Source organism: Tardiphaga robiniae, from assembly GCF_013359755.1.
Classification (GTDB): Bacteria; Pseudomonadota; Alphaproteobacteria; order Rhizobiales; family Xanthobacteraceae; genus Tardiphaga; species Tardiphaga robiniae.
On sequence record NZ_JABMCJ010000064.1, the window covers coordinates 55,596 to 98,720 of the forward strand.

Here is a 43,125-nt window from a genome sequence, read left to right on the forward strand (position 1 = left end):
GGAGGATCGATCCGAAGGTCGGCTCATAATGACTGAACACGCATCGCCCTCAAGGGCGACACGTCAGTCATATCGATCAGTCGAGTTTGGCAACCACGATAAGGCGCTTCACTTCGCCGTTGCGATAGGCCTGCAGGAACTTGTTGTAGTCCCGGAACGAGACGCAGCCATTGGAATCGCCATTGGGGCCGAGCATGTAGGTATGCGCGAGCAGACCCGTGCGGCCATGGATCGCGCCCTCGCCGCCGACCGGCGTCAGGCGCAGCGCGGCCACGCCGTGGAACAGAGCCTCGCGCGGCTTCAGATCATAGATGTGCGGCGGCGTCACGCCGCGCATCTTCTCATGGGCATAAGCGGGATTGTCGAGACGGCTGCCGAGGCCGGAATGCGCTTCCAGCTTGGTGCCGTCGGGCATGTAAACTTTACGCGCTGAGATGTCGTAGACTGCGGTGGTGCGATCGCTCAGGGTGGGTTCGTTGCTGGCCGCCGCATCAGTGCCGTTGCTCAGCACGCCGCCGTCGGAGCCGGCATAAGCGAGCACGGGGCCGGACTGCGGAGCGTTGCCGCCGAACAGTTTCTCGAAGACATTGAAATTGCCGGACTTGGGCTGTGCGGCCAGCGCCAGCCGTGCCTTCTGCACCAGCGAGTCGTGGCCATAGGCGCCGCCCCTGGCGGCGCTGGCCTGTGCGACCGGCTGCGACGGCGCTTGTGTCGCCTGCTGCGGCGCGGACGGCGCACGGGCATCCGAGGGCCGTGCGGCCGGCATCGGAATGCTGTCGACGAGCTGGCGCACCGTTGGTGCCGGCTGCATCAGCGCGACTTCCTGCGGCTTTGCAGCCGGTGCGGGGACTACGGACTCGGAAGCTGGCGTGCGCCTGACGAAGCGCTCGGGCGCAGCGCCCATCGAATAGGTCGGGTCGAACCAGGCGACTTGGCGCTTCGGCTCGGGCTGCGCGGCAGCGAGCGGCGCATTCACGGCCGGCTCGAAACGCTCGGAGAAGGATGTGCGGTGTTCGGTGCGTGAGAAGCGGCTGTCGAAGCGTTCGGCGAAGGACGACTGGCCAACGCCCGCATCATTGCCGAGATTGGCGGAGACCATCGCAGGCTGCACGCCGTTCTGGAAAAGCTTGCCGGCGAGCGTCCATCCACCGGTCAATGCGACAGCGGCAAGAGCAGCGCCGCTCACGAACATGCGTGAACTGGATTTCGACACTTGATGCTGGCCTCGGCGTGAGGGTGCAGAATGGTTCAACGCACGTTTACTGCTGCTCATACGCCTGACGTCCAACACACGTTTACTAAGCTCCCTGCCCGTTGTGCCTGACGAGACACACAGGTCTCGAAAAGCACCGCGCAGGGATGCGAAACGCCATTAAGGCGAGTTTTAGTTAAATGCGGATTAATTGGAGGTCCCCCACCGATACCTACCTAAAGGCCTGCCAATCATGGCCTTTTTGAGTAACCGACAGGACGAATTCGGGGAACCTGCGAGAGCTTTCTGAGGCTCTCGCAGGCCGGTCTCAGGCGCGCTGGGGTTTTGGGTCACGCCCGGCCCGAACTATTGGCGCGCTGTGATTAGGCCATTGGCCTAGTGCGAGGCTGGTGCGCGGGGAACCACATTTCCTTTTGCGGTATTTAGGTAATCACAACGATCAATTTGTACCGGCTAAGGCGTCAAATGATCACGACCTCAGTAGTTCAGCTTCGGATACCAGTCGGTCCCCCGCCCCTCCGGCGTGACATCCAGAACCGTCCAGAGCGGCATCAGATCCGGCGCCCCACGCGGGTCCTGGCCGGGATCGGCCGTGGATCCATCCATCTCGCCGCTCCAGAAATGGCGAATCTTGCCACTGCGGCGGGTGAAGACGTTGAAGGCAGCATCGTCGCCGCCGTCCTTGGTCAGCCCGTGATAGTCACGGCTGAACGCGCTGGAGGTGTCCGCGAACAGCGGCAGGTAATGCCAGCCACGCTGCTTCTTGAAAGCGACCAGCCGCTCGATCGGCGAGCGCGCCACAACGGCCAGCGCCACGCGCTGAGTAATGTCAGGTACCTCGCCGTCCCAGGCCGACAGCAGCGATGTGCACATCGGGCACGGCTTCTCGCGCTGCGGCCCATACATGTAGGAGTAAACGACGAGCGTCTGCTTGTCGCCGAACAGGCCCGCGAAATTCACGGGGCCCTTCTCTCCGATGAAGTCGTAGTCCTTGGTCACCTCGCCGCCATCTGGCAGCGCACGACGCAGCTCCGCGACGCGTTCGATCTGACGCCGCAGTTCGATCTCCTCGACAAGCAACGCATTACGCGCATCGCGGTATTCACGGCTCTCATTGGGAAAGCGAAAACTGGCCTTCTTCACGAGTTCGGCCGCAGGCGTCAGGCTGGAACCGGTCATGACATGATCCTCCCTTGGTGAATTTCAACGTGTTCCGTCTGAAAGACGTTCCGGGAGCGGCCAATCCGACATGACGATCCACAAATTCATCATGCGCAGCTTCGTGAACGGCCAGAACACGCATGAGGGTCATTGACGCGCTGAGCACGGACGCACATGAGTGCACCATGCGCCTGTTTCATTTTAGCGAAGAGAACAACATCGAAGTCTTCATGCCGGGGCCGGCGGAGATTGCGACGCCTCGCGCCCAGGGACAGGAGTGGCTCAATGGCCCCTTGGTCTGGGCCATCGATGACTGGCATGCGCCGATGTATCTGTTCCCGCGCGACTGCCCGCGCATTTTTGTCTGGCCGACAGCGAGCACGACGCCGGAATACCTCACGGCCTACAAGAAGATGACCACCTGCCGCATGGTTGCGCATATCGAACTCAGCTGGCTGGACCGACTCTCCCACACCACCATCTATCGCTACGAGCTTTCGCCAGACGGGTTTGAATCGCTGGACGATGCGGGTATGTGGATTTCGCGCACGCCGTCCATGCCGCTGAACATGGAGCGGATCGACAACATCGAAAAGGCACTGGAAGCCGCCGGTGTCGAATTGCGCGTCCTGCCATCCCTGAAGACGCTGGCGCCCTTGTGGGAGACATCGCTGCATGTCAGCGGCATTCGCCTCCGCAGTGCATAGGACGGACCGATCGCGCTGCCCTAAACCGACAAAGCATGCCTGGACGTTCAGGAGCCGTAGGATCGTAGCATCCTCGCGACATTCATCGCTCGTTGTCACGATGTGCGACGAGTATCGCTTTGACGTGATGCGCCTACGTTCTACCCATCCTGTAATGACCCACGAGCTCAGGCCGCGGTGTCGGCCTTTGCACGGCGATGACTGACCACGACGCGGTTGCGGCCCTCTCGCTTGGCCTCGTAAAGCGCGGCGTCGGCGGCCGCGAGCAGATCATCGCCCTCGGCGACGTGCACCGGCATCACCGCCAGACCGATCGACAGTGTGACGCCATCGAGCGTGGCCGATGGCAGCGTCACCTGCATGCGATGCACGGCATCGAGCACCTGCTGCGCCCGCTGCGCCGCAACCTCGACCGTGACGCCCGGCATCAACATCAGGAACTCCTCCCCGCCGAACCGGCCGATGATATCCGAGGCGCGCGTCGTCTCACGCAATATCCTGCCGAGGCCGCGCAGCACGGCATCACCGGCCTCATGGCCGTGGCTGTCATTGATACCCTTGAAGTGATCGATGTCGAGCATCGCCAGCGCGAGCGGCTTGCCGTCCTGCTGGCTGCGCGTGGTCTCGCGCACCAGGGCATCTTCGAGGTAGCGGCGGTTGTGAAGATCCGTCAGCGGATCGCGCACCGCCTGCTGACGCAGCAGCTCGCGGAGTTCGAGATTGGCCATCGCCAGCGACACCTGTTCGGCCAGCATCGTCGCCAATTGATCCGCCCCCTCACCGAACACAGAAGTATGCTCGCGATACAGCAGACCAAGCAGGTTGTTCTGCGCGATCAGCGGCTGACAAACGAATCCCGTACCGGTGGCACCGCACGGACCGGCATGATTGCAGACCAGTCCCTGACTCGCCTCGGAAATCGGGAATGTCGTGCCACGACGCAGCGCCCAGCAGTCATCGACCGGAAACGACACCGCATCGGCCTGTAGTGCCCCCCAATGGGCGCCGCGCTGAACTGCGTTGCGTGCGTTATTCAGATAGTACAGCGCTCCTGCCTCTTCCGTGAACAGGTAGCCTGCATAGGTCTGAACCGCCGCGAAAATCTCTTCGCGCGACTGACACGACTGCAGCACGCCCGAGAGTTCCGTGAGCAGAACGATTTCCTTGGCGCGAATTTCCGCCAGTTGCAGCGAGGTCGTCAGCCGTTCGTTGGCCTCCTCCATAGCCTGCGCATGCGCGCGCCGCTCCGCCTCGACAGCGAGCGCGTCGGTCTTGTCCTGGATCACCCAGAGGATATCGCCGGTCGCCAGCGGCTTGCCATAGGCATCGACCAGCAGCGTGGAGCCGTCGCTGCGGCGTAGATGCAGTTCGACTTCCGTCGCCATGGCGCTGTCACGAATGCGATTCAACGCGGCATCGAACGCCTCCCCGTCCGCCTTCGTCGCAACCAGCTCGTCGATCGTGTTGCCGGGAAGCGCAGTGGAGTTGCGACCGCAGAGTTCGGCGATCCGGCGATTGCCGCGCAGGATCCGGTGGCCGGCCGTAAACAGGATGCCTGCCAGCGGATTGTCGACCAGCGCGCGCTGCTCGGCATCGAGGGTGCTGAGATTGCCGGACAACCGGCGCGACCTCATCGTGATCACGGCGAGTAGCATCATCAGGACGCTGATGGCGCTGCCGCTGGCGAGGACGACGTTCGGCACTGTATGGCTGACTTCGTAGATCGAGCCGGGATTGGTGGTGAACAGCACGCGCCAGACGCGCTCGCCGACAACCAGCGAACGATCCGCCGAGATCCCCGCCGACATCACCATCTGCGTGACGAGACCGAGATTGGGTTCAAGACTGTCATACATGAGGGTCGGAGTGACGGTCGTATCTTCCGGCTCGCCAATCATGACGCCTTCCTGCGTCGGCTTGGCATAACCGCGATCAACCACCTGGATATGCATCTGCTGCAACGTCCGCGGATCGAGGATGCCGCGCATCAGGTCATTGGTGCGATAGACCGATGCAACGAAACCGTGGAGCGCTGCGTTTCGCTGCGAGACGGTCTGCGTGGGCTCGCCGGCCCGGTAGATCGGCGCGCGGATAATGAAACCGAGGCCACCCGAGGTGTCCTGCACCAGTTTGACCGGCGGCGTCGCGACAATCCGGCCGGTCTCCGCGGAACGCCGCAGCGAGTCCAGTTGCGCAGGATTGGCACCGGCATCGAAGCCCAGCGCATTTTCGTTGCCACGCATCGGCTCGACGAATTCGACTACGTTGTAAATTGATCGTGGCCCCGGCGGACGCACGGCGAAATCCGGCTGTCCGGAATGCTCGATGCTCTTGTCGGCACGAACTTCCGCAATGAAGGCATCTAGATGATCCGGCGTCACATGACGCAGCGACTGCAAGGCCTGGAAGCCGGGATAGCGGCGGCCGAGATCGAGCACATCGATGTAGCGTCGGAACTGGGCGCGATCGACACGGCCGATCGAGGCGTACAATCCCTGCATGCTGACCAGTACTTCGGCGTGGGTGCGCAGCCGTTCGCTGATCGCATTGGAAATATCGACGGCGTCGGCAGCGAAGCGACGCTGCATATCGGCCGCTATCAGGCGTTCCGAGAACTCGCGAATGGCAAATGTCGCGGCAAGGCCGGCTCCGAGAATGGCTGCTGCAACGAAAGTCGTCCGCCGCGCCTGCGGCGCCAGCAAGTCACGCAATGCCATGTCGAGTTCCCTGAACTGACCCGGCCCCCGGCTTCGGATCACAGTACCTAGGTCGGGTGATACCGGCATCGGGATTTAGATTCTGTTGCGCTGCCCACCTGCGAACCACCTCAGGACCGGACACTTGACGACATCCTTAATCATGGATAATAATTATCCACGATAGAGGTGAAATAGAGCCATGAAGATGAGCGACGGGGTTGAGCAGGCGATCCACAGCGTGGCGATGCTCGCAGGCCTGCAATCGAACGGCGTGTTGTCCGCCGGCGCCCTCGCCGAATTTCATGGCGTATCCACCAGCTATCTCCTGAAACACCTGCAGGCGCTTTCGGGCGCCGGCTTGCTCATCGCACAGCCTGGCCCGACTGGCGGCTATCGCCTTGCCCGGACGCCAGACCAGATCACCCTGCTCGATGTCGTCCTTGCCGTTGAGGGCGATGCGCCCGCCTTCCGCTGCAGCGAAATCCGCCAGCGCGGCCCCAATCCCCTGCCCGGCAAACCCACGGCGCCCTGCGGCATCAATGCCGCGATGTTGCGTGCCGAGCGCGTCTATCGCGATGAGCTGGCCAAGGTGAGCATTGCCGATGTGCTCGGCGATCTCCGCGCCAAGGACACCGACGGCGCCATTGCCGCCCGCGGCTGCGCCTTTCTGGAACTCAACGAACGACGCCGTAACGCCAACTGAAACCTGAAACCGCACACCAAGGAGAAAGACCATGCAAGCCCGTCTCAACATCGCCAAGGCCGCCCCCGACGCCTACAAGGCCGTCGCCGCGCTCGATCAATATGTCGTCAAGGAAAGTGGCCTCGAGCCTGCGATCGTCCACCTCATCAAGCTCCGCTCGTCGATCATCAATGGCTGCGCCTTCTGCGTCGATATGCATGTGAAGGAATCCCGTCACGACGGTCTCAGCGAGCAGTGGATTAACATGATGTCGGTCTGGCACGAATCGACGGTCTATACGCCACGCGAGCGCGCTCTCCTCGGCTGGGTCGATGCCGTCACGCTGATCGCGCAGACTCGCGCACCCGATGCCGATTATGAGGCCCTGCGCGCACATTTCTCGGAAGAGGAATGCCTCAAGATCACCGTAGCGATCGGTGCCATCAATGTCTGGAACCGTCTTGCCGTCGGCTTCCGCGTTCCGCATCCGATCGAGAAGCCGAAGGCTGCTGCCTAAACACAGGCTTCAGCAGATAATCGACAAGCAAAAGGCCGGGTTGAAACATCAACCCGGCCTTTCTTGGTTTCAGCTTGGCCCGACCGATGTGTCAGGCAATATGGCTAGTGGTCAGAAAAGCTTCGCGCCCGACGCATCGACGACGCGTCCCCAGCGCGCGTAATCGTCCTTGATCGTCTTGGCGAAGGCCTGAGGCGTCGAGGTCGTGATGCTGAGGCCCTGCTTTTCGAGACGCTCGCGAACATCCGGCAGCGCGCCGATGCGCACCACTTCGGCGTTCAGGCGATCAACAATGGCATCGGGCGTCCCTGCAGGCACGACGAGGCCGAACCAGGAGTCGACGACAAAGTCAGCCACGCCTGCTTCCGCCGGCGTCGGCACATCGGGAAGCTGCGACGAGCGCTCGCGGCTGGTGATCACGAGACCCTTGACCTTGCCGTCGCGGATCTGCGGCGCCAGCACCGTCAGCGTGTCGAAAGACAGGTTCACCTGATTTCCGAGCAGCGCATTCACGGCGGGAGCGCTGCCCTTGAACGGCACATGCAGCAGATCCGTCTCGGTCAGGCTCTTGAACAGCTCGCCGCTCAGATGGCAGAGCGTGCCGGGTCCGCACGACGAGTAGGTGAATTTCCCCGGCTCGCGTTTCGCAGCAGCAACGAGCTCCTTCACTGATGACACCGGCGTATCGGGGCTAGCCGCGAGCACGTAAGGCACCGACGTCAGCATGGCCACCGGCGTGAAGCTCTTGAAGGGGTCGTAAGAGATGGTCTTGTTGATATGCGGCAGGATCGTGAGCTGTCCAGCAGGCGCCAGCGACAGCGTGTAGCCATCCGGATCGGCCTTGGCGACAGCATCGGCAGCAATAGCCGTACCGGCACCAGCCTTGTTCTCGACCACAATGGTTTGCTTCAGCGCCTCGCCGAGCTTGTCGGCATAGACCCGCGCCGTGATGTCCGCAGCGCCGCCCGGCGGGAACGGAACGATCAGCTTGATCGTCCGGCTCGGCCAGCTGTCAGCGAGCGCCCCCGTCGCGCCGGAAACCAGCAGCACTGCCGCGAAAGCACCTGAGAGGAAGCGAAAAGACATGACGGACCGCACGGTCGTATTCCTTATGATCGATAATGAGAGTGTTTTGCCCGTGGCTCCCGCGAGGTTTCGCGGAGATTTCGCAATCATTTCAGCGATGTGGGAGCACGTTTGTTACCACTGAAAATGTCATCGAGACGGGTTTCCGACAAGGAAACGCCTTTGCAAATAAGATCCGGACGATGGTGGATTGCTATCGTCGGACGGGCGGATGCGAGAAGTTGCTTCTTTTGACGGAACTATTCGGCAGCGGAACCTTATGCTCTGATCGGACCGTCGGAGTCGGAGAGCGTCATGACCGAGCTGAACCAGTCGACCGAGAAGAGCCGCTACCTCAGCGCCCCGAAACGCCCTGACTTCACGCTGGACCAGGACTGGGGCTCCTACTCCGCCGCCGAGCACGATCGCTGGGACCGCCTGTTCGCCCGCGCGCAGACTGTCCTGAAAGGCCGAGCCTGCGATGAATTCCTCACCGCACTGAACACGCTACAGCTGTCCGAATCCGGCATTCCCGATCTGGAGAAACTGAGTGCCCGTCTGACGCCGCTCACCGGTTGGCAGGTCGTGCCGGTCGCCGAACTGGTGCCCGACGAGATCTTCTTCGATCATCTTGCCAATCGCCGCTTCCCGGCCGGCGCCTTCATCCGCCCCGAACACGAAATGGACTACCTGCAGGAGCCAGACATCTTCCATGACGTCTTCGGGCACGTTCCGCTATTGGCGAACCCGGTCTATGCCGACTTCATGGAGGCCTATGGAAAAGGCGGCCAGCGCGCGATGGCGCTCGGCCAGTTGAAAAACCTGGCACGATTATATTGGTACACGGTGGAGTTCGGACTGATGAACAGCGCGGACGGGTTGCGCATCTTCGGCGCCGGCATTCTGTCGTCAGCAACAGAGTCGGTCTTCGCGCTGGAAGATGGCTCGCCGAACCGGATCAGGTTCGACCTCGAGCGCGTGATGCGGACGAACTACATCATCGACGATTTCCAGCAGAGCTATTTCGTCATTGAGAGCTTTGAGAAACTGCTGCAGGACAGCTATCAGGATTTTGGCGCACTCTATACCCGCCTGGCCAAAGCAGACGACATCGCGGCCGACGAGGTGACCCCTGAGGATCACATCATCAGCCGCGGGACGCTGGACTATTTCAAGCGCAAGCGCGCGTCAGCCATTCATTGACTGGATGCGGAATTTAGCCGGCGACGCGCCGAAGCGACGACGGAAGCTGCGGTGGAAATAGGATAGTTCGTTGAAGCCGCAGGCGGCCGCGACTTCACTGATCTTCAGGCTGCACTGCCGATCGCCGGTCAGCATGCTGCGGGCCTTTTCAAGCCTCAGCTCCATGATGCGATCGGTGATGCTGAGGCCGGAACCCTGCAGCAAATCCTGAACGTAGCGGACAGACAGGCCGAGCTTCTCGGCGACCACCCGGGTCGAGAACTGCTGGTCGGCAAAGCTCTCATTGATCTGGTTGATCACGCTGGCGATCCGCGCTCCGCGCAGGCCGCCGACCTCGGTGAGGTTCACGGGGTCCGGCTTTTCGATGCTGTGCACCTTGGCACGGTCGGATCCAAAGTCGGAGTGGCTGCTGAATGCGAGATTTGTGTTTTCCATGTTCCCAATCACCGCCCATTTCAATGTGTGCGGAGATAGGTCGTCCGGACCCCTGACTTTGGTTCAACGCCGACGACGATAATTTATCGTCTTTCGAAACCATAGCGGCGCACTGCGCCCCGATGGTGACCCATAAGTCGTTGGCCGGTGGTCGTCGTGTGGTCCCAAGATCGCGTTCCCCAGTAGTACTTCCAGGTGAGACCAAGCGGCGACAGCCGCTCACAATGCGACGCCAAGAGCGCGATCCAGCACAAGTCACGCGCTTACGACCACGACGAGAGCGGTATTTTTATACATGGTCGCTGCCGAAATGACGCGCGAAGCAGCTCCGATTCCTCGAGGGCTGCCAGCGCACCTGCAAGGAAACGACATGAAACAGCTTCTCCTCGGCACCATCGGCATCCTCAGCCTCGGCAATGCCGCCATCGCCGCAGACGTGCCGGCCCGCGCCTATACCAAGGCCTCCGCCATCGATCCCGCCTATAACTGGACCGGCTTTTATGCCGGCGTTCATGCCGGTTACGGTCTCGGCGGGACCGAATGGCAGATCCTGAATATCCGGACCGACGGCGCGCTGGGCGGCATTCAGGCCGGCTACAATCAACAGATCGGCAATCTGCTGCTCGGCATCGAGGCCGACATCAGCTTTAGCGGCATCAAGGGCAATCGCACGGTGAGCGTTCTGAATCAGGCCACCCTGTCCCAGACGTCGCAAATCAACTGGCTATCGACCGTGACCGGACGCGTTGGCTTCGCCAATGGCCGTTGGCTCACTTACGCCAAGGGCGGCTTCGCCTGGGCCAATGAAGATCACGGCTACGACGTTCAGGTTTCGGTGCCGGGGCCGGACCGGCTTACACTGTCCGGCAGCGAGACACGGCGGGGTTGGATCGTCGGCGCCGGCATGGAATATGCGCTTGCCAACAACTGGTCGCTGCGCGGCGAGTATAATTTCATCAGCTTCCCCGACCACGAGTTCGATTTCAGCGGTACGCGGGCCTCCACCGGGCCGATCGTCTCCACGGCTTCGACTAAGCAGACGCTGCATCTCATCAAGCTCGGGGCGAACTACCAGTTCGGCGCTCCCGATACCGCCAAACCGATTCCGCCGCTGCAATACGCACAGTCAGGATTCAATTGGACCGGGCTCTATCTCGGTGCGCAGGCAGGCTACGGATCGGGACACGGCGACTGGCGCGACTACGCGCCCGATGGGAAGTTCTCAATGGCCGGCGGCTTCGGCGGTGGGCAGATCGGCGCCAATATGCAGCTCGGGGTGATCGTCATGGGCGTCGAAGGCGAACTGGTCGGCGGCGATATCGGCGGCGGCACCCGCACCAACTTTGACAACAATCTCGAGATGCGCTCGCGCACCGAATGGCTCGCAATGGCCACCGCACGTATCGGCATGGTGACCAACGAGCGCTGGCTGACCTATCTCAAGGGCGGCGTCGCCCTCGCCGGGGATCATCACGCCATATCACTGTCGTCGGGTCCACAATACGCAAATCTCGACGGATCCCGCCTTCACACCGGTTACGTGGTCGGTGCCGGCGTGGAATACGCCTTCGCACCAAACTGGTCCGTCAAGGCGGAGTACAACTACATCGGCTTTGGCCATGACAAAGCGAGCCTCGAAGGCGTGATCAATGCCCCTCCGATGGTCGGCCCTTATTATCTGAATGCCGATATTGCCCAGACCATGCAGCTCGGCAAGATCGGCGTGAACTATCACTTTGCGCCATAAACGCGACAGCCGACCACCATCGCGCTATCAAGCGCATGGTGGTCGCGCCTCCTAGCGCGGTAACATCTCGGGTGGCGGCGAGCGGTCCAGTACATCGCCTTTCGCGCCTTCCAGCAGATTCAGCTCGACATTCTCCACGACCAGCGGGCCACGTTTGCGTTTGAGGTCAGCCACTTTCTCGATATTCGCAAAAGCCGCCCGCCATTCCGGATTGGCCGCAGCATTTTGCTCACCCACCAGCAAAAGCTTGCCGGACAGCTGCTCGGCACTCGGCTCCGGCATGTTCACCCAGCGAATGCGCTGGGTGCGCTGGAAGACACAGGTCCCCTTCGGCAGATAGAAGGTTAGCCATCCCGTGGTGCCGTAATCGGGCGCCACCACGCACGTGGCCCCGACACGGGCGCGAACCGCCTCGACATCGGCCGCCAGTTCGACGAACCCCACGCCGATGCTGCGTACTGTCGCGTCACGCTTGTAGCCGGATAGCAGACCCGTATTGGCCTGCACCACCAGTGCTGTGAACATGACGACGCCAGTCGGCCCCGCCCAGCGCAGGCAGAAATCCACCGTGCGCTGCTCGCGCGGCTTCCATTGCACGATGGTTGCCGCGACGGCAGCAATGATGGCAAGCGTCGGATAGACTGGCGCGAACCAGTTGGCTTCGACGCGGCTGTGCAGGGCATGCCAGCCGAAATACAGCACGATGACCCAGAACATCGCATTCAGCAACACCCGCGCCGGCCACGCTCCGGGCCTCCGGACGGCCAGGGCATAGAGGCCCATCACGCCGAGAATGAATACCAGCGGTGTCGCGAAGGCGAATTGGGTCGGGATCAACTCGGCGATGAAAGCCGGATTGAAGTGATCAATCCGGGCGCGTCCGAGTTGCTTGATAAAGGACACCCAGCCATGTTCGGCATTCCAGAACAGCACCGGCGAGAACACCGCCAGTGCGACGAGGCCGCCAAGATAGGGCCATGGCGAGATCAGCCAACGCCGCATCTTCGGTACGGCAATGAGCCAGATCAGGATCGCCGGCCCGAAAAACAGCGCGGTATATTTCGACAGCAGCGCTACGCCGACGGCCACGCCCACCGCGAGCCACCACGCGCCCTGCCCGGTGGCCAGCACCTGGGCCAGCGTCAACAACACGAAACTCGAGGCGACCAGCACCGGCGCGTCCGGCGTGACGATCATCAACCCGACCGACGTGATCATCGTCGCATTGAGCAGGATCACCGCCGTCGTCGCGATCCGCTGACCGCCGAACAGCAGTTCGGCCGTGCGATACACCGCCCAGCTCATCGGCAGTGCCAGCAGCACCGAGACAAGCCTGACACCTAAGGCGGTATCGCCCGCGATCATCGTGCCGAGCCGGATCACGACTGCGACCATCGGCGGGTGGTCGTAATAGCCACCAGCCAGATGTTTCGACCACATCCAGTAATAGGCTTCGTCGAAGGTCAGCGGCGTCCATGCTGCTGCTGCCAGCCGCAGCAGCAGCAGACCGACGATGACGGCCGCGGTGCTGCGCACCAGCCGCAGTTCCTGCGCGGTCATCCAGCGATCACCGTTTCCGCCACACGAACAGGCCCGACATCGCGTAGTTCCAGACCACGCCCATCAGCGCGCCGGAAGCACCCGCCAGCCACCAGATCGGCTCCTGGTCGAAGACCGACCAAGCCACGCCGACATTGGCGAGCAGACCCACGCTGCAGACCACGTAGAAGATCGCCAGACCACGCAGGATACCGAAACCTTTCAAACGCTGGTCGCGATAGGTCAGGAAATTGTTGAGCAGGAAGTTGCCGGTCATCGCGCAAAACGCCGCAATGGCCTGCGCCTCTGCGAATGGCGGATCGAAAACTTCCAGCGTGACGAACAACACGGCGAAATGCACGAACAGGCCGATCGAGCCGACCATAGCAAACAGCAGGAAGCGCAGCGACACGGTATCGTTGGTCAGCTTCGCCAGCACCAGGCCCAGGAAGTCGAGCGCCACCATGGAATCGAGCTTGCTTTCACCATGCAGCCGCGAGCCGAATGTGTAGGGTACCTCGATAACGCGCAGATCGCCTTCTGCCGTCGCGACGACATCGAGCAAAATTTTGAAGCCCTGCGTTGAGAGTTTCGGCGCCAATTGTTCGAAGCGATCGCGGCGGATCATGAAGAAGCCGCTCATCGGATCGGCGATCTCGACCTTCAGCACCCGCTGCGCGACCGCGGTCGCGAACTTGCTGGCACCGAGCCGCTGCTGATTGAAACTGTCGGCACTGCCGCCCTCGATATAGCGGCTGCCGATTACCAGTTCGGCAGCGCCACTTTCGATCAGACCGAGCATCTTGCCGAGCTGGGTCTCATCGTGTTGCAAGTCGCCGTCGATCACCGCCGCGCAGGGCGCGCTGGACGCCAGCATACCTTCGATACAGGCGCCGGACAGGCCGCGCCGGCCGATGCGGCGGATGCAGCGGACACGCGAGTCACCCCGCGCCAGCTCACGTACCGCGTCGGCGGTGCCGTCCGGCGAATTGTCGTCGACGAAAATGACTTCCCAGGAAATGCCGACCAGCGCCGCGTCCAGCCGCTGCACCAGGGTGGCGACATTGCCGCGTTCGTTGAAAGTGGGGACGACGACGGACAGCTGCAGCGGAGCGCCCGCCTGCAATATCTGTCCGGGCCCCGGTCTGATGGCTTCGTTCATGGCGCCAGCATATATCTGCCGCGCCGGACCATGCCAAGGCGGACAGGGAACGGCGAGCCCTTAACTGGTGCCGGAACAAGCCATCAGAGGGGGAATGGCCAAAAGTGGCCCAAAAATGCCAACGACCCCGAACAACAGGCGCACGTACATCCGGCGCACCGAGCTATTCAAGGTCGTTCCAGCGCCGGAGCTATGAAGCATCATCGTCGCCGTTGGAAACAAAATAGGGACGCTGGAGACATTCCGCAAGAGGTGTCCCGGGACTGCGTTCAACGCCACATTCCGGCCGCAAACACCGCACCCTGGCACCATTCTGTTGCTGGCGAGCTATAGCCAGTCCTGCGGGTGCCCGCTACCTTGCCCCAGTCAACAGCGGCGCGTTCGCGCGGTTTTCTCGAGGCGGAAGCCCCGCCTGAACCGCGACCACAATCGTCTCCGCGCATGATAATCGGAGGCGCCATGCGACGCTCGCTCGGACCATGCCTATTCGCTGCATCGCTGACGCTGGCATCCTTCGGCACCAGCCATGTCGTCGCGCAGACAATTGATACCGTCACGACGACGCTGCTGTCCGATTCGCGCGTCACGGCTGCGCTCGATGCCATCAAGGCCGACGATGCCCGCACCCTGAAAGAGCAGATCCGGATCACCGAAATTCCCGCGCCTCCGTTCAAGGAGAACCTGCGCGGCAACTACATTCTGTCACGGTTTCAGGAACTGGGCTTCAAGGACGCCGTGATCGACGCCGAGGGCAATGTGACCGCCCGGCGCAAGGGCACCGCCGGAACGCCGAAGCTGGTCATCTCCGCACATCAGGACACTGTCTTTCCCGAGGGGACCGACGTCACGGTGAAGGAAAAGGACGGCGTCTATCTGGCGCCGGGGATCGGTGATGATGCCCGTGGGCTCGCGGCCCTGCTGTCTTTGATGCAGACCCTCAACACGCAGCAGATTGCGACGGTCGGGGACGTCATGTTCGTCGCCAGCGTCGGCGAAGAAGAGCTGGGCAATCTGCGCGGCGTCAAAGCCCTGTTTCGCGACAACAAGGATATCGACGGTTTCATCTCGATCGACGGACTCGGCGTCACGCGCATCGTCAACCAGGGAACGGGAAGCCACCGCTACGAGATGATCTTCAAGGGTCCGGGCGGTCACAGTTTTCAGGAATTCGGCCTGCCGAGCGCGACCCATGCGCTGGGTCGCGCAATCGCGAAAATCTCGGAGCTGCAGACTCCCGCAGATCCGAAAACCACCTTCACGGTCGGAACGGTAAGTGGCGGCACATCCGTCAACGCCATCGCAGCGGAAGCACGCATGACGATCGACATGCGATCGAATTCGACCGAAGAACTGTTGAAACTCGAAGCGAGGCTTCTCGATCAGGTGAAGGACGCAGTGGGTGAAGAAAACAAACGCTGGGGATCGGACAAGATCACTGTCGAGATCAAACTGATTGGCGACCGCCCGGCGGGCGTTGTCGCAGAAGACTCTCCCCTCGTGCAGGCGACCGCGCGTGCCGTGACCGCGCTGACCCGCGCGCCCCATGTCACCTTTGCCGGCTCTAGCACGGACTCCAATCTCGCGATGTCGCTCGGCATCCCTGCGGTGACCATCGGCGGCGGCGGCCAGGGCGGCAACTGGCATTCGCGCAATGAATGGTACAAGCCCGTCGACGCTTATATCGGGCCGCAAAATGCACTGCTGACGATGCTGGTGCTGACCGGCGTGGAGGGCGTAACCAAGCCGGTGCTGCCGGCGCGGCACTGAGTAACACGGCGAATACTGAAAGGATCGGCCTCACAATGGTTGCGAAATCCGGACAAATCCGTATCGGCATCGGCGGTTGGACTTTCGCGCCGTGGCGCGGGGTGTTCTATCCGGAGAAACTCACGCAAGCGAAGGAGCTGAGCTATGCCGCGTCCAAGCTGACCTCGATCGAGATCAACGGGACCTTCTACGGCTCGCAGAAGCCGGAGAGCTTTCGCAAATGGGCGCGCGAGGTGCCGGAGGATTTCGTATTCTCGCTCAAGGGCCCCCGCTTCGCAACCAATCGCCGGGTGCTCGCCGAAGCCGGCGAGAGCGTGAGCCGGTTCTACGATTCCGGCGTGCTTGAACTCGGCGGCAAGCTCGGCCCCGTTCTGTGGCAATTCGCGCCGACCAAGAAATTCGACGAAGCCGATTTCGGGAAGTTTCTCGAATTGTTGCCGACAGAGCTCGGTGGGCGCAAGCTGCGCCATGTGGTCGAGGTCCGCCACGACAGTTTCTGCGTGCCGGCCTTCATTGCGCTGCTACGACAGTTCAAGATCCCCGTGGTATTCTCCGAACACGCCACCTACCCGGCCATTGCCGATGTCACCGGCGACTTCGTCTATCTGCGTTTGCAGAAGGGTGAGGACAGCATCAAGACTGCCTATCCACCGAAGGCGCTGGATGCCTGGGCCAAACGTTTCGAGACCTGGGCCGGCGGCGGCGAGCCAACCGACCTGCCGCGCGTCGACGACGCCAAGATCAAGAAACAGCCACGCGACGTGTTCGCCTATGTCATCCACGAGGCCAAGGTACGCGCACCACACGGTGCCATGGCGTTGATCGAGCGGGTGACGTAGCACCCACGCGCGTTGCTCAATCGAGCTTGATGCCAGCCTCGCGGATCAGTTTTGTCCAAGTCGCGTGTTCTGATGCGATGAAGCCGTCGAGCTTGTCGTCGGGCATATCCCAGGGCTCACCGCCGCTCTTCTCGAACCGCTCCTTCAGATCGGGCAACACCGCCCGAATGTCCTGACGGAGCTTTGCGATCACTGCAGGCGGCGTTTTGGCCGGCACGAAAATGCCCAGCCATGAATCCACATCGAGGCCGGGCACGCCCGCTTCCGCCATGGTCGGAACATCGGGCGCCAGCGGACTCCGCTTCGACGACAGGACCGCGATGCCCCGCACCTGCCCCGTCTGCACATAAGGCAGCCCGGCAGCAATCGAATCGAAGAACAGATCGATACGGCCCGCCAGCAGATCGGCAAAAGCAGGCGGAGATCCCCTGTAAGGCACCTCCTGCAGCTTGACGCCGGCAGACTTCATGAAGGCCGCGGCCACCAATTGCTGGCCGGTCCCGACGCCGGCCGTCGCCACAGTGATCGACCCCGGCTTGTCCAATGCGGCCGCGACGATCTCCTTCGGCGTCTGCTGCGGCAGATCCTTGCGGCCGACCATGATGTAGCCAAACTTGTAGACCAGCGCGACCGGCACGAAATCCTTCAACGGGTCATAGGCGAGCTTGGCGTAAAGTGCGGAGTTGAAGGCCATGTTGGAAAGGCCGCCGACCATCAGCGTATAGCCGTCGGCCTCGCTCTGGGCCGCAGCCTGCGTGCCCACGACGGTGCCCGCTCCTGGCTTGTTCTCGACAAAGAACGCCTGCCCCGTTCGCTTCGCCAGCGCATCGGCGAGATGCCGCCCGACCAGATCGTAGCTGCCGCCGGGCGCGATCGGCACGATAATTCTGACCGGACGATCCGGATATGCGCCTTGCGCCAGAGATGTGGACTGAAACGACACAAGCGCGAGCGCGATTACGCCTAACGCACCAACCATGCGAGCCATCATTCCCCCGGTAATATCGGCCATTGAACTGGCGGAGTTTGTTGAGTTGACTATGTGCCATGTTGCAAATGGGAGCAACGCCTCGCGGCTGGCCGCGACATTGTGCCAATCATTCGTCGATCACGGGGATGCTCACATGGCCCGAAAAGCGCCTCAACTCTTCACCGTCGGTTACGAGCAGACGCCAGCGAAAGCCGTGCTCGATGAACTGCAAAATGCCGGCGTCAAGCTGCTGGTCGATGTGCGTGCCGTCGCCGCGTCGCGGCGGCCGGGTTTCTCCAAGAACCAACTCGCCGCCGGCCTCGACGAGCGCGGCATCGGCTACATCCATCTGCGCGGACTGGGTACGCCCAAGGACGGCCGCGAAGCCGCACGCAGCGGCAAGCTCGCAGCGCTCGAAAAGATCTATATGGCTCATCTCAAGACACCGCAGGCACGGGAGGAGATGGATGAGCTGGCGGCGCTGGTGACGAAGTCCGGACCGGTCTGCATCCTCTGCTACGAGCGCGACCACGAACACTGCCATCGGCGCTGGATCGCCGAGATCATCGAGGAGCGCGAAGGTGCCAAGGTTCAGAACCTGCTGCCGTCGCAGCTTTGAAGCCGCGCGACGATCTCACAGCAGATTTTTTCAGATTATTACTTATCCACACTGGACGTAGGCTTATCCCCAAGATAATCTACCTTAAGTTGTATTTTTATGTTGTGTTTCTGTTGCGTTGGGTGGGGGCTCGATGCGTTGGGGACTGGCGTTACGCGCATTATGCGTTGCAGCGGCCGCATATTCCTGCGGCATGGCCTCGGCTCAGGATGTCGGCGAGATCGATACGACGATCGAGCCGGCATCCGGCTCATCGAGCTTTTGGTCGTCCCTGTTCGACACGCGTATCAAAAAACGGCGCGCCTTCGATTTTCTCTCCGGAGGCATGCCGGACCGCCTGATGTATTTCGGCGGCGTGGACGCGTCGCATTGGAGCCTTGGTGCCTATTTGGGGCTGCAATGGGCTCCCGCCGGCCTTAACAAGGACGGTTTCATTCTGCGTTTCTTTCTGTCGGAAAACCTCGAACGCTACACGACAGGCACGCGCTCAGACTACACCCAGATCAGCCGCGCAGCGATCCTGCCGGGCTACCTCATCCGAAGCGGCAATCTGGAAGTTCAGCTATTGGCTGGCCTCGATATGGAAGCCGACTATTTCTACCACGATCAGCGCCGCTCCCGGCTTCGCGCGATGCTCGGCGCGCGGGGCACGATGGATGTCTGGTGGGAGCCGACACGCGAGCTGATGCTGCAATATGCCATCTCGGGCACGACCATCGATACTGGCTATACCACGCGCATTGCAGCCGGCTGGCGCCTGTTCGATTTGTTCTGGATCGGCCCGGAGGCAGCACTGTCGAACGACTATTTCAGCCAGCAGACCCGGATCGGCGGCCATCTGACTGGCTTGCGCACCGGCCCCTACGAATGGTCATTCGCCGCGGGACACGTGCGGGACAATTTCGAGCGCCAGGGAGTCTATGCGCGCTTCGGCATGGTCATGCGACCGCCCCGCGCGCCATTCTTCGAGAACTGACGCAGCACTCAGCCCAAGCGCCAGATAGCCTGCGGCAGGTCATAGCCGCGGATCGGCACATCGCCGAGCAGCTCCGCATCGCTGCAAGTGTCGCCCAAGGCATCGCGTATGGAAGCAGAGATCAGCAGTTGCGAGCCGAACTGTTTGTTGAGCGCCTCAAGCCGAGCCGCGAAGTTCACGGTATCGCCGATGACGGTGTATTCCTTGCGACGCGGGGAGCCAACGTTGCCGGCAATCACGGCCCCAATATGAAGCCCGATGCCGATGCGCAGGGGCCATTCGCTGTCCTGATTGCTTTGCTCGACAGCTATGAGCATCTCGCGTGCCGCCTGCACGGCGCAATGCGCCGCATTCGGATCCTCAATGGGCGCTCCGAACAGCGCGAGAAATCCGTCACCGAGAAACTTGTTCACGATCCCGGAATGTCGATCCAGCACCTCGACCAATAGAGCAAAGGTCTCGTCGAGCCGATCCACCACCTCGCGGGGCGAATGCACACGGGTCGCTGCGGTAAAGTTACGGATATCGACGAACATCACCGCGACCTGACGCATCTCGGTCGTGGAGTTCGTTCCCGACTCCAGCAACCGCTCCACAACTTGCGGCGAAACATGCTGACCGAACAGATTGGTGACACGATCGCGCGCCGAAGTTGCCGCGATGCTCGCCTCGAACTGGCGACGGAGTTGCAAGCCGACGGCGCCTGCAAGAATACCACAGAGCAGGACCATGGCGCTGCGGATAAGCTGGAACGCAAAATCCGGTGCCGGTTCAGAGGCGAATTGCACCGGATGATACAGCATGGCCAGCGCGAGCATCTGGGCGGCCGCGACAAAGCCGGTAAACGTCGACAGCCAGAAATCGAGCCGAAGCGTGGATAGAATGATGAAGATGAAATAGGACAAAGGCGCCGCAAATGCCAACGCCGCCGCCGGCCCCATCCAGCCCATATGGAGATGCAGTGCGGCCGTCGGAATGCTGGTCTCGATGAGTGCGCTCAGATAGCGCCGCCCCTGCGCAATATCCTGCCCTGCAGCGATGCGCTGATTGACCTTGTAAAGAACGAAGAACTCGAACAGCAGCAGCGGGCCCGTGATCATAAAAGACGATTTAAGATCGAACTGGCCATTGGATATGCGCGCGAAGCTCGACGGCGCCAGCAGATAGGCGATGGACAGCGACAGCGTCACGATCACCACGGTGCCAATGACCGTCTTGACCCGCAACCGTTCGGTCAACAGCATCTCGCGGCTCAGCGCCTTGCGAAATTCGCGAACGGACGGATCGGCGTCGGCGGCAGACTTCAGAAGTGTCCGGAAAAATTGAATCATTACAGCAGTCTAGCTGCCGCAGGCGCATTGAACGAGATATTTGTCGGGGAGCTCTAGCCCTTGGCGTCGCAGGCCCAGGCGCGGATAACGCATTCCTTACCGCCGTAGTCATAGCATTTCTTGGTCGCCTGATTCAGCGAACTCGAAATACGGGGCGCCACGGCATAGCCGTGTGCGCCGCAGGGATTCTTCATATCCACGGCGAAGGCTGCACAGGCACGGTTCATCGTTACGGTCGTGCATTCGCCCTTGCACTGCTTTTTAGCGGCCGCCAGCGCCGCCCCCTGCGCCGGATAGTCGAAGGCCTGGCCATAGGCACCGCACTTGCCCACGGCGAGGGCGCCAGCGGCCGAAGCCACGTCCATGGCACCGACGCTCATCAACAAGGCAACGGCGAGAATCGCGCGACGACGCGCGGCAACAAACAGTGACAATTTCCCCTCCCCCGAGGTCGATCGAGGCAGACGCTAAAGGAAGGGCGTTTCAACTTGGTGAACGAAAGTGCAATGCGGCGGCCCGCCGCATGCGCCATGCGTTAGCCGCTCCGCGCGTCTTCCAGCGCCTGCGGTGTATCGATATCGAGGAAGGCGCCGTGGCCTTCCACGGCCACATCGGCCACGGCTTCGGCGTGCTTCATGATCAGGTGCCGCGCGCCGATATCGCCGTCCAGCGTCATCAACTCATTGAAGAAGCGCCGAGACCACAACACGGGATTACCGCGCCGGCCGTCGCTTACAGGGACGACGATGAGGTTGCCGCGATCCGGCGCGAAGGCTTCGATCAACCGGTCGATCAAGCCGGCATCGATCAGCGGCATGTCGCCAAGACAAACCGCAGCTCCATTGGCATCGGCCGGGACTGCCGCGATGCCGGCTTTCACCGAACTGGCAAGGCCATCGGCAAAATTAGGGTTGTAGACGAACGTGACTTTGAGTCCGGCCAGCGCCTTCTCGACCTCTGGCGCCTGATGACCTGTCACCACCGTCACGCTGGACGCCTTCGATGCGATCGCCTGTTCGGCGACTATCCGGACCAATGCCTTGCCGTTGAGTTCGGCGAGCAACTTGTTCGGCCCCCCCATCCGGGTCGAACGGCCGGCGGCCAGAATAACGGCGGCGACGTTGCTGTTGCCATCGCTGCCGACAGGCACGCGCGGTTGCGGCCGGGTGACGATTTCCATCAGCAAACCGCCGACGCCCATGCCTGTGAGATCCGAACGCGTGACCTTGAGGCCTGCCAGCAGCCGCATCAACACCCAATCGAAGCCGTTCTCGACTGGGGAGCGCGCACAGCCCGGCGCACCCAGCACCGGCACGTTGCCGGCCCTGCCGATCAGCAACAGATTGCCGGGATCGACCGGCATGCCGAAATGCTCGATGGCGCCGCCGATTTGCTCGATCGCCGACGGGATGACGTCGCGGCGGTCGGCAATGGCCGAGGCGCCGAACACGATCACCAGTTCGGCGCCCAGCTTCAGCAATTCCTGAATTGTCTTCGCCAGCACTATCTCATCATGCGGCACGCGGCGCTCAGCGACGATCTTCGCACCGGCAGGCGCAAGGCGCTCTTCGGTCACACGCAGCGTCTTGTCGATCACCTTCGGCGACAGCCCCGGCAACAGCGTCGAGACGATGCCGACTTTCTTGACCGTGTAAGGCGCGATCCGCATCGCGCCGCCCGAGGCAGCCTGGACGGCCGCGTCGCGCAGCGTACCGGCGACGCCGAAAGGGATCAGCTTGACGGTCGCAATCATCTCGCCTTCCACCACCGGCTTGTAGGCCGCCAGCGTTGCAAAGGTGATCGCTTCATCGACGGCATTGATGCGATCGACGATGGCGCGATCGACGACCAGCACACCCGGCGTCCCCGCAAACAGGTTGGCGCGGCCCGTGAAGGCGCGCTCAACATTGACGCCCTCGCCCGCCACTGCCTGCGCGATGCTCGCGGCTGCGACGTCCTCGGACACGTCGCCCTCTTCGAGACGTACGACGACCACGTCCTTGACGCCCGCGCCGGTCAGCGCGGCGACTTCATCGGGACCGATAGTGGTGCCCTTCTTGAGAACGAGCGAACCCTGACGCAGTGTGTGGACGGTCACGCCGCCAAGTGCATCCGCCGGACTGGCGGGACCGAACTTCATGGGTTGCTCACTTTGGACAATTCCGCGGGTATCGTCTTGGGCATACGCAGTTCGGCGGTGATCTCGGCCATGATCGAAACCGCGATCTCCGATGGCGAAACAGCACCGATATTGAGACCGATCGGCGCCTTGATCCGCGCGAAGTCAGCCTCGCTGACGCCCTGCGCCTTCAGCCGATCGCCACGCTTGGCGTGAGTCTTTCGCGAACCGAGCGCGCCGATATAAAAGCAGTTCTTCTCGAACGCGTGCAGCAGCGCCGGATCGTCAATCTTCGGATCATGGGTCACGGCGACGAAGGCTGTGTAGTGATCGATGTGGAGGCCCGGCAGCGCCTCATCCGGCCATTCGGCGATCAGCTTCACGTCCGGGAAACGCTCGGGGCTGGCAAAGGCCGTGCGCGGATCGACCACGGTGACGTCGTAATCCAGCGACCGCGCCAGCGGCGCCAGCGCCTGGCTGATATGGACGGCACCGATGATCACGAGGCGCGCGGTCGGCGCGTAGACATTGAGGAACAGCTTCTTGCCGTCCACCTCGACCATCGCGCTCTTGCCCATGCGGAGCTGCTTCTCGAGCTCGGCATGCAGCGGATCGGCGCCGAAATCGGCAGCCTTCACCAGGCGTTGTGTTCCATCGGATATATCGGTGATCAAAATAACGGGGCGTCGAGCGGCGCGTTCCGTGTTCAGGGTGGCAAGTGTCTCGGCCTTCACGACTGGGCTACCTTCTCGACGAACACACGAATGGTGCCGCCGCAGGACAGGCCGACATTCCACGCGGTCTCATCAGCCACGCCGAATTCGAGCAATTTGGGCTCGCCACTCGCAATCACATCGAGCGCCTCGGTGACCACGGCGCCTTCAACGCAACCGCCGGAGACCGAGCCCAGGAACGTGCCGTCGTCATTGATGACGAGATTCGAGCCTGCGGGACGCGGCGCCGAACCCCAGGTCTCAACCACGGTGGCCAGCGCCACGCCGTGTCCGGCCTTCTGCCACGCTTCCGCGGCCTGCAGGATGTCTTCATCGCGATTGAGCATGGAAGCCTCTCTTAAGCTGCGGGCCGGATCAGGCTGCGGTGATGGACCGGGGGCGCCGATGACAGCGCCTTAATCAGTCCGTCGATCGAACTCAAATTATGCACCGGGCGGAATTCGTCAACGTGCGGGAGCATCATTTTGATGCCCTGTGCTTTCGGCTCGAAGCCGTCGAAGCGCAATAGCGGGTTGAGCCAGATCAGCCGCCGGCAGGAGCGATGCAGCCGGTCCATCTCGAAGGCCAGTTGGGAATCCGCCTCCCGCTCCAAACCGTCGGAAATTAGCAGCACGATGGCGCCCTGGCCGAGTACGCGGCGTCCCCAGAGCTTGTTGAAGTTGTGCAGCGACGCGGAAATGCGCGTGCCGCCGGCCCAGTCTTCCACCGAGGCCGAGCACGAGGCCAGCGCCTCATCGGGATCACGCGACCGCAGCGCCCGCGTCACATTGGTCAGCCTTGTGCCAAACAGAAAAACCGAGACGCGCTTGCGGGCGTCCGTAATGGCATGAAGGAAGTGCAGGAACAGCCGGGTATATTCACTCATCGAGCCGGAGATATCGAGCAATGCGACAATCGGCGCCGGCTTGTCGATCAGGCCTAGCCTGCGGATATCGATGATGTCGCCGCCGGTGCGCAGGCTACCGCGCAGCGTGCGCCGCAGATCGAGCCGCGCGCCGTGCTTGTCCGGCTGGGTGCGGCGCGTGCGCAGTTCAGCTTGCGGCAGCCGCATATTGGCGATAGCGCGCGTGACCTCGGCGATCTCCGCTGCGCTCATCTGCGCAAAATCCTTCTTCTGCAGCACTTCGCGGTCGGAGACCGAGAGCCTGATCTCCTGCTCCTGCGGCGCCTCTCGCTCTGTGCCCTGCGCCGGCTGCGCCATCGCCTCCTGCACGCGGCGCGAGGCCGGCGGCGGCTTGCGCTTGGCATCGTCGGGCAGCGGCACCGAATCCAGCATCTGCTTCCATTCGTCGGCGGCGCGGAAGAACAGATCGAAGGCCTGGGCAAACACCAACGCGTGCTCGTGGCGTTTGACGAAGATCGCTTCCAGAGTCGTGAATACGTCGGCGCGCTTGCCGATCTCGATCATCTGCAACGCATTGAGCGCATCGATCACCGCCCCCGGCCCGACCGGAAGCCCGGCGGCGCGGAGCGCACGCGCAAAGCCGATGACATTATCTGCCATCTGGCCAGTCGGTGGGTTGAGATGGTCGATGGGCAATCCAAACTCCGTCGTTCCGGGCGGGCGCGCCACTTGCGCGACCGAACCTCAGCCACTCCAATTGGAGTGGTGGGGAACCTCGATGTGTTCAACTACTTCGGGATTCCGGGTTCGCGTTCGGCTATCGCCGCCCGCGCCCCGGAATGACGAGTGTCAATCGCTCGTCGCTTCCTTGATCACCTTCGCCAGCGCATCGCCCTGCATGCGCTGGATGTCGTCCTGATACTTCAACAGCGCGCCCAGCGTATCGCCCACCACCTGCGGCGTCAGCGAGCGGGCGTCGAGTTCGGTCAGCGCGGTCGCCCAGTCCAGAGTCTCGGCGACGCCCGGCGATTTGTAGAAATCCTGGTCGCGCAGTGCCTGCACGAATCTCACCACCTGCTGCGAGAGCTTTGCGGAGATGCCCGGCACCCGCGACTTGACGATAGCGAGTTCGCGCTCGGCGTTCGGATAGTCGACCCAGTGATACAGACAGCGCCGCTTCAGCGCGTCGTGAATCTCGCGGGTGCGGTTCGATGTGACGATGACGATGGGCGGCGACGGCGCCTTGACCGTGCCGAGCTCGGGGATCGTCACCTGGAAGTCGCTGAGGATCTCGAGAAGATAGGCTTCAAACGCCTCGTCTGCGCGATCGAGTTCGTCGATCAGGAGCACCGGCGCGCCGTTGACGTCCGGCTCCAGCGCCTGCAGCAGCGGACGCTTGATCAGGTAGCGCTCGGCGAAGATGTCGCTGGCCAGCTGATCGCGGTCGGTATCGCCGGCGGCTTCCGCCAGACGGATCGCGATCATCTGCGACGCGCTGTTCCACTCATAGACCGCGGAGGATACGTCGAGGCCTTCATAGCACTGCAGCCGGATCAGCTTGCGGCCGAGTGCTGCCGACAGCACCTTGGCAATCTCGGTCTTGCCGACGCCGGCCTCGCCTTCGAGAAACAGCGGCCGGCCCATTTTCAGCGACAGATAGGTGACCGTCGCCAGCGAACGCTCGGCGAGATAGCCGCGCGATGTCAGCAATTCCAGCATGCCATCGACGGAAGTGGGGAGCGCCGATGGCTTAGTCATGAGAGAACCAATCCGGAAAAGTGCGGACCTGACAAATATCAGGCCCGGTTGTTGGCAGCTTCGACCGCACGCTTGGCCAGCACGCCGATCAGATGCGCCCGATATTCGGCGCTGCCATGGAGATCGCTGTTGAGGCCTTCGGCCGGCACCGTAAGCCCGTCCAGCGCCTTTGGCGAGAACCGCTTCTGCAACGCAGCCTCGAACTCCTCGACGCGGAACACACCATCCGAGCCCGCACCGGTGACGGTGACGCGCACGCCCGAGGGCAGACGCGCCACGAACACCCCGACCAGCGCGTAGCGCGAGGCCTGGTTGCGGAACTTGATATAGGCGGCCTTCTTCGGCACGGGGAAGGAGACCTTGGTAATGATCTCGTCGGCCTCCAGCGCGGTCGTGAACAAGCCCTGGAAAAATTCTTCCGGCTTCAGCTTGCGCTTGTTGGTGGTGATGGTGGCACCGAGGGCCATCACGGCTGCGGGATAGTCCGCGGTCGGATCGTTATTGGCGAGCGAACCACCTATGGTGCCCTTGTGGCGCACAGCGGGATCGCCGATCAGGCCGGCGAGTTCGGCCAGTGCCGGAATGGCTTCGCCAACGATCGGTGACGCCGCGACAGCGGCATGCTTGGCGAGCGCGCCGATCACCAGCGAACGCCCCTTCATCTCGATGCCGTCGACACCCTCGATATGCGAGAGATCGATGATATGCGGCGGTGCCGCCAAACGCTGCTTCATGACCGGCACCAGCGTGTGACCGCCGGCAATCAGCTTGGCGTCTTCGTTCTTGATGAGGAGATTGGCGGCCTGCCGCACGGTCGACGGACGATGATATTTGAATTCGTACATGGGTGGGGATCCCTGATTCGCGGTGCGCGATTATCGTTATGCGTCGTTATGCGAGATCGGACTTCGCCATCGCCTTGGCGCCGGCTGCGATCGACGCCACGATGTTCTGATAACCGGTGCAGCGACAGAGATTGCCTTCGAGTTCTTCGCGGATCAGGTGATCACTGAGATCATGTCCCTTGCGATGCACGAGGTCCACCGCGGTCATGATCATGCCGGGAGTGCAGAAGCCGCACTGCAGGCCGTGATGCTCGCGAAACGCCTCCTGCATCGGATGCAGCGGCGCGCCATCGGCGGCGAGACCTTCGATGGTCTTCACCTCGTGGCCATCGGCCATGACAGCGAGCGTGGTGCAGGACTTCACGGCCTTGCCGTCGAGATGCACAACGCAGGCGCCGCATTGCGACGTGTCGCAACCCACATGGGTGCCGGTGAGCCGCAGATTCTCACGCAGAAACTGCACCAGCAATGTGCGCGGATCGATATTGCCGGTGACGGGATTGCCGTTCACGATCATCGAGATTTTGGCCATATGCACTCTCTTGGTCCGCGTCCCATTGCGTGGCGACACGGTCATTAAAATCATTCCAAATGCATAATATGGCCCATCCCGGCAATGAGCAACCTCAAGTCGGGACGGTCTCTGATGCGTTTTCCTGCGGTATCAAGCACACTTGATCACCGCTATCGGACGCTCCGGGCCTTAGCCCTGCACAGCCTTGGCGAAGTTCGCGAAGAACTCGTCGGCGATCTTCTTGGCCGAGCCGTTGATCAGGCGCTGACCGAGCTGGGCCAACTTGCCGCCGATCTGGGCTTCTACATTGTAGGTCAGGAGCGTGCCGCCATCCTTGTCGGTCAGGCCGACGACAGCGCCGCCCTTGGCAAAGCCGGCCACGCCGCCCTCACCTTCACCGGTGATCTTGTAGCCGTTGGGCGGATCGAGATCACTCAGCGTGACCTTGCCCTTGAAGCGCGCGGAGACCGGGCCGACCTTGATCTTGGCCGTGGCGCGGAAGCCGCCCTCCTCGGTGGTCTCGAGCTCTTCGCAGCCCGGGATGCAGGCCTTCAGCACTGCGGGGTCGTTGAGCTTTCCCCATACCACTTCGCGGGGCGCGGCAAGCTGGACTTCACCGCTCATCGTCATGGCCATGGGTCTGTCTCCTGAATTTGTCGCCGTCCGGAATAGAGGCTGTCATCCCCAAGGGATTGAACCCTCAATCCCAAGTAATGCACGGACGGCGCAAAGGAAAGACCGTCCGGCGAGATGGGGCGATGCCTATTCGCAGTGCAACAGGCGACGGCGACAAGAAGATTGCGGGGGATTGGCAGACTCTCGCCGGAATGGTTAGGTCCCGCACAGATGAGCACGTCCCTGTCCCCTCTGCTGGCACCCTTGTTGTCGAGCCGCGCGATGCGTGCGGTTTGCGATGATACCGCCCATTTGCAGCATATGCTGGACTTCGAAGCCGCACTGGCGCGGGCCGAGGCCGCAGTCGGGGTGATTCCCGCCAGCGCGGTGACGGCCATCGAGGCCGCCTGCAAAGCCGACCAATTCGATCTGGCTGCCCTGGCCGATGCAGCCACGCGTTCCGGCAATCTCGCCATCCCGCTGGTCAAGACGCTCACCGCCAAAGTGGCGAAGGCCGATACCGAGGCTGCGCGCTACGTGCATTGGGGCGCCACCAGTCAGGACGTCATCGACAGCGCCACCATGCTCGGCCTGCGCGCCGCCATTGACTCTCTGCTCGCGGATCTCGACCGCGCCATCGCCGGCTTTGCAGCCCTTGCGGTCAAGCACCGCAACACCGCTGTGGTCGCCCGCACCTGGCTGCAGCACGCGCTGCCGATGCCATTCGGGCTGAAGCTCGCCGAATATGCCTCGGCACTGCACCGCTCGCGCCTGCGCCTGAAGCGATTGCGCGCCGAAGGCCTCGCACTGCAATTTGGCGGCGCCGCCGGCACGCTTGCTGCGCTCGGCGACAAGGGGCTCGTCGTTGCAGAGCAACTCGCCAAGGAATTGCAGCTGCCGCTGCCCGATGCGCCATGGCACACCCATCGCGACCGTATCGCCGAAGTGGCTTCCGTGCTGGCGATCCTGTCCGGCAGTTGCGGCAAGATCGCCCGTGACGTCTCGCTGATGATGCAGACCGATGTCGGCGAGGCGTTCGAGCCCTCTGGCGAAGGCCGAGGCGGCTCCTCGACAATGCCGCACAAGCGCAACCCCGTGGCATCAGCCTCTGCGCTTGGCGCCGCGACCATGGCGCCGAATCTCGCCGCAACGATCTTTGCCGCTCAGATCCAGGATCACGAACGCAGTGCCGGACCGTGGCACGCGGAATGGCCGACCCTGCCGACGCTGTTGCTGGTGACATCGGGCGCTCTCGCCGCCGTCGTCGACATCGCCGAAGGGCTCGAGGTCGATGCCGAGCGGATGCTGCTGAACCTCGATACGACCCACGGACTCATCATGGCGGAGGCCGTGACCTTTGCGCTCGCCGAAAAGCTCGGCAAGAGCGACGCCCATCATCTGGTCGAAGCCGCCACCAAGCGCGCCGTTGCCGAGAAGAAACATCTGCGCGATGTGCTCACGGCCGATCCCAAGGTCAGCGCGCAGCTCAACGCTGCCGCCATCGCCAAACTGTTCGAGCCGATGGATTATCAGGGCGTCTCGCAGGCCCTGATCGACCGCCAGCTCGCCTCACTCCGTTAAGAAGAAACTCGGGAGACACACCATGCCCATGATCGACGCCGACGGCTGCCTGCTGAATGTCTCCGTGGAGGGCCGCGACAGCGGGCCGACGCTGATGATGTCGAATTCGCTTGGCTGCACCATGGCGATGTGGGAGCCGCAGATGCCGGCGCTGACAAAGCTGTTTCGCGTGATCCGCTACGATCGGCGCGGCCACGGCAAGTCCGGCATGAACGGCCCGACCTCGATGGAACGCTACGGCAAGGACGTGCTGGCGATCCTCGACGACCTCAATATCGATAAGGTCCATTGGTGCGGGTTGTCGATGGGTGGCATGGTCGGCCAGTGGTTAGGCGCCCACGCGCCTGAGCGGTTCAACAAGATCATCCTGGCCAACACCAGCTGCTACTATCCGGATCCGACCAACTGGCACAACCGCATCAAGGCGGTGCGCGAGGGTGGCCTCAAAGCGGTGGCCGACGCCGTCATCGGCGGCTGGCTCACTGCCGACTTCCGCGAGCGCGAGCCCGAGACCACCGCGAAGATGAAGGCGATGCTGATCGCCTCACCGGTCGAAGGCTATCTTGCTGCCTGCGAGGCGCTGAGCACGCTCGATCAGCGCGCGCTGCTGCCCAAGATCAAAAGCCCGACGCTGGTGATCGCCGGCCGTCAAGACAACGCAACACCGGTTGCGGCTGGTGAACTGATCCGCAGCAACATCCCCGGCGCGAGCATGACGCTCCTGGACGCTGCACACATCTCGAACGTCGAACAGCCCTACGCCTTCACCGACGCCGTAGTCGGCTTCCTGACGCAGCGCTGAACGGAGACCTAAGATGGACGAGCAACAGCGCGCCGCCGACGGCACCGCAAAACGCCGCAAGGTTCTCGGCAATGCCTGGGTCGACAAATCGGCCGCCGGCAAGAACGCATTCAATGCGGATTTTCTCGACCTGATCAGCCGCTACGCCTGGGGCGAGATCTGGACGCGGCCGCATTTCGACGACCGCACGCGCCGCGTATTGGTGATCGGCACCATGCTCGCGCTCGGCCAGTGGGACGAATTTCGCATGCATGTGCGCGCCGCCCTCACCGAAGGCGGCTTCACACCGGACGACATCAAGGAAATCCTGCTACAGCAGGCGATCTATTGCGGCGTCCCGGCGGCCAATCACGCCACCAAGGAAGCCGGAGCGATCATTAAGGAGCTCGGGCTCGCCATTTAGGCGACCTTTTAGTTAGGCGACCTTCTGCAAAAGCTGCACGTCGTTAGCTGCCTTGCCCGGCTGCCCGGGATCAAGCTCCTGCGCCGCCGCGCGACGCAGCGGCGGCTCGATCGCCATCAACACCGCGGTGCCCAGCAGCAACAGCAATTCTGTGATGTGCAGCCGCATCGCAGCGATCTCGCCGACTTTCGATGCCATGATCATACTGGCGAACGAGATCACGCCGCCGATACCGAGCGCCATCATCAACGCCTCATCGCAGCCGCCCGTCTTGCGGATTTTCGGCCGTGTGATGAACACCAAGAATACCATGAAGAAAGCAACCACCGTCAGCTTGCCGACGGCGAGCAGCCACGCATAGCGCACCGTGCCCATGCTGGAAAATTGCATGTAGTCGCTGAGAAACAGCGCCAGTGAAATATTGGGGCGCTCATAGAAGCCCTGGATCGGCGAGACCATGATGCGGAACGCGAAGATCGTCCAGGTCGGGATGAAATAGCAGGCGATCAGCGCGCCCGTGAACGTGCTGATCCGCCAAGTCTGAAACGTACCGGTCTGAAACGTGCCAGTCCGGAGGGTTCCACCCTGATGGGCTCCGGTCTGGTCTGTGCTGCTCTGATCCATCACGTCGTCCACCGCTCTGCCGGCGACTCGCAGGAGTCGCACGCCTGCACCGACGTAACGCCCGTTCAATCAGACGGACAATGTAAACCAATTGGTAACCTTAATTCGAAAATTGCCGGGATAACGGCGGGGGAATACGATCGGGACTTGCCAAACGAAAAGCCCCGCCTTTCGGCGGGGCCTTCCACATGGGTCGCTGAGAACGACCCAAACCTCAATTGATGTCTGCCTGACGGCCTATCTCTGGCCCTGCCGGCCCGGGTCCTGCTCGTGGTCGGGCTTCATTCCACCGCCCTGCTGCTGACCGGGCTTCTGGCCCTGCTGCCCCGGGTTCTGGCTCTGCTGGCCTGGCTTCTGCTGACCGGGCTTTTGCTGGTTCTGATTGGACATTCTTCAATCTCCTGTGTTGAACCATTCAACGCCCGACAACGTGCAGCCCCGATCTTCGTTTCGGTTCCCGCGTGATGATTGCAAGGCCGTTGCGCGGCGCAACTGTGACACCGGAACAGCCGCAAATAAGGCGCGGATTTGTGTGCGCTGCGGCGCAAGCGAACGGACGCCAATCGCCGCGAAAAACAGCATGTACAGGCTACTTTAGCCGCACCAGCCCCTGTTGCCGCCTCCAATGGCCGCTGTTAGAAAACGATACAACGACGCAATGATCCGGCTGCCGGATCATGGTGGCGCCTCACTCGAATTCGGCAGCGCATGGATTATTTCGCCCAGCAACTGATCAACGGTCTCGTGCTCGGCTCCATCTATGGCCTGATCGCGATCGGCTACACGATGGTCTACGGCATCGTCGGCATGATCAATTTCGCCCATGGCGATATCTTCATGATCGGCGGCTTCATCGCGCTGATCACTTTTCTCATCCTGGTGTCGATCGGCCTTACCGCGGTGCCGGTGATCCTGCTGCTGGTGCTCCTGGTCTCGATGGCCATCACCTCGCTCTATGGCTGGACCATCGAGCGCATCGCCTACCGTCCCCTGCGCCATTCCTTCCGCCTAGCGCCGATGCTGTCAGCGATCGGCATGTCTTTTGTGCTGACCAATTTCTCGCAGGTCGCACAGGGCGCCCGCGTCAAGCCGGTGCCACCGATCATCACCGGCGGCTACACACTGCATGAAGGCGCCGACGGTTTCGCCGTACGCTTGTCCAACATCCAGATCATCGTCGTCATCACCACCATCGTGCTGCTGGCGCTGTTCACCTGGCTGGTCGCGCGCACGCGCCTCGGCCGCGACATGCGCGCCTGCGAGCAGGACCAGACCATGGCCTCGCTGCTCGGCGTCGATGTGGACCGCACCATCTCCATGACCTTCGTGATCGGCGCAGCCTTGGCTGCGGTCGCGGGCATGATGTACCTGCTCTATTACGGCCTCGTGGATTTCTTCATGGGCTTCGTCGCCGGCATCAAGGCCTTCACGGCCGCCGTGCTCGGCGGCATCGGCTCGCTACCTGGCGCCATGCTCGGCGGCTTGCTGATCGGCCTGATCGAGACATTGTGGGCCGCCTACTTCTCCACCGAATACAAAGATGTCGCCGCCTTTTCGATTCTGATCGTGGTGCTGATCTTCCTGCCGACCGGCCTGCTCGGCCGTCCCGAAGTCGAAAAAGTCTGACGGGATCCAAGTGGCAGCAAACGCATCACAAGCTAAGACTGCCCGCGGGCCGGACGCCGCATTCATCCTGAAGAAGGCCGTGATCTCCGCACTGGTCGCGCTGGTGCTGTTCTCGCTGATGATCGGCATCCGCACCGAGGCCGGCTCCGACGGGCAACTGACCTGGTGGACGCGCTTCGGCGATCTCGCCGCCATGGTCGCCGTGGTGTTCGGCGGCAGTATCGTCATGGAGTTGCTGCGCCACTGGTGGGGACCGGTGGACACCGTGCGCGTCGTGCCGCCATCGGCGCAGAAAGTATTTTCCTTCGCCGGCCGTGCGCTGGTGCCGGCGCTGTTGATCTTCACCTTTCTCGTCCCGGTGATCTTCTACGACGAGCGTTACATCCTCGATCTCGGCATTCTCGTGCTGACCTACGTGATGCTTGGCTGGGGTCTGAATGTGGTGGTCGGCCTCGCCGGTCTTCTCGATCTCGGCTATGTCGCCTTCTATGCCGTCGGCGCCTATTCCTACGCGCTGCTGGCCACCAATTTCGGCCTGTCGTTCTGGATCTGCCTGCCACTCGCCGGTATCCTCGCGGCGTTCTTCGGTGTGCTGCTCGGCTTTCCAGTCCTGCGGCTGCGCGGCGACTACCTCGCCATCGTTACACTGGCCTTTGGCGAGATCATCCGCCTCGTCATCATCAACTGGCAGACTCTCACCGGTGGTCCCAACGGCATCTCCGGCATTCCGCGTCCAACCATGTTCGGCATTCCGCTGACGCCGGGCGATGGCGGCCTCGCTGACCGCCTTGGCATCGAGTTCTCGCCGACCCACCGCATCGTCTTCCTGTTCTATCTGATCCTCGCGCTCGCACTGCTCACCAACTGGGTCACCATCCGCCTGCGCCGCCTACCCATTGGCCGGGCCTGGGAGGCGCTGCGCGAAGACGAAGTCGCCTGCCGCGCGCTCGGCATCAATACGACGACGACGAAGCTCACCGCCTTCGCCACCGGCGCCATGTTCGGCGGCTTCGCCGGCGCGTTCTTTGCGACCCGTCAGGGTTTCATCAGCCCGGAATCCTTCACTTTCCACGAATCCGCACTGGTGCTGGCCATCGTCGTGCTCGGCGGCATGGGCTCACAACTCGGCGTGGCCCTCGCAGCGCTCGCGATGATCGGCGGCTTCGAACTGTTCAGAGGCCTTGAGCAATTCCGCATGCTGGTGTTCGGCGGCGCCATGGTGCTGCTAATGATCTGGCGCCCGCGCGGCCTGATCGGCCACCGCGCGCCAACCGTCTTTCTCGAACGCAACACGGTGATCTCGTCCGACCTCGTCAAAGAGGGGCACGGATGAACATCAACGACATCCTCAGCGTCGAGAATCTGACGATGCGGTTCGGCGGCATCGTCGCCGTCAACGATCTCTCCTTCACCGCCGAGCGTGGCAAGATCACAGCGCTGATCGGCCCCAACGGTGCCGGCAAGACCACCGTCTTCAATTGCATCACCGGCTTCTACAAGCCGACATCCGGCACCATCAAGCTGCGCCACAGCGATGGCGAATGGCGGCTGGAGCGGCTGAACGACTTCCGCATCTCGAAGATCGCCAAGGTCGCGCGCACCTTCCAGAATATCCGGCTGTTTCCCGGCATGACCGCGCTGGAAAACCTGATGGTGGCGCAGCACAACACGCTGATGCGCGCTTCTGGCTTCACTCTTCTCGGCCTGTTCGGCGTGCCCAGCTATCGCGCCGCCGAGAAGGCTGCGATCGACCTGGCGCGCTACTGGCTCGATCAGATCGGCCTGCTGGAGCGCGCTGACGATGCCGCCGGCAACCTGCCTTATGGGGATCAGCGCCGCCTTGAAATCGCGCGTGCGATGTGTACCGAACCTGCACTGCTCTGCCTCGACGAACCCGCCGCCGGCCTCAATGCCCGCGAAAGCGCCGCGCTCAACGAGTTGCTGCTGAAGATCCGCGCCGAGCACGGCACCTCGATCCTGCTCATCGAGCATGACATGTCCGTCGTGATGCAAATCTCCGACCATATCAACGTGCTCGATTACGGTGTGAAGATCGCCGACGGCACGCCGCAGCAGATCCGCGACAATCCCAAAGTCATCGCCGCCTATCTCGGTGCCGACGAGGAAGAAGCTATCGCAGTGATGGAGGGCGAGACGTGAGCGCCGCCCCCATGCTCGCCGTCACTGGCCTGCACGCATCCTATGGCAAGATCGAAGCGCTGAAAGGCGTCGATCTCGACATCAAGCGCGGCGAGATCGTCGCACTGATCGGTGCCAATGGCGCCGGCAAGTCGACGCTGATGATGACCATCTTCGGCAAGCCGAGGGCGCGCGCTGGCGCAATCATCTATGACGGCATTGATATCACCGATCTACCGACCCACGAGATCGCGCGCATGCGCATCGCGCAATCACCCGAAGGCCGCCGGATTTTCCCGCGTATGAGCGTGGCGGAAAATCTGCAGATGGGCGCCGACGTCAATGAGAGCACGCCGGCCGAACGCGCTGAAAGCCTCGACAAGGTATTGGCGCTGTTTCCGCGTCTCAAGGAGCGCATGACCCAGCGCGGCGGCACGCTGTCCGGCGGCGAGCAGCAGATGCTGGCCATCGGCCGCGCACTGATGAGCCGCCCGCGCCTGCTGTTGCTCGATGAACCCTCGCTGGGTCTGGCACCGCTGATCGCCAAGCAGATTTTCGATGCAATCCGCGTGCTCAACAAGCAGGACGGATTGACGGTGCTGATTGTCGAGCAAAACGCCAATCACGCGCTGCGTCTGGCCCATCGCGGCTATGTCATGGTCAATGGATTGATCACCCTCTCGGGCACCGGCGCCGAATTGCTGAAGGCCCCGGAGATCCGTTCCGCCTATCTCGAAGGCGGCCGGCACGGCTGAAGGATCGATATCCTTCATCAAATGACGCGCAGCGCGATGCAAACAATCGACACTATTCTGAAGGTAGAATGATGCGCCAATCGCGATTCCGTCACGGCGTCGCGTTTCTCTGCATTCGAACGGAACACGGGGACTTCCTATGAAATTCATCAAACTCATCGGCCTGACGGCGGGTGCTTCGATTGCGCTGGCGTCCGTTGCACTGGCGCAGGATATTCCTGTCGCCGTCGCATCATCGATGACCGGCAGCGAATCCGCCTTCGGCCGCCAGTTCAAGAATGGCGCCGAACTCGCTGTCGCCGATATCAACGCCGCTGGCGGCCTGCTGAACAAGAAGCTGGCGCTACAGGTCGGCGATGATGCCTGCGATCCCAAGCAGGCCCGCTCGATTGCCGAGAAATTCGCCAGCGCGCGCATTCCCTTCGTCGCCGGTCACTATTGTTCGTCGTCGTCGATCCCGGCCTCGGAAGCCTATGCCGATGGCAATGTGCTGCAGATCTCGCCGGGCTCGACCAATCCCCTATTCACCGAACGCAAGCTCGCCAATGTGCTGCGCGTCTGCGGCCGCGACGATCAGCAGGGTTTTGTCGCCGGCGAGTACATTGCGAAGAACTACAAGGGCAAGAATATCGCGATCCTGAACGACAAGACGACCTATGGAAAAGGCCTCGCCGACGAAACCAGGAAGGCGCTGAACAAGGCCGGCGTCACCGAGAAGATGTTCGAGAGCTACAACAAGGGCGACAAGGATTTTAATGCGATCGTGTCGCGCCTGAAGCGCGACAATATCGATCTGGTTTACGTGGGCGGCTATCACCAGGAAGCCGGGCTCATCGTGCGCCAGATGCGTGACCAGGGACTCAAGACGGTGCTGATGGCGGGCGACGCTATCAACGACAAGGAGTTCGCCTCGATCACCGGCCCGGCTGCGGAAGGCACGCTGTTCACCTTCGGCCCCGACCCGCGCAACAAGCCGACCGCCAAGGCGATCGTCGACCGCTTCAAGGCCAAGAACATCGATCCCGAGGGCTACACGCTCTACACCTATGCGGCGTTCCAGGTCTGGTCGCAGGCCGTCGCCAAGGCCGGCACCACCGACACCAAGAAGGTGATGGACACGATCAAGGCCGGCGAATGGGACACCGTCCTCGGCAAGCTGGCCTTCGACGCCAAGGGCGACATCAAGGCGATCGACTACGTCGTCTACAAGTGGGACGCCAAGGGCGACTACGCCGAACTGAAGCAGTAAGCCTGCCGGCCGCACCTCTCCCGCATAGCGAGAGGTGCGGCTCGCCTCACGTCATGATGTCGATGCGGAGCCGACGTGACGCGACTGCCCACACCAGGGCGGTTTCGGCATCTTTTTTGATCCGCCGGAGCGGACTCGCACAGCGAAAGCTCTTGCGACGACCTGCCGCAGCCGGACTCACAGGCTGGCTGTTTGCGGCCGAAAATTGCCGATGACTCGGCATCAAAATAAGTTGAGAATGATCCTATCGTTCGGGCGGCCGGATTGCGTTTGTGGCCGAAAACTCTTTGCGAGGATCATCCCCATGAAACCATTGAATGTGATCGGCCTGGCCTTTGCCGCGTCGCTGCTCTCAAGCGGAGCTTTTGCACAGGACATCAACGTCGCGGTCGCCGGCCCGATGACGGGCGGCGAATCGGCCTTCGGCCGCCAGATGAAGAACGGCGCCGACCAGGCTGTGGCCGATCTCAATGCCGCTGGCGGCGTGCTCGGCAAGAAGCTGGCGCTGCAGGTCGGTGACGACGCCTGCGATCCCAAACAGGCCCGCTCGATCGCCGAGAAGTTCGCAAGCTCCAAGGTGCCGTTCGTCGCCGGCCATTTCTGCTCGTCGTCGTCGATCCCGGCCTCCGAAGCCTATGCCGACGGCAACGTGCTGCAGATCACGCCGGCGTCGACCAACCCGCTGTTCACCGAACGCAAGCTCGCCAATGTGCTGCGCGTCTGCGGCCGTGACGACCAGCAGGGCCTTGTCGCCGCCGACTACATCGCCAAGAACTTCAAGGGCAAGAACGTCGCGATCCTCAACGACAAGACCACTTACGGCAAGGGTCTCGCCGACGAGACCAAGAAGGCACTCAACAAGGCCGGCTTCACCGAAAAGATGTTCGAGAGCTACAACAAGGGCGACAAGGACTTCAACTCGATCGTCTCGCGCCTGAAGCGCGACAATATCGATCTGGTTTATGTCGGCGGCTATCACCAGGAAGCCGGTCTCATCCTGCGCCAGATGCGCGACCAGGGCCTTAAGACCATATTGATGGCCGGCGACGCCATGAACGACAAGGAATTCGCCTCCATCACCGGCCCCGCGGCAGAAGGCACGCTGTTCACCTTCGGCCCCGACCCGCGCAACAAGCCGACCGCGAAGGCGATCGTCGAGAAGTTCAAGGCCAAGAACATCGATCCCGAAGGCTACACGCTCTACACCTATGCAGCGTTCCAGGTCTGGTCGCAGGCCGTTGCCAAGGCCGGCTCCACCGACACCAAGAAGGTGATGGATGTGATCAAGGCCGGCGAATGGGACACCGTGCTCGGCAAGATGGCGTTCGACGCCAAGGGCGACATCAAGGCCATCGACTATGTCGTCTATAAGTGGGACGCCAAGGGCAACTACACCCAGATCGACGCGAAGGGAACCTGAGGCGACGCCGCGAGCGCTTCCCTTAACCTCTCCCCGCTCTTTGCGGGGAGAGGTCGGGCGGCGAAGCTGACCGGGTGAGGGGCATGGTATGCACCTGCCCCATCTCGGACTATCGGATCGAATATTGTCCGGGCGGGTTGCTAACTTTGTTGATCTGCCGACCCGATAGATATCGGTTGTGTCTTCTCCAGCGTGAGGCCCCTCACCCGGCGCTGCGCGCCGACCTCTCCCCGCAAGTGCGGGGCGAGGTTACGAGGGACCCCCTCACCCGAAATTCTGCAGCGCGGGAAACGTCTCAAGCAACCAGATGCTGGCATTCGACACGGCGCCGGTCAGAAACGCGATACCGGTGATCACCATCAACACGCCCATCGCGCGCTCGACATGGACGAGATGCTTCTTCATGCGCGCAAACACGCTGGAGAACTGCTCAACCATGAAGGCCGCGATCAGGAACGGAATGCCGAGGCCGAGGGAATAGACCGCGAGCAATCCCGCGCCCTTGGTCACCGTTGCTTCTGCCGCCGCCACCGACAGGATCGCCGCAAGGATAGGTCCGATGCACGGCGTCCAGCCAAACGCAAAAGCCAGACCCATCACATAGGCGCCCCACAGGCCGACCGGCCTGGGCATGCTCAGGCGTCCCTCGCGCATCAGCAGCCCGATGCGCGTGAGCCCGAGGAAATGCAGGCCCATCAGGATGATCAGGATGCCGGCAACGATTGACAGTTCCGCCGCATAGGAGCGGACCACGCTGCCGACCAGGCTGGCGCTGGCACCGAGCGCCACGAACACCGTGGAGAAGCCCAGCACGAACACGGCCGCCGAGATCATCACCGCGCGCCGGGAGGCCGCTTCCTGCTCGTCATTGGCGACGTGCTCGATGGTCGCGCCCGTGAGATAGATGAGATAGGGCGGCACCAGCGGCAGCACGCAGGGCGACAGGAACGAGACAATGCCAGCAATCAATGCGGCGGGGATCGTGACATCGGAGATCATGCGGCTAGATGCACCGCTGACATGACGGGATGCAAGCGGGATGGATCAAATGCCCGCCACTTCCGGCTGTTGTGATCATGTGTGATCGGTTGACCGGGCAGCCTTGCTGCGGTCTGGTCGGGCCAAGAGGGAACCGCCATGAAGAACCTGCTCACCGATATCGCCGGCGTTCGCGTCGGCCACGCGGACGACGCCCAACTGGCCTCCGGCGTCACCGCCATCCTGTTCGACAGGCCGGCCGTGGCCTCCGTCGACATCCGCGGCGGCGGACCGGGCACGCGCGAAAGCGCCCTGCTCGATCCTGTGAACACCGTGGATGCCATCCACGGCCTCGCGCTGGCCGGCGGCTCGGCCTTCGGGCTCGAAGCCGGCGGCGGCGTGCAGGCCTGGCTCGCCGAACAAGGCCGCGGCTACCAGATCGGCAATGCCGTCATCCCCATCGTGCCGGGCGCGATCCTGTTCGACCTGCTCAATGGCGGCGACAAGGCCTGGGGCCGCTTTCCGCCCTATCGCGATCTCGGCTATGCCGCCGCGGCGGGAGCCAGCGATGACTTCAAGCTCGGCAGCGTCGGCGCAGGACTGGGCGCCACGACAGTCAACTACAAGGGCGGCCTCGGCTCGGCCTCCGCCGTCACGCCATCGGGCGTGCGCGTCGCCGCACTCGCGGCAGTCAATGCGGTCGGCAGCGTCACCATCGACGATGGCCCACACTTCTGGGCGGCGCCATTCGAAGTCGGCAATGAGTTCGGCGGACACGGCATGCCGAACAAGTTGAAGCCCGAGGTGCTTGCGATGCGTATCAAGGGCGGACCGGCGGCAACCTCGATTGAGAATACGACACTTGCCGTCGTTGTTACCGATGCGATCCTGACCAAGGCGCAGGCCCGGCGTCTCGCCATGATGGCGCAGACCGGATTTGCGCGCGCGATCTATCCGGTGCATGCGCCGCTCGACGGCGACATCGTGTTTGCGGCCGCGACGGGCGAGAAGCCGATCGATCCGCTGGTGGGCTTGACCGAGCTCGGCATGATCGCGGGCAATGTGATCGCCCGCGCCATCGCGCGTGGCGTGTATGAAGCGACGGCGCTGCCGTTTGCGGGCGCGCTTCCAGCGTTTCGCGACCGGAACTAGGTCATCGCTCCGCAACCAATCGCGCCGGTAATCGTTTCTATCCGGGAGACATTCGGAGGATTGCGATGCCGTCGACTGCGATTCGACATGTCACTTATGATCCGGTGAGCCGCGAACTACGCATCACCTTCACCAGCGGCCGCCGGTATGCTTATGCGCAGGTGCCGCCGGAAGTTCACGCGGCCTTCAGCAGCGCCGCGTCACGCGGCGCGTTCTTCAATCACCGTATTCGTGATCGCTTCGCCTATCGCGAACTGGCGCGTTCGGGATCGGAACGCAGATCAGGCGCTGATCGCCAGCGTCGACTTCGCATTTGAGATCTGCTGCGCCTGACGCGCGATCATCTTCTCGATTGCGTTATAGGACGAGCTTGCGGTTGATGACGTGGACGACGTGGGGACGGCCGTGGTCGAACTCACCGTCGATCCGTCCGCATAGGCGATAGAAGTCGTGGTGCTGCCATCAGCATTCACCGTGGTCGTTGTGGTCGAACCAGCAGTGTCAGAGCCACTACCAGATCCACCGCCCATACCGCCGCCGGCGTGATGTGCCTTGCCGCCATTCAGCGCCGGGCTCAGTTCATCGATATTGACCGAGCCGTCACCGTTCTTGTCGAGCTCGGCGAATACCTTGTCGGCATTGGCGGTGTTGGTGCCGCCGGCGCCAAGTTTCTTCTCGAACTCCGCCTTGCTGATGCCGCCGCTGCCGTCGCTGTCGAGCATCCCCATCAGTCTTTTCAGCGAGTCGGCTCGTTTCGCCGAAGAGGCCGCCGTCGCGGGCTGGCTCTGGGCATCGAGCAGCGTGCTCATGGTGCCCGGGGCCAGCTTGTAGGAGCTGTTCGTGCTGCTGGTGGCGGAGGTTGCCGTCGATGACGTGGCGCTCGCCGCCGTCGACGTGCTGGCGACATCGAACGGGCTGGCGGTCTTCTGGGTGACACCGGTCGTGGTGGTCGCGGCCTTCGACTTCGACCTGGTGAGTGCCTGCAGCGCATCGATCGCGGTGGTGGCAGCAGCAAGAGCTGGCAGCATCGTCAAATTCCTGATCATGCCGCAGCGTGCGGCGTGAATACCCTGGGGAACATGGAGCAAGCTCCATGCCAGCGAAAAAAGTTCGATAAAACAACGGCCTTGGTCGCACGGGCCGCGCGCGTTTCCCGGCAAATCGTGCCCTTGCGGCAGAATGTGCCGGGACTATCCTGCTGCAGCGCGTCGATGGCGCGGCCGTGGCTGGCGCGTTGCCCGTCCCCCGGCCCCATGTTACGCGAGGCGGTCCATTCGCCGCCGCCCAAAAACGTTCAGGAAATCCGATGTCCCAGAGCTTCACGCCCCGCCCGCTGGTGATCGCCCCGTCCATTCTGGCGGCTGATTTCGCGAGGCTTGGCGAAGAGGTCCGCGCCGTGGATACCGCCGGCGCCGACTGGATGCATCTCGACGTGATGGACGGCCATTTCGTGCCGAACATTTCCTACGGCCCCGACGTCATCAAGGCGATGCGCCCGCACACGACAAAGATCTTCGACGCGCATCTGATGATCGCACCATGCGATCCCTATCTCGAAGCCTTCGCCAAGGCCGGCTGCGATCACATCACCGTCCATGCCGAGGCGGGCCCGCATCTGCATCGCACGCTGCAGGCGATCCGCAATCTCGGCAAGAAGGCCGGCGTCTCGCTCAATCCCGGCACGCCGCTCTCGGCCATCGAATATGTGATCGATCTCGTCGATCTCGTGCTGGTGATGTCGGTCAATCCCGGCTTCGGCGGTCAGGCCTTCATTCCGTCGGCGCTCGGCAAGATCTCGGACCTGCGCGCGATGACCGCGGGCCGTCCGATCGATATCGAAGTCGATGGCGGCGTGTCCGCTGCAGTCGCCGGGCAACTCGCCGCAGCAGGTGCCAATGCCTTCGTCGCCGGCTCGGCCGTATTCAAGGGCGGCACGGTGGAGAGCTACAAGGCGAATATCGACGGCATCCGCGCGGCGGCAGCGAATGCGCGCGGCGAGATGGTGTAGTCGCTTCTCCCGATTCAAATATCAAACAGCCACGCTCTCGCAGTCTCGCGGCGCTTGCGCGTCCGAGGTGTGAGCAGTGCCCCTCAAACGATGAGGGGTGGCAGCGCGCCGTGAGGCGCAAGGGGTGGTTTCTGTCGCGATCCGCTCCGCCGGAACGCCGGCAAGCTGCAACCGCGCAACGCCTCACGGCGCGCCACCGCGGCGATTTCTGTCCCCGGGACCGTTCTTCCGGGCAAAGGCGCAGAGCTCCGCACTCCGCTGATCCCGACGGTTTCCCGCCGTTCACCAATGCCACGTCCAGCCAGCATGAGTGGCAGACCCCCGTAG

At 62.5% G+C, this 43,125-nt stretch carries 44 protein-coding genes (1 of these 44 cut by a window edge); 22 read left to right on the top strand and 22 right to left on the bottom strand.

The window, feature by feature from the left end:
* On the top strand, positions 1-29 hold the 3' end of the coding sequence (locus HP556_RS02560; RefSeq protein ID WP_175365801.1) for a tetratricopeptide repeat protein. It extends 886 nt beyond the left edge of the window; only the last 29 of its 915 coding nucleotides appear in the window; its start codon lies off the left edge, out of view; its stop codon occupies positions 27-29.
* 47 nt (positions 30-76) lie between these two features.
* On the opposite strand, the gene HP556_RS02565 is transcribed toward HP556_RS02560, so the two are convergent.
* Positions 77-1,213, bottom strand: a complete 1,137-nt coding sequence (locus tag HP556_RS02565) for a DUF2778 domain-containing protein (protein ID WP_338117522.1) — start codon at positions 1,211-1,213, stop codon at positions 77-79.
* Between the two features lie 477 nt (positions 1,214-1,690).
* A complete protein-coding gene (locus HP556_RS02570) occupies positions 1,691-2,392 on the bottom strand; it encodes a DUF899 family protein (protein ID WP_175365802.1) in 702 nt (233 codons plus the stop codon).
* Positions 2,393-2,559: 167 nt separating this feature from the next.
* Here HP556_RS02570 and HP556_RS02575 point away from each other — a divergent pair, with 167 nt between their 5' ends.
* Positions 2,560-3,081, top strand: a complete 522-nt coding sequence (locus HP556_RS02575; protein ID WP_175365803.1) for a DUF6886 family protein — start codon at positions 2,560-2,562, stop codon at positions 3,079-3,081.
* A gap of 167 nt (positions 3,082-3,248) precedes the next feature.
* On the opposite strand, the gene HP556_RS02580 is transcribed toward HP556_RS02575, so the two are convergent.
* Positions 3,249-5,798: a diguanylate cyclase gene (locus tag HP556_RS02580; protein ID WP_175365804.1), complete on the bottom strand. Its 2,550-nt coding sequence runs from the start codon at positions 5,796-5,798 to the stop codon at positions 3,249-3,251.
* Positions 5,799-5,979: 181 nt separating this feature from the next.
* On the opposite strand from HP556_RS02580, the gene HP556_RS02585 reads away from it, so the two are divergent.
* Together HP556_RS02585 and HP556_RS02590 are read left to right on the top strand one after the other, a co-directional pair.
* Positions 5,980-6,483: an RrF2 family transcriptional regulator gene (locus tag HP556_RS02585; protein ID WP_089264972.1), complete on the top strand. Its 504-nt coding sequence runs from the start codon at positions 5,980-5,982 to the stop codon at positions 6,481-6,483.
* Between the two features lie 31 nt (positions 6,484-6,514).
* Entirely contained in the window at positions 6,515-6,979 is a 465-nt protein-coding gene (locus tag HP556_RS02590) for a carboxymuconolactone decarboxylase family protein (RefSeq protein WP_149531031.1), read from the top strand.
* Between the two features lie 111 nt (positions 6,980-7,090).
* Here HP556_RS02590 and HP556_RS02595 read toward each other — a convergent pair whose 3' ends face one another.
* The gene (locus HP556_RS02595) at positions 7,091-8,065 is read right to left on the bottom strand and encodes a Bug family tripartite tricarboxylate transporter substrate binding protein (RefSeq protein WP_175365805.1); all 975 of its coding nucleotides are present in this window, start codon (positions 8,063-8,065) and stop codon (positions 7,091-7,093) included.
* Between the two features lie 294 nt (positions 8,066-8,359).
* Between HP556_RS02595 and phhA the strand changes: the two genes are divergently transcribed.
* Positions 8,360-9,247, top strand: coding sequence for a phenylalanine 4-monooxygenase (phhA, locus tag HP556_RS02600; RefSeq protein WP_175365806.1), 888 nt, complete (start codon positions 8,360-8,362; stop codon positions 9,245-9,247).
* Here the strand turns inward: phhA and HP556_RS02605 are convergent.
* Positions 9,233-9,682: a helix-turn-helix transcriptional regulator gene (locus tag HP556_RS02605; protein ID WP_068736063.1), complete on the bottom strand. Its 450-nt coding sequence runs from the start codon at positions 9,680-9,682 to the stop codon at positions 9,233-9,235. The two genes, phhA and HP556_RS02605, sit on opposite strands and share 15 nt — an antisense overlap.
* 370 nt (positions 9,683-10,052) lie before the next feature.
* On the opposite strand from HP556_RS02605, the gene HP556_RS02610 reads away from it, so the two are divergent.
* Entirely contained in the window at positions 10,053-11,429 is a 1,377-nt protein-coding gene (locus HP556_RS02610; protein WP_175365807.1) for an outer membrane protein, read from the top strand.
* A gap of 51 nt (positions 11,430-11,480) precedes the next feature.
* On the opposite strand, the gene HP556_RS02615 is transcribed toward HP556_RS02610, so the two are convergent.
* Together HP556_RS02615 and HP556_RS02620 are read right to left on the bottom strand one after the other, a co-directional pair.
* Entirely contained in the window at positions 11,481-12,989 is a 1,509-nt protein-coding gene (locus HP556_RS02615; protein ID WP_175365808.1) for a glycosyltransferase family 39 protein, read from the bottom strand.
* Between the two features lie 7 nt (positions 12,990-12,996).
* A complete protein-coding gene (locus HP556_RS02620; RefSeq protein WP_089264978.1) occupies positions 12,997-14,130 on the bottom strand; it encodes a glycosyltransferase in 1,134 nt (377 codons plus the stop codon).
* A gap of 459 nt (positions 14,131-14,589) precedes the next feature.
* Here HP556_RS02620 and HP556_RS02625 point away from each other — a divergent pair, with 459 nt between their 5' ends.
* Entirely contained in the window at positions 14,590-15,897 is a 1,308-nt protein-coding gene (locus tag HP556_RS02625) for a M20/M25/M40 family metallo-hydrolase (protein ID WP_175365809.1), read from the top strand.
* A 35-nt stretch (positions 15,898-15,932) separates the two neighbouring features.
* Positions 15,933-16,736 (top strand): DUF72 domain-containing protein, encoded by an 804-nt coding sequence (locus HP556_RS02630; protein ID WP_175365810.1) that lies wholly within the window; start codon positions 15,933-15,935, stop codon positions 16,734-16,736.
* A 16-nt stretch (positions 16,737-16,752) separates the two neighbouring features.
* On the opposite strand, the gene HP556_RS02635 is transcribed toward HP556_RS02630, so the two are convergent.
* Complete coding sequence (locus tag HP556_RS02635; protein ID WP_175365811.1) at positions 16,753-17,715, bottom strand: Bug family tripartite tricarboxylate transporter substrate binding protein; 963 nt, start codon at positions 17,713-17,715, stop codon at positions 16,753-16,755.
* 145 nt (positions 17,716-17,860) lie between these two features.
* Here HP556_RS02635 and HP556_RS02640 point away from each other — a divergent pair, with 145 nt between their 5' ends.
* Together HP556_RS02640 and bcsS are read left to right on the top strand one after the other, a co-directional pair.
* Entirely contained in the window at positions 17,861-18,325 is a 465-nt protein-coding gene (locus HP556_RS02640; protein WP_175365812.1) for a DUF488 domain-containing protein, read from the top strand.
* Between the two features lie 193 nt (positions 18,326-18,518).
* Positions 18,519-19,301 carry a cellulose biosynthesis protein BcsS gene (gene bcsS / locus HP556_RS02645; protein WP_175365813.1) on the top strand — a complete coding sequence of 261 codons (783 nt, stop codon included), beginning with the start codon at positions 18,519-18,521 and terminating at the stop codon, positions 19,299-19,301.
* Between the two features lie 8 nt (positions 19,302-19,309).
* Here the strand turns inward: bcsS and HP556_RS02650 are convergent, their stop codons facing one another.
* The 10 genes from HP556_RS02650 to HP556_RS02695 form a co-directional block, all read right to left on the bottom strand.
* Positions 19,310-20,632 carry an adenylate/guanylate cyclase domain-containing protein gene (locus HP556_RS02650; RefSeq protein ID WP_175365814.1) on the bottom strand — a complete coding sequence of 441 codons (1,323 nt, stop codon included), beginning with the start codon at positions 20,630-20,632 and terminating at the stop codon, positions 19,310-19,312.
* 53 nt (positions 20,633-20,685) lie between these two features.
* Entirely contained in the window at positions 20,686-21,012 is a 327-nt protein-coding gene (locus HP556_RS02655; protein ID WP_315844185.1) for a DUF4189 domain-containing protein, read from the bottom strand.
* 155 nt (positions 21,013-21,167) lie between these two features.
* Positions 21,168-22,772: an NTP transferase domain-containing protein gene (locus tag HP556_RS02660; protein ID WP_175365816.1), complete on the bottom strand. Its 1,605-nt coding sequence runs from the start codon at positions 22,770-22,772 to the stop codon at positions 21,168-21,170.
* On the bottom strand, positions 22,769-23,485 hold the full coding sequence (locus HP556_RS02665) for an XdhC family protein (RefSeq protein WP_175365817.1): 717 nt from the start codon (positions 23,483-23,485) through the stop codon (positions 22,769-22,771). Before HP556_RS02665 ends, HP556_RS02660 begins: the two co-directional genes overlap by 4 nt.
* Positions 23,482-23,811, bottom strand: coding sequence for an XdhC family protein (locus HP556_RS02670; RefSeq protein ID WP_175365818.1), 330 nt, complete (start codon positions 23,809-23,811; stop codon positions 23,482-23,484). The genes HP556_RS02665 and HP556_RS02670 overlap by 4 nt, the downstream gene beginning before the upstream one ends.
* An 11-nt stretch (positions 23,812-23,822) precedes the next feature.
* Complete coding sequence (locus HP556_RS02675; RefSeq protein ID WP_420878638.1) at positions 23,823-25,025, bottom strand: vWA domain-containing protein; 1,203 nt, start codon at positions 25,023-25,025, stop codon at positions 23,823-23,825.
* Between the two features lie 153 nt (positions 25,026-25,178).
* Positions 25,179-26,087 carry an AAA family ATPase gene (locus HP556_RS02680; protein WP_175365819.1) on the bottom strand — a complete coding sequence of 303 codons (909 nt, stop codon included), beginning with the start codon at positions 26,085-26,087 and terminating at the stop codon, positions 25,179-25,181.
* Between the two features lie 38 nt (positions 26,088-26,125).
* Positions 26,126-26,932, bottom strand: coding sequence for an FAD binding domain-containing protein (locus HP556_RS02685; protein ID WP_089264989.1), 807 nt, complete (start codon positions 26,930-26,932; stop codon positions 26,126-26,128).
* Between the two features lie 46 nt (positions 26,933-26,978).
* A complete protein-coding gene (locus HP556_RS02690; protein WP_089264990.1) occupies positions 26,979-27,464 on the bottom strand; it encodes a (2Fe-2S)-binding protein in 486 nt (161 codons plus the stop codon).
* Between the two features lie 171 nt (positions 27,465-27,635).
* Positions 27,636-28,082 (bottom strand): SRPBCC family protein, encoded by a 447-nt coding sequence (locus tag HP556_RS02695; RefSeq protein WP_089264991.1) that lies wholly within the window; start codon positions 28,080-28,082, stop codon positions 27,636-27,638.
* 210 nt (positions 28,083-28,292) lie between these two features.
* On the opposite strand from HP556_RS02695, the gene HP556_RS02700 reads away from it, so the two are divergent.
* From HP556_RS02700 to HP556_RS02710, 3 genes are read left to right on the top strand one after another with little or no spacing between them, the layout of a single operon-like run.
* Positions 28,293-29,642: a 3-carboxy-cis,cis-muconate cycloisomerase gene (locus tag HP556_RS02700; RefSeq protein WP_175365820.1), complete on the top strand. Its 1,350-nt coding sequence runs from the start codon at positions 28,293-28,295 to the stop codon at positions 29,640-29,642.
* 22 nt (positions 29,643-29,664) lie between these two features.
* The gene (pcaD, locus tag HP556_RS02705; protein ID WP_175365821.1) at positions 29,665-30,444 is read left to right on the top strand and encodes a 3-oxoadipate enol-lactonase; all 780 of its coding nucleotides are present in this window, start codon (positions 29,665-29,667) and stop codon (positions 30,442-30,444) included.
* Positions 30,445-30,457: 13 nt separating this feature from the next.
* Entirely contained in the window at positions 30,458-30,847 is a 390-nt protein-coding gene (locus HP556_RS02710; protein WP_175365822.1) for a carboxymuconolactone decarboxylase family protein, read from the top strand.
* Between the two features lie 12 nt (positions 30,848-30,859).
* On the opposite strand, the gene HP556_RS02715 is transcribed toward HP556_RS02710, so the two are convergent.
* Together HP556_RS02715 and HP556_RS02720 are read right to left on the bottom strand one after the other, a co-directional pair.
* A complete protein-coding gene (locus HP556_RS02715; protein ID WP_175365823.1) occupies positions 30,860-31,471 on the bottom strand; it encodes a hypothetical protein in 612 nt (203 codons plus the stop codon).
* A 237-nt stretch (positions 31,472-31,708) separates the two neighbouring features.
* Entirely contained in the window at positions 31,709-31,861 is a 153-nt protein-coding gene (locus tag HP556_RS02720) for a hypothetical protein (RefSeq protein WP_170849538.1), read from the bottom strand.
* 318 nt (positions 31,862-32,179) lie between these two features.
* Between HP556_RS02720 and HP556_RS02725 the strand changes: the two genes are divergently transcribed.
* The 6 genes from HP556_RS02725 to HP556_RS02750 all read left to right on the top strand — a co-directional run bounded on the left by HP556_RS02725 (position 32,180) and on the right by HP556_RS02750 (position 38,660).
* Positions 32,180-33,097: an ABC transporter permease subunit gene (locus HP556_RS02725; RefSeq protein ID WP_089264995.1), complete on the top strand. Its 918-nt coding sequence runs from the start codon at positions 32,180-32,182 to the stop codon at positions 33,095-33,097.
* A 10-nt stretch (positions 33,098-33,107) separates the two neighbouring features.
* A complete protein-coding gene (gene livM, locus HP556_RS02730) occupies positions 33,108-34,430 on the top strand; it encodes a high-affinity branched-chain amino acid ABC transporter permease LivM (RefSeq protein ID WP_175365824.1) in 1,323 nt (440 codons plus the stop codon).
* On the top strand, positions 34,427-35,257 hold the full coding sequence (locus HP556_RS02735) for an ABC transporter ATP-binding protein (RefSeq protein WP_089264997.1): 831 nt from the start codon (positions 34,427-34,429) through the stop codon (positions 35,255-35,257). The genes livM and HP556_RS02735 overlap by 4 nt, the downstream gene beginning before the upstream one ends.
* A gap of 11 nt (positions 35,258-35,268) precedes the next feature.
* The gene (locus HP556_RS02740; protein ID WP_175365835.1) at positions 35,269-35,991 is read left to right on the top strand and encodes an ABC transporter ATP-binding protein; all 723 of its coding nucleotides are present in this window, start codon (positions 35,269-35,271) and stop codon (positions 35,989-35,991) included.
* A gap of 139 nt (positions 35,992-36,130) precedes the next feature.
* Entirely contained in the window at positions 36,131-37,240 is a 1,110-nt protein-coding gene (locus tag HP556_RS02745; RefSeq protein ID WP_089264999.1) for a branched-chain amino acid ABC transporter substrate-binding protein, read from the top strand.
* A gap of 304 nt (positions 37,241-37,544) precedes the next feature.
* A complete protein-coding gene (locus tag HP556_RS02750; RefSeq protein ID WP_175365825.1) occupies positions 37,545-38,660 on the top strand; it encodes a branched-chain amino acid ABC transporter substrate-binding protein in 1,116 nt (371 codons plus the stop codon).
* Between the two features lie 264 nt (positions 38,661-38,924).
* On the opposite strand, the gene HP556_RS02755 is transcribed toward HP556_RS02750, so the two are convergent.
* Entirely contained in the window at positions 38,925-39,659 is a 735-nt protein-coding gene (locus HP556_RS02755; protein ID WP_175365826.1) for a cytochrome c biogenesis CcdA family protein, read from the bottom strand.
* A gap of 138 nt (positions 39,660-39,797) precedes the next feature.
* Between HP556_RS02755 and HP556_RS02760 the strand changes: the two genes are divergently transcribed.
* Together HP556_RS02760 and HP556_RS02765 are read left to right on the top strand one after the other, a co-directional pair.
* Entirely contained in the window at positions 39,798-40,790 is a 993-nt protein-coding gene (locus HP556_RS02760; protein WP_175365827.1) for a P1 family peptidase, read from the top strand.
* Between the two features lie 65 nt (positions 40,791-40,855).
* Positions 40,856-41,107 (top strand): KTSC domain-containing protein, encoded by a 252-nt coding sequence (locus tag HP556_RS02765; protein WP_093756460.1) that lies wholly within the window; start codon positions 40,856-40,858, stop codon positions 41,105-41,107.
* Here the strand turns inward: HP556_RS02765 and HP556_RS02770 are convergent.
* Positions 41,072-41,818, bottom strand: a complete 747-nt coding sequence (locus HP556_RS02770; protein ID WP_175365828.1) for an EF-hand domain-containing protein — start codon at positions 41,816-41,818, stop codon at positions 41,072-41,074. The two genes, HP556_RS02765 and HP556_RS02770, sit on opposite strands and share 36 nt — an antisense overlap.
* Positions 41,819-42,096: 278 nt before the next feature.
* On the opposite strand from HP556_RS02770, the gene rpe reads away from it, so the two are divergent.
* Complete coding sequence (gene rpe, locus HP556_RS02775; protein WP_175365829.1) at positions 42,097-42,798, top strand: ribulose-phosphate 3-epimerase; 702 nt, start codon at positions 42,097-42,099, stop codon at positions 42,796-42,798.
* Positions 42,799-43,125 lie beyond the last annotated feature (327 nt).

What these genes read in the sequence shown, in the direction of transcription:
- HP556_RS02570 (WP_175365802.1), bottom strand. Translation starts at nt 2,392, where the DNA reads ATGACCGGTTCCAGCCTGACGCCTGCGGCCGAACTCGTGAAGAAGGCC.
- HP556_RS02575 (WP_175365803.1), top strand. Translation starts at nt 2,560, where the DNA reads ATGCGCCTGTTTCATTTTAGCGAAGAGAACAACATCGAAGTCTTCATG.
- HP556_RS02580 (WP_175365804.1), bottom strand. Translation starts at nt 5,798, where the DNA reads ATGGCATTGCGTGACTTGCTGGCGCCGCAGGCGCGGCGGACGACTTTC.
- HP556_RS02585 (WP_089264972.1), top strand. Translation starts at nt 5,980, where the DNA reads ATGAAGATGAGCGACGGGGTTGAGCAGGCGATCCACAGCGTGGCGATG.
- HP556_RS02590 (WP_149531031.1), top strand. Translation starts at nt 6,515, where the DNA reads ATGCAAGCCCGTCTCAACATCGCCAAGGCCGCCCCCGACGCCTACAAG.
- HP556_RS02595 (WP_175365805.1), bottom strand. Translation starts at nt 8,065, where the DNA reads ATGTCTTTTCGCTTCCTCTCAGGTGCTTTCGCGGCAGTGCTGCTGGTT.
- phhA (WP_175365806.1), top strand. Translation starts at nt 8,360, where the DNA reads ATGACCGAGCTGAACCAGTCGACCGAGAAGAGCCGCTACCTCAGCGCC.
- HP556_RS02605 (WP_068736063.1), bottom strand. Translation starts at nt 9,682, where the DNA reads ATGGAAAACACAAATCTCGCATTCAGCAGCCACTCCGACTTTGGATCC.
- HP556_RS02610 (WP_175365807.1), top strand. Translation starts at nt 10,053, where the DNA reads ATGAAACAGCTTCTCCTCGGCACCATCGGCATCCTCAGCCTCGGCAAT.
- HP556_RS02615 (WP_175365808.1), bottom strand. Translation starts at nt 12,989, where the DNA reads ATGACCGCGCAGGAACTGCGGCTGGTGCGCAGCACCGCGGCCGTCATC.
- HP556_RS02620 (WP_089264978.1), bottom strand. Translation starts at nt 14,130, where the DNA reads ATGAACGAAGCCATCAGACCGGGGCCCGGACAGATATTGCAGGCGGGC.
- HP556_RS02625 (WP_175365809.1), top strand. Translation starts at nt 14,590, where the DNA reads ATGCGACGCTCGCTCGGACCATGCCTATTCGCTGCATCGCTGACGCTG.
- HP556_RS02630 (WP_175365810.1), top strand. Translation starts at nt 15,933, where the DNA reads ATGGTTGCGAAATCCGGACAAATCCGTATCGGCATCGGCGGTTGGACT.
- HP556_RS02635 (WP_175365811.1), bottom strand. Translation starts at nt 17,715, where the DNA reads ATGGTTGGTGCGTTAGGCGTAATCGCGCTCGCGCTTGTGTCGTTTCAG.
- HP556_RS02640 (WP_175365812.1), top strand. Translation starts at nt 17,861, where the DNA reads ATGGCCCGAAAAGCGCCTCAACTCTTCACCGTCGGTTACGAGCAGACG.
- bcsS (WP_175365813.1), top strand. Translation starts at nt 18,519, where the DNA reads ATGGCCTCGGCTCAGGATGTCGGCGAGATCGATACGACGATCGAGCCG.
- HP556_RS02650 (WP_175365814.1), bottom strand. Translation starts at nt 20,632, where the DNA reads ATGATTCAATTTTTCCGGACACTTCTGAAGTCTGCCGCCGACGCCGAT.
- HP556_RS02655 (WP_315844185.1), bottom strand. Translation starts at nt 21,012, where the DNA reads ATGAGCGTCGGTGCCATGGACGTGGCTTCGGCCGCTGGCGCCCTCGCC.
- HP556_RS02660 (WP_175365816.1), bottom strand. Translation starts at nt 22,772, where the DNA reads ATGAAGTTCGGTCCCGCCAGTCCGGCGGATGCACTTGGCGGCGTGACC.
- HP556_RS02670 (WP_175365818.1), bottom strand. Translation starts at nt 23,811, where the DNA reads ATGCTCAATCGCGATGAAGACATCCTGCAGGCCGCGGAAGCGTGGCAG.
- HP556_RS02680 (WP_175365819.1), bottom strand. Translation starts at nt 26,087, where the DNA reads ATGACTAAGCCATCGGCGCTCCCCACTTCCGTCGATGGCATGCTGGAA.
- HP556_RS02685 (WP_089264989.1), bottom strand. Translation starts at nt 26,932, where the DNA reads ATGTACGAATTCAAATATCATCGTCCGTCGACCGTGCGGCAGGCCGCC.
- HP556_RS02690 (WP_089264990.1), bottom strand. Translation starts at nt 27,464, where the DNA reads ATGGCCAAAATCTCGATGATCGTGAACGGCAATCCCGTCACCGGCAAT.
- HP556_RS02695 (WP_089264991.1), bottom strand. Translation starts at nt 28,082, where the DNA reads ATGGCCATGACGATGAGCGGTGAAGTCCAGCTTGCCGCGCCCCGCGAA.
- HP556_RS02700 (WP_175365820.1), top strand. Translation starts at nt 28,293, where the DNA reads ATGAGCACGTCCCTGTCCCCTCTGCTGGCACCCTTGTTGTCGAGCCGC.
- pcaD (WP_175365821.1), top strand. Translation starts at nt 29,665, where the DNA reads ATGCCCATGATCGACGCCGACGGCTGCCTGCTGAATGTCTCCGTGGAG.
- HP556_RS02710 (WP_175365822.1), top strand. Translation starts at nt 30,458, where the DNA reads ATGGACGAGCAACAGCGCGCCGCCGACGGCACCGCAAAACGCCGCAAG.
- HP556_RS02715 (WP_175365823.1), bottom strand. Translation starts at nt 31,471, where the DNA reads ATGGATCAGAGCAGCACAGACCAGACCGGAGCCCATCAGGGTGGAACC.
- HP556_RS02720 (WP_170849538.1), bottom strand. Translation starts at nt 31,861, where the DNA reads ATGTCCAATCAGAACCAGCAAAAGCCCGGTCAGCAGAAGCCAGGCCAG.
- HP556_RS02725 (WP_089264995.1), top strand. Translation starts at nt 32,180, where the DNA reads ATGGATTATTTCGCCCAGCAACTGATCAACGGTCTCGTGCTCGGCTCC.
- HP556_RS02735 (WP_089264997.1), top strand. Translation starts at nt 34,427, where the DNA reads ATGAACATCAACGACATCCTCAGCGTCGAGAATCTGACGATGCGGTTC.
- HP556_RS02740 (WP_175365835.1), top strand. Translation starts at nt 35,269, where the DNA reads ATGCTCGCCGTCACTGGCCTGCACGCATCCTATGGCAAGATCGAAGCG.
- HP556_RS02745 (WP_089264999.1), top strand. Translation starts at nt 36,131, where the DNA reads ATGAAATTCATCAAACTCATCGGCCTGACGGCGGGTGCTTCGATTGCG.
- HP556_RS02750 (WP_175365825.1), top strand. Translation starts at nt 37,545, where the DNA reads ATGAAACCATTGAATGTGATCGGCCTGGCCTTTGCCGCGTCGCTGCTC.
- HP556_RS02755 (WP_175365826.1), bottom strand. Translation starts at nt 39,659, where the DNA reads ATGATCTCCGATGTCACGATCCCCGCCGCATTGATTGCTGGCATTGTC.
- HP556_RS02760 (WP_175365827.1), top strand. Translation starts at nt 39,798, where the DNA reads ATGAAGAACCTGCTCACCGATATCGCCGGCGTTCGCGTCGGCCACGCG.
- HP556_RS02765 (WP_093756460.1), top strand. Translation starts at nt 40,856, where the DNA reads ATGCCGTCGACTGCGATTCGACATGTCACTTATGATCCGGTGAGCCGC.
- HP556_RS02770 (WP_175365828.1), bottom strand. Translation starts at nt 41,818, where the DNA reads ATGCTGCCAGCTCTTGCTGCTGCCACCACCGCGATCGATGCGCTGCAG.
- rpe (WP_175365829.1), top strand. Translation starts at nt 42,097, where the DNA reads ATGTCCCAGAGCTTCACGCCCCGCCCGCTGGTGATCGCCCCGTCCATT.